At 43.9% G+C, this 57,671-nt stretch carries 54 protein-coding genes and 1 pseudogene (1 of these 55 running past the window's edge); 10 read left to right on the forward strand and 45 right to left on the reverse strand.

What is annotated here, in order from left to right; translation table 11 throughout:
* Positions 1-156 precede the first annotated feature (156 nt).
* From adk to ACS8FD_RS08480, 6 genes are all read right to left on the reverse strand, one after another.
* Entirely contained in the window at positions 157-810 is a 654-nt protein-coding gene (adk, locus tag ACS8FD_RS08455; protein WP_439243823.1) for an adenylate kinase, read from the reverse strand.
* Positions 811-1,051: 241 nt separating this feature from the next.
* Complete coding sequence (gene ccmI / locus ACS8FD_RS08460; RefSeq protein WP_439275404.1) at positions 1,052-2,332, reverse strand: c-type cytochrome biogenesis protein CcmI; 1,281 nt, start codon at positions 2,330-2,332, stop codon at positions 1,052-1,054.
* A complete protein-coding gene (locus ACS8FD_RS08465) occupies positions 2,329-2,880 on the reverse strand; it encodes a cytochrome c-type biogenesis protein (protein ID WP_439275469.1) in 552 nt (183 codons plus the stop codon). The genes ccmI and ACS8FD_RS08465 overlap by 4 nt, the downstream gene beginning before the upstream one ends.
* The gene (locus ACS8FD_RS08470; protein WP_439275405.1) at positions 2,880-3,473 is read right to left on the reverse strand and encodes a DsbE family thiol:disulfide interchange protein; all 594 of its coding nucleotides are present in this window, start codon (positions 3,471-3,473) and stop codon (positions 2,880-2,882) included. The genes ACS8FD_RS08465 and ACS8FD_RS08470 overlap by 1 nt, the downstream gene beginning before the upstream one ends.
* A 1-nt stretch (position 3,474) precedes the next feature.
* A complete protein-coding gene (locus ACS8FD_RS08475) occupies positions 3,475-5,502 on the reverse strand; it encodes a heme lyase CcmF/NrfE family subunit (RefSeq protein WP_439275406.1) in 2,028 nt (675 codons plus the stop codon).
* Between the two features lie 282 nt (positions 5,503-5,784).
* Complete coding sequence (locus ACS8FD_RS08480; RefSeq protein WP_439275407.1) at positions 5,785-7,119, reverse strand: hypothetical protein; 1,335 nt, start codon at positions 7,117-7,119, stop codon at positions 5,785-5,787.
* A 563-nt stretch (positions 7,120-7,682) separates the two neighbouring features.
* On the opposite strand from ACS8FD_RS08480, the gene mrdA reads away from it, so the two are divergent.
* The 8 genes from mrdA (at position 7,683) to scpB (ending at position 15,572) form a co-directional block, all read left to right on the forward strand.
* Entirely contained in the window at positions 7,683-9,683 is a 2,001-nt protein-coding gene (gene mrdA, locus ACS8FD_RS08485) for a penicillin-binding protein 2 (RefSeq protein ID WP_439275408.1), read from the forward strand.
* A gap of 32 nt (positions 9,684-9,715) precedes the next feature.
* Positions 9,716-10,420: a 16S rRNA (guanine(966)-N(2))-methyltransferase RsmD gene (rsmD, locus tag ACS8FD_RS08490; RefSeq protein WP_439275409.1), complete on the forward strand. Its 705-nt coding sequence runs from the start codon at positions 9,716-9,718 to the stop codon at positions 10,418-10,420.
* 254 nt (positions 10,421-10,674) lie between these two features.
* Positions 10,675-11,103, forward strand: a complete 429-nt coding sequence (rplM, locus tag ACS8FD_RS08495; RefSeq protein WP_439275410.1) for a 50S ribosomal protein L13 — start codon at positions 10,675-10,677, stop codon at positions 11,101-11,103.
* A 10-nt stretch (positions 11,104-11,113) separates the two neighbouring features.
* On the forward strand, positions 11,114-11,500 hold the full coding sequence (rpsI, locus tag ACS8FD_RS08500) for a 30S ribosomal protein S9 (protein ID WP_439243572.1): 387 nt from the start codon (positions 11,114-11,116) through the stop codon (positions 11,498-11,500).
* Positions 11,501-11,825: 325 nt separating this feature from the next.
* Entirely contained in the window at positions 11,826-12,920 is a 1,095-nt protein-coding gene (locus tag ACS8FD_RS08505) for an LpxL/LpxP family acyltransferase (protein WP_439275411.1), read from the forward strand.
* 129 nt (positions 12,921-13,049) lie between these two features.
* The gene (trpS, locus tag ACS8FD_RS08510) at positions 13,050-14,120 is read left to right on the forward strand and encodes a tryptophan--tRNA ligase (protein WP_439275412.1); all 1,071 of its coding nucleotides are present in this window, start codon (positions 13,050-13,052) and stop codon (positions 14,118-14,120) included.
* A gap of 25 nt (positions 14,121-14,145) precedes the next feature.
* Positions 14,146-14,991, forward strand: coding sequence for a segregation and condensation protein A (locus tag ACS8FD_RS08515; RefSeq protein ID WP_439275413.1), 846 nt, complete (start codon positions 14,146-14,148; stop codon positions 14,989-14,991).
* 20 nt (positions 14,992-15,011) lie between these two features.
* On the forward strand, positions 15,012-15,572 hold the full coding sequence (scpB, locus tag ACS8FD_RS08520) for an SMC-Scp complex subunit ScpB (protein WP_439275470.1): 561 nt from the start codon (positions 15,012-15,014) through the stop codon (positions 15,570-15,572).
* On the opposite strand, the pseudogene ACS8FD_RS08525 reads toward scpB, so the two are convergent.
* From ACS8FD_RS08525 to ACS8FD_RS08695, 35 genes and pseudogenes are all read right to left on the reverse strand, one after another.
* Positions 15,562-16,149: pseudogene (locus ACS8FD_RS08525) on the reverse strand (sugar transferase); the annotation flags it as partial. The gene scpB and the pseudogene ACS8FD_RS08525 sit on opposite strands and share 11 nt — an antisense overlap.
* A 153-nt stretch (positions 16,150-16,302) precedes the next feature.
* On the reverse strand, positions 16,303-17,448 hold the full coding sequence (locus ACS8FD_RS08530) for a glycosyltransferase family 4 protein (RefSeq protein WP_439275414.1): 1,146 nt from the start codon (positions 17,446-17,448) through the stop codon (positions 16,303-16,305).
* 217 nt (positions 17,449-17,665) lie between these two features.
* Positions 17,666-18,844, reverse strand: coding sequence for a hypothetical protein (locus ACS8FD_RS08535; protein WP_439275415.1), 1,179 nt, complete (start codon positions 18,842-18,844; stop codon positions 17,666-17,668).
* A 75-nt stretch (positions 18,845-18,919) separates the two neighbouring features.
* Entirely contained in the window at positions 18,920-20,008 is a 1,089-nt protein-coding gene (locus ACS8FD_RS08540; RefSeq protein WP_439275416.1) for a glycosyltransferase family 4 protein, read from the reverse strand.
* Positions 19,995-21,197, reverse strand: coding sequence for a glycosyltransferase (locus tag ACS8FD_RS08545; RefSeq protein WP_439275417.1), 1,203 nt, complete (start codon positions 21,195-21,197; stop codon positions 19,995-19,997). The genes ACS8FD_RS08540 and ACS8FD_RS08545 overlap by 14 nt, the downstream gene beginning before the upstream one ends.
* Positions 21,190-22,299: a glycosyltransferase gene (locus tag ACS8FD_RS08550; RefSeq protein WP_439275418.1), complete on the reverse strand. Its 1,110-nt coding sequence runs from the start codon at positions 22,297-22,299 to the stop codon at positions 21,190-21,192. The genes ACS8FD_RS08545 and ACS8FD_RS08550 overlap by 8 nt, the downstream gene beginning before the upstream one ends.
* Positions 22,289-23,122: a formyltransferase family protein gene (locus tag ACS8FD_RS08555; RefSeq protein ID WP_439275419.1), complete on the reverse strand. Its 834-nt coding sequence runs from the start codon at positions 23,120-23,122 to the stop codon at positions 22,289-22,291. The genes ACS8FD_RS08550 and ACS8FD_RS08555 overlap by 11 nt, the downstream gene beginning before the upstream one ends.
* A complete protein-coding gene (locus ACS8FD_RS08560; protein WP_439275420.1) occupies positions 23,119-24,069 on the reverse strand; it encodes a polysaccharide deacetylase family protein in 951 nt (316 codons plus the stop codon). The genes ACS8FD_RS08555 and ACS8FD_RS08560 overlap by 4 nt, the downstream gene beginning before the upstream one ends.
* 132 nt (positions 24,070-24,201) lie before the next feature.
* On the reverse strand, positions 24,202-25,101 hold the full coding sequence (locus ACS8FD_RS08565) for a glycosyltransferase family 52 (RefSeq protein WP_439275421.1): 900 nt from the start codon (positions 25,099-25,101) through the stop codon (positions 24,202-24,204).
* Between the two features lie 88 nt (positions 25,102-25,189).
* On the reverse strand, positions 25,190-26,260 hold the full coding sequence (pseI, locus tag ACS8FD_RS08570) for a pseudaminic acid synthase (RefSeq protein ID WP_439275422.1): 1,071 nt from the start codon (positions 26,258-26,260) through the stop codon (positions 25,190-25,192).
* Complete coding sequence (locus ACS8FD_RS08575; RefSeq protein ID WP_439275423.1) at positions 26,250-26,957, reverse strand: formyltransferase family protein; 708 nt, start codon at positions 26,955-26,957, stop codon at positions 26,250-26,252. Before ACS8FD_RS08575 ends, pseI begins: the two co-directional genes overlap by 11 nt.
* Entirely contained in the window at positions 26,914-28,035 is a 1,122-nt protein-coding gene (gene pseG, locus ACS8FD_RS08580) for a UDP-2,4-diacetamido-2,4,6-trideoxy-beta-L-altropyranose hydrolase (RefSeq protein ID WP_439275424.1), read from the reverse strand. The genes ACS8FD_RS08575 and pseG overlap by 44 nt, the downstream gene beginning before the upstream one ends.
* On the reverse strand, positions 28,032-28,736 hold the full coding sequence (locus ACS8FD_RS08585) for an acylneuraminate cytidylyltransferase family protein (protein ID WP_439275425.1): 705 nt from the start codon (positions 28,734-28,736) through the stop codon (positions 28,032-28,034). Before ACS8FD_RS08585 ends, pseG begins: the two co-directional genes overlap by 4 nt.
* Positions 28,730-29,485, reverse strand: a complete 756-nt coding sequence (locus ACS8FD_RS08590) for an SDR family oxidoreductase (RefSeq protein ID WP_439275426.1) — start codon at positions 29,483-29,485, stop codon at positions 28,730-28,732. Before ACS8FD_RS08590 ends, ACS8FD_RS08585 begins: the two co-directional genes overlap by 7 nt.
* On the reverse strand, positions 29,482-30,381 hold the full coding sequence (locus ACS8FD_RS08595; protein WP_439275427.1) for a Gfo/Idh/MocA family oxidoreductase: 900 nt from the start codon (positions 30,379-30,381) through the stop codon (positions 29,482-29,484). The genes ACS8FD_RS08590 and ACS8FD_RS08595 overlap by 4 nt, the downstream gene beginning before the upstream one ends.
* A complete protein-coding gene (locus ACS8FD_RS08600; RefSeq protein WP_439275428.1) occupies positions 30,378-31,262 on the reverse strand; it encodes an aldo/keto reductase in 885 nt (294 codons plus the stop codon). The genes ACS8FD_RS08595 and ACS8FD_RS08600 overlap by 4 nt, the downstream gene beginning before the upstream one ends.
* Positions 31,255-32,424, reverse strand: coding sequence for a UDP-4-amino-4,6-dideoxy-N-acetyl-beta-L-altrosamine transaminase (pseC, locus tag ACS8FD_RS08605; RefSeq protein ID WP_439275429.1), 1,170 nt, complete (start codon positions 32,422-32,424; stop codon positions 31,255-31,257). Before pseC ends, ACS8FD_RS08600 begins: the two co-directional genes overlap by 8 nt.
* Positions 32,425-33,423: a UDP-N-acetylglucosamine 4,6-dehydratase (inverting) gene (gene pseB, locus ACS8FD_RS08610; RefSeq protein ID WP_439275430.1), complete on the reverse strand. Its 999-nt coding sequence runs from the start codon at positions 33,421-33,423 to the stop codon at positions 32,425-32,427.
* Between the two features lie 208 nt (positions 33,424-33,631).
* The gene (locus ACS8FD_RS08615) at positions 33,632-34,930 is read right to left on the reverse strand and encodes a DUF4910 domain-containing protein (protein WP_439275431.1); all 1,299 of its coding nucleotides are present in this window, start codon (positions 34,928-34,930) and stop codon (positions 33,632-33,634) included.
* A gap of 283 nt (positions 34,931-35,213) precedes the next feature.
* On the reverse strand, positions 35,214-36,302 hold the full coding sequence (locus ACS8FD_RS08620; RefSeq protein WP_439275432.1) for a glycosyltransferase: 1,089 nt from the start codon (positions 36,300-36,302) through the stop codon (positions 35,214-35,216).
* A 53-nt stretch (positions 36,303-36,355) separates the two neighbouring features.
* Complete coding sequence (locus ACS8FD_RS08625) at positions 36,356-37,342, reverse strand: phosphoribosyltransferase family protein (protein ID WP_439275433.1); 987 nt, start codon at positions 37,340-37,342, stop codon at positions 36,356-36,358.
* A gap of 179 nt (positions 37,343-37,521) precedes the next feature.
* Entirely contained in the window at positions 37,522-38,553 is a 1,032-nt protein-coding gene (locus ACS8FD_RS08630) for a glycosyltransferase family 2 protein (RefSeq protein ID WP_439275434.1), read from the reverse strand.
* Between the two features lie 61 nt (positions 38,554-38,614).
* Positions 38,615-39,190 (reverse strand): GNAT family N-acetyltransferase, encoded by a 576-nt coding sequence (locus tag ACS8FD_RS08635; RefSeq protein ID WP_439275435.1) that lies wholly within the window; start codon positions 39,188-39,190, stop codon positions 38,615-38,617.
* 33 nt (positions 39,191-39,223) lie between these two features.
* The gene (locus ACS8FD_RS08640; protein WP_439275436.1) at positions 39,224-40,408 is read right to left on the reverse strand and encodes an ATP-grasp domain-containing protein; all 1,185 of its coding nucleotides are present in this window, start codon (positions 40,406-40,408) and stop codon (positions 39,224-39,226) included.
* Entirely contained in the window at positions 40,405-41,475 is a 1,071-nt protein-coding gene (locus ACS8FD_RS08645) for a DegT/DnrJ/EryC1/StrS family aminotransferase (RefSeq protein ID WP_439275437.1), read from the reverse strand. Before ACS8FD_RS08645 ends, ACS8FD_RS08640 begins: the two co-directional genes overlap by 4 nt.
* A 47-nt stretch (positions 41,476-41,522) precedes the next feature.
* Positions 41,523-42,401: a dTDP-4-dehydrorhamnose reductase gene (gene rfbD, locus ACS8FD_RS08650; protein WP_439275438.1), complete on the reverse strand. Its 879-nt coding sequence runs from the start codon at positions 42,399-42,401 to the stop codon at positions 41,523-41,525.
* Positions 42,391-42,981 carry a dTDP-4-dehydrorhamnose 3,5-epimerase gene (rfbC, locus tag ACS8FD_RS08655; protein WP_439275439.1) on the reverse strand — a complete coding sequence of 197 codons (591 nt, stop codon included), beginning with the start codon at positions 42,979-42,981 and terminating at the stop codon, positions 42,391-42,393. The genes rfbD and rfbC overlap by 11 nt, the downstream gene beginning before the upstream one ends.
* Before the next feature lies 1 nt (position 42,982).
* Positions 42,983-43,885, reverse strand: a complete 903-nt coding sequence (rfbA, locus tag ACS8FD_RS08660) for a glucose-1-phosphate thymidylyltransferase RfbA (RefSeq protein ID WP_439275440.1) — start codon at positions 43,883-43,885, stop codon at positions 42,983-42,985.
* Positions 43,875-44,939, reverse strand: coding sequence for a dTDP-glucose 4,6-dehydratase (gene rfbB, locus ACS8FD_RS08665; RefSeq protein ID WP_439275441.1), 1,065 nt, complete (start codon positions 44,937-44,939; stop codon positions 43,875-43,877). Before rfbB ends, rfbA begins: the two co-directional genes overlap by 11 nt.
* 88 nt (positions 44,940-45,027) lie before the next feature.
* Positions 45,028-46,827 carry an ABC transporter ATP-binding protein gene (locus tag ACS8FD_RS08670; protein WP_439275442.1) on the reverse strand — a complete coding sequence of 600 codons (1,800 nt, stop codon included), beginning with the start codon at positions 46,825-46,827 and terminating at the stop codon, positions 45,028-45,030.
* Entirely contained in the window at positions 46,821-47,876 is a 1,056-nt protein-coding gene (locus tag ACS8FD_RS08675; RefSeq protein ID WP_439275443.1) for an NAD-dependent epimerase/dehydratase family protein, read from the reverse strand. Before ACS8FD_RS08675 ends, ACS8FD_RS08670 begins: the two co-directional genes overlap by 7 nt.
* 48 nt (positions 47,877-47,924) lie before the next feature.
* Positions 47,925-49,202, reverse strand: coding sequence for a Vi polysaccharide biosynthesis UDP-N-acetylglucosamine C-6 dehydrogenase TviB (gene tviB / locus ACS8FD_RS08680; RefSeq protein ID WP_439275444.1), 1,278 nt, complete (start codon positions 49,200-49,202; stop codon positions 47,925-47,927).
* 92 nt (positions 49,203-49,294) lie between these two features.
* A complete protein-coding gene (locus tag ACS8FD_RS08685) occupies positions 49,295-51,565 on the reverse strand; it encodes a GNVR domain-containing protein (RefSeq protein ID WP_439275445.1) in 2,271 nt (756 codons plus the stop codon).
* 31 nt (positions 51,566-51,596) lie between these two features.
* Positions 51,597-52,025, reverse strand: coding sequence for a low molecular weight protein-tyrosine-phosphatase (locus tag ACS8FD_RS08690; protein WP_439275446.1), 429 nt, complete (start codon positions 52,023-52,025; stop codon positions 51,597-51,599).
* Between the two features lie 53 nt (positions 52,026-52,078).
* Positions 52,079-53,110: a polysaccharide biosynthesis/export family protein gene (locus tag ACS8FD_RS08695; protein WP_439275447.1), complete on the reverse strand. Its 1,032-nt coding sequence runs from the start codon at positions 53,108-53,110 to the stop codon at positions 52,079-52,081.
* A 388-nt stretch (positions 53,111-53,498) separates the two neighbouring features.
* On the opposite strand from ACS8FD_RS08695, the gene rluB reads away from it, so the two are divergent.
* Complete coding sequence (gene rluB / locus ACS8FD_RS08700) at positions 53,499-54,416, forward strand: 23S rRNA pseudouridine(2605) synthase RluB (protein ID WP_439275448.1); 918 nt, start codon at positions 53,499-53,501, stop codon at positions 54,414-54,416.
* A gap of 115 nt (positions 54,417-54,531) precedes the next feature.
* Here the strand turns inward: rluB and ACS8FD_RS08705 are convergent, their stop codons facing one another.
* From ACS8FD_RS08705 to ACS8FD_RS08715, 3 genes are all read right to left on the reverse strand, one after another.
* Entirely contained in the window at positions 54,532-55,104 is a 573-nt protein-coding gene (locus ACS8FD_RS08705) for a hypothetical protein (RefSeq protein ID WP_439275449.1), read from the reverse strand.
* Between the two features lie 115 nt (positions 55,105-55,219).
* A complete protein-coding gene (locus tag ACS8FD_RS08710; RefSeq protein ID WP_439275450.1) occupies positions 55,220-55,843 on the reverse strand; it encodes a hypothetical protein in 624 nt (207 codons plus the stop codon).
* Between the two features lie 69 nt (positions 55,844-55,912).
* Positions 55,913-56,689, reverse strand: coding sequence for a hypothetical protein (locus tag ACS8FD_RS08715; RefSeq protein ID WP_439275471.1), 777 nt, complete (start codon positions 56,687-56,689; stop codon positions 55,913-55,915).
* Between the two features lie 173 nt (positions 56,690-56,862).
* Between ACS8FD_RS08715 and ACS8FD_RS08720 the strand changes: the two genes are divergently transcribed.
* A complete protein-coding gene (locus ACS8FD_RS08720) occupies positions 56,863-57,465 on the forward strand; it encodes a LysE/ArgO family amino acid transporter (protein ID WP_439275451.1) in 603 nt (200 codons plus the stop codon).
* 169 nt (positions 57,466-57,634) lie between these two features.
* Here the strand turns inward: ACS8FD_RS08720 and ACS8FD_RS08725 are convergent, their stop codons facing one another.
* On the reverse strand, positions 57,635-57,671 hold the 3' end of the coding sequence (locus ACS8FD_RS08725; protein ID WP_439275452.1) for an NAD(P)-binding domain-containing protein. It continues 1,346 nt past the right edge of the window; 37 of the gene's 1,383 nt are visible here — the last part of the coding sequence; its start codon lies off the right edge, out of view; it ends in the stop codon at positions 57,635-57,637.

Here is a 57,671-nt window from a genome sequence, read left to right on the forward strand (position 1 = left end):
AAGGACTGAGCCCTGTGCAATACAGAACTCAGTCCTTGATATCAACTTAAACTGTCCAAGTTTAGGGGGTCAGTTCAACTCATGAGTTAGGCGGTTTTTTTATGCGCTGATACATACTCTAAGCAAATACTAGCGTATCAACTCATCGCTAGCGGTTTAGTCTTTTAATGCAGCTAAGATCTGCTCTCTTACTTCATCAATCGCTTGAGTACCGTCAAACTTATCGTAATCAGGAGTATCCGCACCCTCTTTGGCTTTGTCTTGATAAAAACCGACTAAAGCTGAGGTTTGCTGATGGTAAGTGGCCAAGCGCTCGCGAATGGTCTCTTCTTTATCATCTGGACGCTGAATAAGCGGTTCACCGGTAACATCATCAACGCCTTCAACCTTCGGCGGATTGTGATCGATATGATAAATACGGCCTGAGTCGGCATGCTGGCGACGACCGGATAGACGCTTAACGATTTCGTCATCAGGAACGCTGATCTCAATCACATGGTCGATGGCGACATTCGCTTCAGCAAGGGCCTGCGCCTGTGGAATGGTACGCGGGAACCCATCTAATATACAGCCATTAGCGCAATCAGGCTTAGCGAGACGCTCTTGAACTAAGTTGATGATAAGATCATCAGAAACGAGGCCGCCTGCATTCATCACGCCTTGGGCTTGTTTACCAAGCTCAGTACCTTCTTTGATCGCAGCGCGTAGCATATCACCTGTGGAGATTTGCGGGATATCATACTCTTTAGAGATGAACTGGGCTTGGGTACCTTTACCGGCGCCAGGGGGACCTAGCAAAATAATACGCATCATTATACGTTTCTCCTCAATAGATGGATGTGCAAAGTTCTAAAAAAATTTACAAAACATAGGGATTGGTGAATTGCAAGCCATACCTTACCTTGTGCTTTTATAAAGCTCAAGTTTTTTTGTCTTATATTGCCAAAGTTGCTATGACTTTACTGTTCATGTAAAGCAATTGCGCGCCAAAGTGAACACCAAAGCGCCCTGCTCTGACACGCTGTGCGCAATAAAATTAAGACGAATGAGTTTAAGGAACTTGTTGATTAATCTCAACATTGACTTGGTTTTGATCGGCGCTGATCACGACCGGATTACCCGATAAGTCTCCAGACTCAGCAACCGCATTACCGCTATGGCTAATACGAGCAATCACTGCCAACTGCGTTTTTTGCTCACGAGCAGAGGCTAAAGTCCGCTCAGGCATCATAGCGTCTAGATCGCTTAAGCTAACATTTGCTTCGCCCTGCTTAATCACTGAGATAGGTAGGCGTTTAGCAGCGAAAGGAGGCCCGCCATTGACATCACGTATCGCTACAAAGAGCACATCATCACCCTTCACTAATGGCAATAAGCTTGAGTTGATCATCACCGTGACATCGATGCCTTGCGCTGCTTGGGCTTTTTGCGCGCTAACATTAGCGCTTAACTCATCTAGGCTAGTCAGTGCGCGGCTATGATCACCAGGCTTAGCGGCAATGCTGCTTCGCAAACGGTTGATCCAGCCTTGCGCTTCATCGAAGTTACTACTACGCGCCTCACCCATTGCCATCAGCATTTGCGCGCCTTCGTGCTGCGGGTTTTCGACAAGTACGTCTTGTAATACTCTACGAATATTAGCATCGAGCTGGCCTTCATTAGCGAAGAAACTGATCTGCGCGTAATTAGTCGCGATTTCTTCGTTTTCGGGCGATAAGCGATAGGCGCGAGACAGCGCTTCTATCGCGGAAGGCGTAGCTTCTAATGACAAGAATAGCTCTGATAGACGCATCCAACGATCTGGGTCATCAGCGTGGCGATAGACATTGGTCTGCATCGCGCTGATGAGTTGTCTACCATCTTCAATCGCCCAAGCGGGCGGCTGATCGATTTTGCCGGTTAGAAGGTCATCAGCGACTTGACCAACTTTGTCCTCGCTTGCCCATAGCTCAAATACTGGAGTACGATTGCCAATCAGTAAATAAGCCATAGCGGCTAATACTGGCACCCAAACCATCACGATCAAACGGCTTTTGACCCCTGGAGCAACCATAGGAGTGACTTCTCGCTGCGCATCTAACAACTGGCGCTCAAGCTCAAGCTTTTGGTTTTGGTAATGACTATCATCGATAGTCCCGTTGTCTTTATCACTTTTTAGCTCAGCCAAACGCTCACGAAATACGGCAACGTTGATATCTAGCAGCTGATTATCTACCGGATTCGACTTGATACGCGCGGCGCGTAGCCACGGCGTAATAGCGATAACCGCAAAAATTAGCGCAATAAATAAGCTTAGAGCAATAAATAAGCCGATAGTAGAAAATAGGGTCATTTTTTGTCCTCTGGGCTTGAGATATCATGATCGGTGCTATCAGTACTGGCATTGGCACGCGATAATAGACGATCTAGTTCTGCTTTTTCTGCTGGGGTAAGCGCCGCAGTCGTACTCTCAGTTTTCGCTCGGCTTTGACCACGGGCAACAGCCTGACGACGTTTACTTTGCCAAAACCAACCACCAATTAACACAATCAATAATAAAGGCGGAAAAAACCATAGAATCCAAGTAGACGGTCGTACAGGCGGCTTATAGCTGATAAAATCGCCATAGCGATCTTGCATGTAACTGCGAATCTCGCCATCGCTGCGGCCCTCTTTGACTAAGTCAAAGGTCTTTTGTTTTAAGTCTTGCGCAATAGGAGCGTCAGATCCTGCCAAGTTTTGGTTCTGACACTTAGGGCAGCGTAGCTCTTCAATCAGCCCGCGATACTGCGCTTCTTGCTGCGGGGAGTCGAAGTCATAAACGTCAATAGCCGCGTAACTCGCTAGGCTGAGCAGACACGCTAACATGACACTGGCTACTCTTAATAGGATAGGAGTCATCACTGACAGGCCTCCGCAACTTGACTGGCCGCCGGAACGGCATTGGTCTTATTGGCTTCATTGAGTACCATCAAACAAGGAGTGATACGGTCTTGCCAATTGGCCTCATTAATCTCACCAATAATATGCTGACGAATGATACCATTACCATCTACCACAAAGGTCTCAGGCGCGCCGGTTAAGCCTAAATCTAAAGCAAACTGACCCGATGAATCCTGAATAGACATCGAAAAAGGATCGCCGCCACGGTTTAGATAGCTCAGCGCATTACCAATCTCATCTTTATAATTTACGCCAACCAGATTAACACCGCGCTCCTCAAGCTCCATCAAAAAGGGATGCTCAACGACACAAGTTGGACACCAAGAGCCCCAAACATTCATCAAAAAAGGCTCATTAGGCAGATTTTCGTTAGTCATAATACGGCTAGTGTCTGATAACAAAGGCAGCTCAAAGTCAGGTACTGGACGCTCAAGCGCGGTATTCATAACCACTTCAGTAGGCTTACCTAGCTGGTTTCCTAATAGATAGAGCACCCCAATAAACACGAGCAGCGGAATCAAAAACCATATTTTCAGCTGTTTTTTATTCATCTTACCTCTCCTCCGCACTTGCTGCGAGCGTTGCCGTATCTACAGTACGAGCGGCGCCTGTACTATTAGGCTCTAATAAAGCGCCTTTCGGTTTTTTAATACGGTAACGCTTATCGAGCATACTGAGCAGTCCACCTAAAGCCATGATAATAGCACCAAGCCAGATCCAGCGAATCAGCGGTTTAACATAGATACGTAAAGCCCACTCATTACTACCCTCAGCGATAGGCTCGCCAAGTGCCACATAGACATCACGCATTAAGCTGGCATCAATCGCCGCCTCAGTGGTCGGCATCGTACTGATGATATATGTGCGCTTTTCTGGAGTAAGAGTAGCTAGCTCTTGACCATTTTTGGTCACTGCCACTTCTGCTTGTGTGGCATCAAAATTACTAGCTTTGATCTCACGAAAGTCCGTCAAGCTAAAGTCGTAGCCTTGGACGTTGACAGTATCACCCTCAGCCATCGCAACATCGCGCTCGATGCTCAGGCTAGTCGTAAACGCCACCCCAATCACCGCTATCAGCACACCTACATGAGCGACTTGTTGACCCCAGTAGCTTAGGCGTAGTTGTTGTAAACCTTTAAAGACATTAGGTGCATTCTTAGTTTTGTCTCTAAAATCAATCACCATCCATAAGAGCACCCAAAAGCTCACTGCTAAGGTCACACCTATATTGAGCATAGAGGACGGATGAGCAAAGTAGGCAATAATCGCGGCTAGGACTAAACTGCTGACCGCAATAACCATTCCCACGCCTAATAAAGGCCGCTTGTCTTTTTTCCAGCGGATATTAGAACCCATGCCCATCGCTATCAACAACAGCCAAGTTAAGGGCACAAATAAAGCGTTAAAGTAAGGAGGGCCTACAGAAACCTGACCTAAATTAAAAGCGTCAGCGATAATAGGATATAGCGTTCCCAACAGCACCACTAAGGTTGAGATCAAAATAATGACATTGTTAATCACTAAGAACGACTCGCGCGATATCAGCTGATATTGACTCTCAACTGTCAAGCGCCAACCGCGCACTGCAAACATCAGTAAGCCGCCACCAATAATAATGCCCAAAATCACCAAAATCACTAACCCGCGAGTCGGGTCCGCAGCGAACGAATGCACAGAGGTAATGACACCCGAGCGCACCAAAAATGTCCCTAATAAACTCAATGCAAAGGCGAAAATAGCCAGCATAATGGTCCAAGCTTTAAACACGCCGCGCTTTTCGGTTACCGCTAGCGAGTGTAGCAGTGCAAGCCCTGCTAGCCATGGCATCAACGAGGCGTTTTCTACCGGATCCCAAAACCACCAGCCACCCCAACCAAGCTCGTAATAAGCCCACCAAGAGCCAAGGGCGATACCGATCGTCAAAAAACCCCAAGCCGCTAGTGCCCAAGGGCGAGACCAACGGGTCCATACCGCATCCAAACGCCCTTCCCATAGTGCCGCCATACAAAAAGCAAAAGGCACCACCATACCGACATAACCCATATAAAGCATAGGCGGATGGATAATCAAACCAAAGTCTTGTAGTACTGGGTTTAGATCGGCGCCATCTACCGGCAGGTTAGGTAACGTGCGCTCAAATGGCGATGAAGTAAAGATCAGCATCGCGAGCATCATCAGCTGCACCGCTGCTAATATTACTAGCACTCGCGCGCGCATAGACAACGGCAGACCGCGACTAAAATAGGAGACTAAAGCGCACCACGTGGCCATGATAGTCATCCAAAGTAGTAGCGAGCCTTCGTGCCCGCCCCATGTTGCGGACAGCTTATAGTACCAAGGCAGCAAAGTGTTAGAGTGCTGAGCCACATAGACCAGACTAAAATCATTATAATAAAAGCCTGCCATCAACGCGCCAAATGACACAATCATAGCGGCAAACTGCGCCCAAGCCAGACTTGGTGCCAAGCGCTGCCAAGCGACTTGCTGACGCATAACGCCAATGGTCGGTAATACTACTTGCAATATTGCCAACACAAAAGCGGCAAGCAAGGCAAAATAACCTAATTCTGTGATCAACATACAGTCTAACCTTGTCTACTTTAGCGCAAAACCTCAAACCGCCATCAAGCGGTATAAGCATGCTACATTTAGCGGCTTATCTTTTAGGTTTTGCTTGATACCATCGTCGTTTATTTTGTCGCCGTGAGTATAATACGGTTTAATAATTTATAACTACTTAATACATGCAGCGATTAAGTAGTTGTTGAGTAGTTATATTGTCTTTTGATTAAGCGTCATGCAGACGTTAAAAATCTTGGGGTTATTTATCGCAGCTTTTATCCTAATTTGGCTATCAAGGACCTAACTCACAGCGGGGAAAAACACTAATACTAAGTGTAGCCAACCGGCTAAAAACCCAGTCAAACCGCCAAGCACAATCAGCGTCATCTCATCCTCTCGAAAAGCTGGCCGCAGCAAGTTTTGAAACTCATGTGGGGTCAAAGCGCGAATGCGATCGCGAAATAAACCAAAAATCTTGCTAGCCCGACTTTCATTAAGCTCAGGATCGCGTATCGGTACCATCGTGGCACTAATCGACTTATCGATAATCGTGTTTTTGAGTTTACCAAACTCACGCCGTCCTAAGCTCATACGCAGCGACGTTCTGATGACAGGCGCTTCTAACAAATCATACAGGTGCGACTTCATCAGCATGCGCGTATCCTCAGCACGGGCACCGTACATCATCTCATTCATGATGTTCTCAAGTGTCACTAAGTCTTTGACCACAATCTCAGCAAAAACCTCAGAGACCTCTTCTTGACGCTTCATAAAGCCGCCTTGAAAGCGAAACTGAGCGATATGCGGTAGCTGTGGCACTAAGAATGGAAAGCGGCTACTGCGTCTAAAAAACTTCACATAAGAAATAAAGCGCGGCTCTACTGGATTAAACACCATCCAAATAGCGATCCAGTTGGTCAAAAAGCCCCAGATAGCTGCAAAGAATGGCACGGTCCAATGCTGCGGCACGACTAAGAAAATAAACATCTGAATAAGGCCAAATACTAGGCCAATGAGCGCGCTGATATGCCAAATAAAGTTGATCTCTTTTTGACCGACGCGTAAGAACATATTAACCATCAAGCGCCGATCGTTTTCCATCGTATTAACGATCATCTGGCGCATATCCACTAAGTCTTCGACGTTATTGGTCAAATCCAGTACCAAAGACTGCATAATCTCTGGCAGGGCTTTGTGCGCTTGATTATAAATACGGCGTTTGATGGCGTAAGGAATATTGCCCCACAAGGTCTCTGAGCGCTCAAGCATAATCTCATCGATAAGCACCTCAAGGTTTTCATCGACCTTTTCGGTGATAAAAACTGCCATTTGCTCAGGCTCCATGGCCTTAAAAAACTCATCTAATGAGCCAAGCTTTGAGAGCGTCTGATCGACGATAACCCCTGATATCTTCCCCGCTTTACGCGGTACGATACCTTGCCATCCTATCCCTGGTAAACCAAACAAGGGAAAGTTAGGAATGCGAATACCCCAAAATTTGATGGGATAAAATAGCATTTTTAATGCCATCCATACGTGTAGCCAAGTGACAAAAGCAGTCACCGGCGGAATAGTCAGCATAGCAAGGAATTCTGGATGCTCAGCGAGCGTCTGCCATATTGAGGTTACATCCATGACTTTGCACGTCCCTTATATAAAGGTTATTGTCAGTCTGTTAGGTTTATACTAATAAGTTTTTTATTAGGCTTAATTCTAAGCCGTACGGCCACGTTGATATCATGTTGATACCGGCCACAAAGCCGCCTGATTTTAACATACTTGCTATTTTTTAGCACCCATATAGGCTATGGAAGTTATGACCGTAGGCGACACTTTCAGTCAAGCTCAATTGGCTCTGCTCATTTAAAATAGTGACGCAAAGAAAGCCTCCAAAAAGACGGGTTACCAGTCTTTTTACGGTCGTTATTATCTAGCATCACTGCTGGTAAAGCTTATTAGTAAATGCTTATTAAGGAATATAGGACTTGCTACGGGTAGATCGTTTTATATTTAGTGAGCGCTCTCTGTTATAATCTGCGCCTTGCAGCTTGGCTGACTATACGACTTAGTGCAACAAAAACTCGCTATGTAATTGAAATTATTATTGTTATTTTTGTCAGCATCCTATATATTTGCTGCAATCTCTGTCTGCTAAGCGCCCTAGGTGCCGCCCCTTTCGTTTTAGGTATCGATCTTTTATGAATAAACCGCTCACTGCAAATACTGAACAGATCAATCGTATTTTTATGCGGCGGATTATTATTCTTGGCGTACTGATTTTTTTGGGGCTGAGCGGCTTAATAGTGCGTTATGGTTTTTTGCAGGTTTATGCTCACGACCGTTACAGCACGCAAGCGGACAATAACCGTATTAAACTGATATCTGCGCCGCCGAGTCGCGGCTATATCTATGATCGTAACGGTATCTTGCTTGCGGACAATCAGCCGGTATTCACTGCCATGATTAACCCTGATATTGTCGAAGACCCTGAACGCGTGCTCGCGCTACTCGCTCCTATTTTTGATTTGAGCGATAAAGATATTACCGATATTTTGTCACGTTTATCTCGCAGCAAGAGCGATCCTGTTACGGTCAAAATCGACTTAACGGAGACTCAACTGGCGCAGTTTAGTGAGCGTAAGCCTTTTTTTCGTGGGGTGACGATTCAGAGTAAATTAACTCGCTCCTATCCATACGATGAGCTATTTGCTCATGTCATCGGGTATGTCGGTCGGATCAACGATAAAGAAACCAAGCGTATTGATAAAGATCGTTATGCCGGTACGGATTTGATTGGGAAAATCGGTATCGAAGACCACTACGAAGATATCTTGCTAGGCGAGCCGGGCTATCAGTCAGTGGAGACTGACGCTCATGGTAATATCATCCGCCAATTAGAAACCAAGCCGCCTATCGCTGGCAACGACATTACCTTGAGCTTAGATTATGGTCTACAAAAAGTAGCGCAAGAGCAGCTAGACGGCAGGCGTGGTGCTATCGTCGCCATAGATCCCCAAAACGGTGATGTACTAGCCTTTGTGAGTAATCCAAGCTACGATCCCAATCCATTTATCTCTGGTATCTCGTTCAAAGACTATGGCGCACTACGCGACGATGTCGATCAGCCATTATATAATCGTGCCTTGCAAGGTATGTATCCGCCAGCGTCTACTATTAAGCCTTTTGAAGGCTTAGGCGGTATCCATTACGGCCTACGTGATTGGGAAACCACGATTTACGATCCCGGTTATTTTAGCCTACCCGGTGACTCGCACCGTTTCCGCGATTGGAAACGCGGCGGTCATGGCACCGTCGACCTCAAAAAATCGATTATGATGTCTGTCGATACTTATTATTATAAGCTGGCTTATGAGATGGGTATTCAACGCCTGCATGACTGGATGGCTGAGTTTGGCTTTGGCGAACCTACCGGTATCGATTTGCCTAACGAAAAATCCGGCATTATGCCCTCACCAAAATGGAAAAAAGATCGCTACGATAAAGACTGGCTGCCGGGCGAGACAATATCAGTGAGTATCGGTCAAGGGTATTTCTTAGCCACACCGCTACAAGTCGCTAACGCCACTGCGATGACGGCTAATAAAGGCAATCATATCACGCCGCACTTATTAAAAAGCAGTGAAGGCGCAGCAGCAGTCAAGGTGATTAGCAAACCTGATGGCAAAATTGCTTATAATGGTAAACCATCCGACTGGCTACGTATGCATGATGCTATGGAAGACACGGTAAAGCGTGGTACCGCTCGTGGTATTTATACCAAAGAGTATCGTATCGCTGGCAAAACCGGTACCGCACAGGTGAAATCCATCGCGCAGGGTAAAAGTTATGATAAATCAGCTCTCGATAAACGTCATTGGGATCATGCTTGGTTTACCGGTTTTGCGCCAGTAGAGAATCCAAGCATTGCGCTAGCGGTGTTAGTTGAAAATGGCGGCGGAGGTAGTGCTGTTGCGGCACCTATCGGACGAGAGCTCTTTGATTATTGGGTCATGCAGCGCAATAAAGACCCTATTTTGCCGCCGACCCCAGATCAGCTAAAAATCATCAAGCGTCACAAGGCAATAGAAAAAGCGCGTCTTGATGCTCTTCGTAAAGCCGAAAAAAAAGCCGCGGCCGAAGCGGAAGCTGCGGCTTTAGAAGAAAAGGCGCTGTCCACCGCCGCTACCCCTACTCCTTAAAATTAAAACCATCACTATTTAACCGTTTTATTATGAAAAAACCTTTAGCAGTACGTCAAGCGCAAACCCAAAAAGCAAAAGCAACAAAATCAAAGACGGGTAAATCAAAAGCGCAACAACCAGCCGCAGGTCATGTCCGCATCATCGGCGGCCAGTTTAAGCGGCGTAATGTCACCTTTATCGATGGTGAAGGCCTGCGTCCGACTCCAGATCGCCTACGTGAGACGCTATTTAATTGGCTACTCGCTGATATTCATGATGCGCGGGTGTTAGACAGCTGCGCAGGTAGCGGGGTATTAGGGTTTGAAGCTTTATCTCGCGGCGCAGCGCATTGCACTTTTATTGAAGCCAACCTAGCACAAGCAAAGCGGCTCTCACAAAGTGCTGAACAGCTATATCTGATCACTGAGAATTACCAAATCATCTCCGGCCGAGCGGAAACTGTCTTAGCGCAAACCAAAGACCTCATGACGCCTTTTGATATTGTCTTTATCGATCCGCCGTACGCAGATGATTTATGGCAGCCTATTTTAACCACCCTTATCAGCAACGTATTAATCACTACAGAGACGCTAATTTATTTAGAAGCCGATAAAGATCTAACTATTCAATTGGCGCAATTAGCCGAAACGCTAAGTAATAGTAGTAATTTGCAGCCAATAACAGGATTTACTTGTATAAAGCAAAGCAAAGTAGGACAAGTTGTTGCTGGACTTTATCAGCTGTCAGCGTCATAATCATCTCATTGCTTTTTGCTATTGACCATAACACCTTGTCAAGAAATAATGATAAGGTATTAAGGGCTATAATATCGAAAAGTAAAAAACCCGCAAAAAACCTGCTAAATATGACTGTTTAATGTAATGCAGGAGAAAATAAACCCCATTGGCGCTTGCAAGCAGGAGCGCTACTGCTTATAATGTGCAGTCTGTTTTTTGAGAGCCCCGTTCCCAGCTAAACTCTCAACGAATTCTAAATTTAAGGTTTTATCATGAAAACACTTAGTGCAAAACCAGCTGAAGTGACCCATGACTGGTATGTTGTCGATGCTGACGGCAAAACCCTTGGTCGCTTAGCCACGCAAATCGCTACTCGCTTACGTGGCAAGCACAAAACGTCTTATACCCCGCATGTTGACACTGGTGACTTCATTGTCGTCATCAATGCAGAGAAAATTGCGGTAACGGGCAAAAAAGCACAAGATAAAAAGTACTATCGCCACAGTGGTTACCCAGGTGGTATTAAAGAAACCAACTTCAACAAGCTGATTGCACATAAGCCTGAAGATGTTCTACACAAAGCAGTTAAGGGTATGCTTCCAAAAGGTCCTCTTGGCTATGCGATGATCAAGAAGCTGAAACTATATGCGGGTACACAGCATCCACATGAAGCTCAGCAACCTAAAGAACTAGACATCTAAGGATAATTTTATGGAACGCAATTACGGAACTGGTCGCCGCAAGACGTCTACCGCTCGTGTATTTTTAGCGAAAGGTAATGGTAGCATCGTTGTCAACGGCAAGCCACTTGATGAATACTTCAGCCGTGAAACCTCACGCATGGTCGTTCGTCAGCCATTAGAGCTACTTGAATCACCTACTGCTTACGACCTTTACATCACTGTAAAAGGCGGCGGTATCAGTGGTCAAGCAGGCGCGATTCGCCACGGTATCACTCGTGCCCTAATCGAGCTTGACGAAACTAACAAGCCTGCACTAAAAGCAGCTGGCTTTGTTACTCGTGATTCACGTCAAGTTGAACGTAAGAAAGTTGGCCTACGTAAAGCACGTAAGCGCCCACAATTCTCAAAACGTTAATCAAAGCTATTGCTTATTGTTTTGCTGCTCTATTTCTCGTCAGATATTAGTAAGAGCAGCAGCTCATGTAAGCTTAGATTTGCAAAACCTTATAAGTAGCTCGCTGCTTATAAGGTTTTTTTGTGGGGGATAGATAAGTATTGATAAATTGGTTTATCGTAGGATTGGTTAACGGCAGCGTAACCGGCCGTCTAATACTAACGATACGAACAAAAGTGCTGAACTAAGACACTAGCCGACAAAAACCTGCCGCAAGCAAAATCTGACTTGCAAAGTAATCCACCCCACCCCATCATAATAGCAACTTTTATTATAGTATCTTCTTATGAAAGCGCCCGAACAATACGATCCTAGCAAAGCTGATAAGCAACACGCTACCGTGCAAAATAGCGTCTCTAGTAAGCAAGCAAAATCGCCTGCTCTGCCTGCTGGTACGCCAAAGATTACCGATACGCAAAAGAAAACCGCTCAAGCCGATAAAAAGCCTTTTCAATGGCAGTTTTTATTGCCGAAGTACTGGGGTATTTGGTTAGTATTAGCGCTGGTATTGCCGATGATCTATTTGCCACTACGTTATCAGTTTTGGCTGGGTCGTAAGCTGGGTGTTTTGGTTTATAAAATAGCAGGCTCGCGTCGCCGTGATACGCTGATTAATCTAGGTCTGGCTTTCCCAGAAAAGCCGGAAGCAGAGCGTGAGCTGATGGCGAAGCAAGTCTTTGTCAATCAAGGCGTCGGGGTGTTTGAAACTTTGTGTGCGTGGTTTCGTCCTAATGTTTTCACCCGTACGGTATCGATATCGGGTTTACAGCACTTAGTCAATGCACAAAACGAAGGTCGCGCGGTACTTTTACTGGGTGCTCATTATACGATGCTCGATCTGGGCGGATTATTCTGTACTCAGTTCTTCGCAACAGACTGTATGTACCGCCCGCAAAACAACGCCCTACTTGATTGGTTTATTTATAACGGGCGTACGCATATTTTTGGTAAGCAGATCTCCAGCCGTGATATGCGTAGCTTAGTCGATTCTATCAATAGTGGTCATGTGATTTGGTACTCCCCTGATCAAGACTATGGTCTCAAGCAAGGGGTTATGGCGCCATTTTTTGGCGTCCCTGCTGCGACGATTACGATGGCGAGACGCCTAGCCAAGCTAGGTAGTAAAACCCATCCGCCAGCAGTGATGGCGCTGCATACATATCGGCAAACCCCTGACAATCTACCGCGCGGCAAACGCCCACATTATCATTTGACGATTACGCCAAAGCTTGAAAACTATCCTAGTAAAGACGAGGTCGCTGATGCCACGCGGGTCAATGAAATACTGGAGGGCTTAATCCGTATCGATCCGACCCAGTGGATGTGGTTTCATCGGCGCTATAAACATGGACCTAGCGGTCGCCGTGATATTTATAAATAATAGGCTAAATAAACCAAACTCAGTTATCAAGGCATAAAAATCGCCGTTAAATTTGTTATACTCTGCGGTTATGATTTAACATCTAAACGCCTATACACAATAATTTAAAAACACTGCAATGGATATTTTATGAGCGACAACTCTAATTCGGACGCTGTAAAGCAAAGTAAACGCATCCTTACTGGTATAAAACCCACTGGTATTCCTCACTTAGGCAACTATGTCGGTGCCATTCGTCCGGCGATTGAGTCTATCCAAAATAGTGATGATGAAGCGTTTTTTTTCTTAGCGGATTATCACGGTATTATCGGTTGCTATGATCCTGTTATCATTCATGAGTCGACCAAAGCCATTGCTGCCACTTGGATCGCTTGCGGTCTTGATCCTGAACGCGTAACTTTTTATCGTCAGTCCGATGTACCAGAGATCTCAGAGCTGGCTTGGATCTTAAACTGTTCTTGTGCCAAAGGGCTTATGAACCGGGCGCATGCTTATAAAGCCGCGGTCGATGTCAATCTAGAAAAAGACGATGTCGATGCAGATTTTGGCGTGACTATGGGGCTATTTGGCTATCCGGTGCTAATGGCAGCTGATATCTTGATGTTCAATGCCACTCACGTACCGGTAGGCCGCGACCAGATCCAACATATTGAGATGGCGCGCGATATTGCCGGTACCTTTAATCATAGATACAAGCCGTTATTCACGTTGCCAAGCGCGGTAGTCGATGATGACACCCCACTACTTACGGGACTTGATGGCCGTAAAATGAGTAAGAGCTACAGTAACACTATTCCATTATTTGGCGATACTAATCCGCAAGTCAGCTCAGAGAAGCAAATGCATAAGGCCATCATGAAGATTGTGACCAACTCGCAATTGCCTAATGAGCCAAAAGATCCTGACGACTCAGCGCTTTTTGAGATTTACAAAGCTTTTGCTACCCCTGCTGAGATCGCTGATATGCGTGCGCAATATGCGGCAGGTATCGGTTGGGGCGATGCTAAGCAAGTGCTCTTTGATAAGATCAATAATGAGATTGCACCATTTCGAGCGCGTTACGAGGAGCTGATGGCCAATCCAAAAGAACTAGAAGAGATCTTACAAATGGGTGCAGAAAAAGCCCGTCGTCATAGTCGTAAACAGTTAGATAAGACGCGCCGTGCCATCGGTATTCGCCCGCTAGCCAAACTAAAATAAACCGTTAGCTAGTAAGTCAATAAAGATGTCTTTAACGATTAGTTTAGCGCCTGATACCGCTTCTGATTTAGCCAACCAAGGTTATGTTAATGCGTTTGATACCACGCTGCGGATTTATCAAACGCCAATAGCAAACCTGCCAGAGGACTTATATGTGCCGCCTGGGGCGTTTGCTATTTGGCTTGAGCAGTTCGCAGGACCGTTAGATTTTTTATTGTATTTAGTCAAAAAGAACAACGTCGATCTAACGCAAATGGATGTTTTGCCGATTACTGAGCAGTATTTAGCTTATATCAGCGAGCTTGATAGCGATCATTTTGAACTTGCCGGCGACTATCTGCTGATGGCGTCGACTTTGATTGCGATCAAGACAGAGCTGCTACTACCAAAACCGCAAACTCCAACTGATGAACGTGACCCAAAAGCTGAGCTGATTGAGCGCTTAGAGGCCTACGCGCAAATTAAAGAAGCTAGCCGGCGTTTAGATGCCTTAGTTCGTCTTGAGCGCGATGTGTTCTTGGCCATGGTCAGTCTACCTAGCACGGACGTCATGCAAGCTGAGCTGCCTAGCTACTCGCCTACCCTGCTGATCGATAGCTTATTTAAGATGCAGCTGCAGCCCGATTATCAAATGCATAGCATCAAAGTCGATGCGGTGCCCCTATCTGATCGGATCGCTAGCATCAGTCGCCAATTAAGCACTGGCAGTGCTCGCTCCTTTTATCAACTGTTAGACAAATCTCAAGGCAAAATCGGCGTGGTAGTGAGCTTTGTAGCGGTATTGGAGTTAATGAAACGGCAATTGGTTGGAGTGATTGAAAGTACTAACAATGAAAATAGTAATCAGCTCCAATTAGAATGGTTGATGTAATGATAAAGAGCGAGCCTATCATGGCGGATAACAATAATATCAATGATGTCGAAAAACTTAGTCGTCATATAGAAGTATTGCTGCACGCCTCAGACGCACCGCTTACTGATAAGGCTTTACGCAAGCATCTGTCTGTATCTGTTACAGAATTGGAGCAAGCCCTAGCGGAGTTACAACAGCGCTTAACCTCTAGTGTGTTAAGACTTCATAAAACCGCTAGTGGCTATCGTTTGCAAATCGCTGATGATTATAGCGCGCTCATTCAGCGGGTGTTTCCACAGCGGCAACAGCGTCTTAGTCAGGCGCTACTCGAGACGCTAAGCGTCATTGCCTATAAGCAACCCGTCACTCGTAGCGACATCGAGTATGTGCGCGGCGTGACCTTATCTAGTAGCCTGTTAAGACAGCTGTTTGATAAGGGCTGGATTATGGAAGACGGCTATAGAGACACTTTAGGGCGTCCAGCCCTACTGCGTACTACCCTGCAGTTTCTGGACGCTTTTGGATTGACAACTTTGGACGAGCTGCCACCAATGCCGAATTTGTCCGCGATAAACGACGCGGCTTCGCATTACCCGTGAACCGGCTCATGGTAGCTTCTCCTTCTGCACATATACCATGCATGCTAATGACCATCTTCACCGTCTTGATCAATATAATTAGATCCAACCACAGCGTTCGGTTATCAACGTACCAAGTATCAAGCTCAAAGCGCTTTTGCCAACTGATACTATTGCGACCATTGACTTGCGCGTAACCTGTGACCCCTGGCAGCACCAAGTGCCGACGAAACTGTTCTGGGCTATATAGAGGCATATACTCCATAAGCTGAGGGCGCGGACCTACTATACTCATCTCACCTCTAAGCACATTCCATAGCTGTGGCAATTCATCAAGACTAGTAGCTCGAAGCTTTTTACCAAAGTCAGTTAACCGATACTCATCAGCTAATAGCTTGCCTTGGGCATCTCTTTCATCACTCATCGTGCGAAACTTATAGATTTTAAAGGGTTTGCCATTGAGGCCGGACCGAGTTTGACGAAATATAACCGGCGATCCAAAATTTCTCTTAACCTTGTATGCTACCAACAGATACACAGGTAACAGTAAAATTAAGACCGTGAGAGCAAGACTGAAATCGAGGGTTCTTTTAAACATAGTTATACCTCATCAGTTTTTTAACATCTCCTAAAGCCGCTACACCTCTTTTTTAATCAGCTGTATCAGAAAATGTAAATGTGAAAATAAAGAGCAATTAGATTCGATTGTTCTTAAAACGATGACTCATAATTTCGTTATATGGTGAAATCTCTAATCTAAGCCCATCTCCGCTATCATATGACTGTTTACTTTGTTGACGTCATACCTATCTACCGCAATGTTTCTGGAAGCTAAGCCCATTTGTTCATACAGATTGGGATGGTCTATAAACTGGCGCATAGCATGTGTTAATTCATTAATCGCTTGCACAGGAACTAAATAACCATTTTTGCCAGAGACCACCGTTTCTCTACAGCCAGGAGCATCGGTGGTAATAATTGCTCGTCCCATGGACATGGCTTCTAACACCGAGCGTGAGGTGCCCTCGCGATAAGATGGCAATACATAGACCGAACTTGCTGCGATAGCAGGACGAACATCGCTAAGTTTTCCCCAATAAGTGATATCACCGTTCGCTATCCACTGATCTAGCTGTGCCTGCTCAATCGCTGCTGGATTGTCATCTATCCAGCCCACAAGATGAAATTCAGCATTACAGTGATCTTTTTTGATTTGTTTGGACGCCTCAATATATTCCAACACCCCTTTGTCCTTGAGTAGTCTTGCAATCAGTAAGAACGAAGGTTTGACGCGATTGCACTCATCCCTAGGTAACGGCAACACCTCAAAGTCCTGTAGATCAACTCCTGAGCCATTGACCACTACCGTTGGAATAGTTGACTGCACTATATTTAGTTTTTTGAATAAATTTAAGTCATCTTTATTTTGAAAAAACACTTTAGAAGACTTAGCTAATGCTTGTTGATACAGCGCGTGTACCAATCTTTGGAAAACACTACGCTTGTTGGTTTCTTCTACTTGCTGGAAGGTGTACCCTAAGCCCGATATCAGCACAAAACGATAAGGTACTTTGGCAAGCCAAGCAGCTAACGTTCCATACACCACGGGCTTAATGGTGTAAGCAAGTACGTATTGTGGTTTGATTTTATTTAGGATCTGATAGCTGGCCAAAAGCGTCTTTATATCTTTTATTGGATTAGTTCCAACCGGCTGCATAGTGATCTGATGAACGTGATAGCCAAGGTCTTTGAGCGTTTTATGATCTGTGGCGTAGTCTTCTAAAGCAGGGGCAACGACATGTATCTCATAGCCTAGTTGAGCAATAGACGCCAAAAGCTTGCCTCTAAAATTTAAGACATGAGGCAAATAGTTAGCAAATATTAAAAATCTTTTCATAGGAGTCATAATGTCTTCAACTTAGTTTTTGAGTCATATTGAAAGAACAGTTGTGAGGGTTATTATTAAAACCAATACTCTAAAACTCATCTCAATGTATATATTCATATATTTAAATATATGAATATACTATAGGTAATATTTCTAAGGATTACAATAGAAAAGACATAAATAATATTTTATTTATGTCTTGAGAGAGAAGTTATTGAGAAGTTTTTTAATCTATCTTAGTGGACGGGTTTTGTTTAGAAGGGTTTTTGTTTTCGAATAAAGTGCGGATTTCGCAATCGGCGCAGACGAATAATACATAAATCACTACAAATACATAGCGGTATCGAACCGCGGTACCATAGTTTGCAACAACTAAGCCGTAGACTGACATCGATAGCACCATAAATAATAACCAAAATGCTAGTTTATCAGGGCTTTTTAACCAAGCTTTACGCGTTATCAGAAATAAAATGGCAAGAATAAATAGATTCTCAAAAGATTGTAATAATTGTAAGCCGTTACTCGCTTCCCAAACAAAGGGTTTTGATAAGAAATACAGCCCTGAGGTTAATCCTTGAAAGACAAAGTCAGATGCTCCTGAGATAAGACTGATCTTATCTGGATCACCGCCATCCTCTACAAACATAGCGACCCTAAACTTATTTACTAACGGAATAGCAACAGGAGCGGAGAGCAGCAAAGCGGCAAGACTGATTGCGCCGATGATCAAAGCCTTGACCAAACCCATGCCTTTTTTTGCCACATTAAAAATAAAGTACATCAAGACAATAGGCGCTAAAATATAAAAATTCTGAAACTTAATCAGATAGACGGGAATGGTACAAAGAGCGCTTTTGATAAACTTGGATTCACGAGCAAAAACGATCGATAAAATCATAAAAAAGAATATTGGCGTTTCTCGTAAGCTCAAAGCAGTATATAAAGCAACGCTTGGAAACAGCAGATAGAACCATACGGACACCTTAGTAAAGATATTTTTGACATACAAGACAAAGAATAAAACGATATAAAGAAAGGTATTATAAAACCCTAAACTAATGGCAGAAACGGGGGTAGGAAATGGCATAAGGGCAAAAAAAGCACTGGCTTGCAACACGTTTTCACCACTTGTTAGCGCCTCCATAATCCCTATATCGCCCGTCCTTATCGCATTAACTCCGCGCCAATACCGGAACTGATCGCCCATGTAAGACGTACTAAACAGTACATCATTTAGGACGAAAGGTAGAAAACAGTGTAAGGCAAGAATAACTTGATAATTAGAGGGCACCTTAAACTTATAGCCAGCAATCACAATCAATAACAAGCACATCAAAAAGCTAGGCAAATCAAAAAGCCTAATTCCTAAAAATCCATATGAATAAATCCAGTTTAGGTCTGTCATTAGATTTTCTCTATGTTGTTTTTTGAATATTGTAAATATTAAGTAGACTAACTATGATTGAAGCGACACTCTATATCATCTATGAGAGACACATTGAAACACGTCTGCTAATAAAGGCGCCTGCACCTGTAAAGAGTAAAAGTCTCTCACTGATTCTTTGCCGGCATCGCCAAGTAGTTTTCGCTTTTCTTTAGAGTGTAATAATTTATTCAACGCTCTATCCCACTGCTCTAGGCTATTGGCTAGATAACCACACTGGCAGCTGGTTATGATATCTACGTTAACTCCGACAGGACTCGCTACTACTGGCTTAGCGCAAGCCATATATTGAAGGAGCTTATAACCACACTTCCCTTTCTCCCACGGACCATCTATCAGTGGCATAATCCCAATATCAAATTGCTCAATATAGCTCGCCTCTGTGTTCTCACTCCAAGGAAGTATCTCAACCTCTAGCCCATTGAGCTGATCTTGCATTTGCTGAGTAGCACCGACCAGATGTATCTTAAAACCGACTTTCTTTTGCAGCTCCAAAAACATATTCTTTAACTCTAAAACATATATTTCAGTAGTTGGCGAGCCAATCCAACCTATGATAGGAATTTCGTTATCAGTTTCTAGCGCTTGATAACGACTGTGATCGAGTACCGTTGGGATGGTAACGACGTTTTTACTCCCTGATTGTACTGCACGCTCTGCAAGATAAGTATTCCCCACGATAACTGTAGCGGCATTATGCATAACTTTATTAATTTTATTCGATAGCAACAGCCTGACTACTTTATGGTTCGAGAGATCATAATGATGAAAAACAGCATCATCATAATCAACCACATAGGGCTTGCCTATTTTGGCGATGAGAGCTTCCGCCCAAGCTGGCAGGTAAGGAAAAAGCTCTTTTTCTATCCAAATAACATCATACTTCGCTACAGCAAATAGCCTGTATAGCCTAGTCAGATAGCGTTGCAATACTTTGGCGGTAGAGCGACCCTTGCCAGCATACAACTGATGTAAATAGTCACTGTCATAAAGTGGAAAGACATCAACCGTTATTTTTTTATCTTCTAAAAAGGGTAAATACTGCATAGAACGTAAGCGACTACTAGCGCCCATACGCGTATGCCTAGAAAATAGAGCCACTTTGAGTACTTTATCTTTTTTCATGAGAGGTTAGCCCCCTATAGATTTGACGATAGCGCTCAGCGCCTTTATCCGCAGAGAAATAATCCTCAGCAGCATGTCTACAGCGTTGACTTAGGTCTTTGTCTTGATACAGGATATCTAGCGTTTCTAACGCCTCATCGATAGAGTGCTGACTGCCATCTTCTATAACGACGCCGACTTGATACCTCTCAATAAGGCTTGCCATATCCCCCACACCGCGATTACCGATGACCGGAATACCGCGAGCCAAAAACTCTCCTAGGCGAGTAGGCGCTGATCCTAACTTACTAATGCCTGCGGTAAAATATAGTAATCCGGCTTTGATATCGGCAATATTTTTTGCAATATCATTCGGGCTTGAGCTTAAAACCTCTAACTTTGAGGGCTCGATCTCATACTTTTGCGCCATTGTCCGTAGTATCTGCGCTGAATCTCGGGTCACAATCTTAAAAGTCGCGCTCTTATCTTTTTGCAATTGCGTTTTTAGCGATAAAAACAGCCAGTCTAAGTGATACCAGCCACTGATGACGGTGCCCATAGTGCCCAGTTTTTTATCTTCTATGGCTATGGTAGATAACTGAAATCGCTCCAAATCGACACAGGTGGTAATGACAGAGAATCTCTGAGTACTTAATTGCGGCTGTTGTTGTTGCAAATAGTCAACCGCCGCTTCGGTAAGGCTAACCACATGCGCGGCATCTTGGAGCAGCTTAGTCTCTAACCATGTCAATACTTTATGAACGATGCTATGGCGAGCTAGACGGCCGGCCTCCATCATCTCCTCAAGCCACAAAGCGCGCATATCAAAAATGAAAGGTACTTGGGTTTGTTTACCCACCACCCAAGCCGCTATGGTTGGTATATAACTGCGGCAATGAATATGGTGTACGCGATTAGAGCGCGAAAACTGCCAAGTGTAATAAAGTAGAGCTGATAAATCCCATAGCGTCGCTAATAACCTGGGTTTGTGGTGATAGGTTTTAGGCTGCCAGTTGATGCCATAGTGCTCACACTCTGTTTTTAGCGCTTGCAGCTCATCAGTCTTTGCTAGATCCGCAGCCTTCTCAAAACTGATGATAGTGAATTGGTACTCATCAGCGAGACGTGACAGATAAGCCAATATTTGCGAGCGACCTAACGGCTCAAGTAGGCCTGTATAAGAGAGATAAAGCACTTTTATTTTAGACATAGTTATTTATCCCCTCAGGAAACATGACGTCTAAATATTGATTGACTATTTTTTCTAGCGAGAAGTCAGCGGCTCGGTTTTTTAATACTTGTCCATCATGTGGTTGTTGTAAGGATTCAAGCATGGCTTTTGCTAACGCGTCAACGTCGTCAATGGGTACTAACGTGCCGTATTTTCCTTCTGCAAGAATTTCCCTCGGACCAGACTGACAATCGGTAGAAACTACAGGAACACCGACACTCATAGCCTCCACTATAACGTTGCCAAACCCCTCACAATTAGACGATAAAACAAATAGATCTGCTCGTATATATTCAGCAGCGACATCTTTTTTAAAACCAACCAAAGTCACATAGTCCTGTAAACCTAGCTCTGCAATCAACTTCTCAAGCTTACTTCTTAGCTCTCCATCGCCGACGATGACTAGTTCAGCATCGATGTCTTCTAAAAGCTTAGCAAAAGCTTCAATCAGTAAAGCTTGATTTTTTTGCCATTTAAGTGAGCCGACATTAATAACTCTACAACGTTCTCTATTAGTGCTTTTTGCTGTCTCGCCTGCTATGGGCATATCGATCGGATTATGAATCACATTAAACTTAGTGTTAGAAAGCCCTGCCAACTGCTTGATATCTGCTGCCACGCCATTAGAAACCGCCAAGCGCACGTCAGCTAAAGGGTAGACCCATTTGATAGTTTGCGCTAATACCCTCTTTCTACGCTTACTATATTGAGCAGTTGAAAGCGACAAAGTTGTGTGGTCGCTGACCACTACACGCCCACTACACCTTGATAATCGAAATGCAATAGTGGCTATCACAGTTAACGGCCACATAACCGCAATAAGTATCTCAGGATCATTGTTTTTTAAGTATGACAAAAGAGGCGCAAACGACCCTCTTATTTTTTTACTATTGATATCAATGACACGAACCTTTTCATCTAAAGTGTCCAATAACTCACCTTGTTTTTGAATAAGGATCATATCGACTGCAAAGCCCCGTTGAATAAACGCAGTAGATAAGCTTACAAACACCTTCTCAGCCCCACCGCCATCGAGGTTCGGCAAGAATATGGCTATCTTTTTTTTAGTATTAGTGCTCATGTTCGCGGTCCCCTATGGTGAGAACGTCAAGACCTTGAATCTTTTGTAGCTTATGGACTTTATAATGAAGCAAAAAATTACCATAAGCACTAGCTACCTTCGCTGCTGTCCATTGTCTGCTATAAAACACCCGACCGCTATCAATGTCATCTTGACTCACATTGGGTAGAGTCTCATTGCGTGTAAAGCTTGCAATCGCTTGCATAAAAAGATCATGCCCGTGTGTCATCACCTTTTTGTGTAGCTGTAGCAAGCTCTCATTACCGAGTAGCGGCGTTCTTTCAGTCCGTATCAAATTACCGCTATCTATCCCCTCATCTAGCCACATAACGGTATTACCTATCAGCTGAAATTCATTGTTTGCTAAGCACCAGTTAGTACAGTTAGGGCCGCCTTTGACATAAGGGGAAAGACCGGTATGCAAGTTCATTATTTTGCCGCTGCGAGTAATTCTTTCTATTAGCTCAGCAGTTAAAAGGTTAGTTCCTGAGACGACGACTAGCTCAGGTTTGATTGCTGCGACTAAGTCTACAACGGCTTGCACGTTGACATCATCAACCACTAAATGTTTAACAGAAGTCAGTCCGTTGAGATCCTGTTGGAAGCTCGCCTGCATTTTTCGCCAAGCAACGGTGAGCGGTAAAGACAGTAGTTTTTTTATTCCTTGAGATAAGAGATGGCTTTTTGCAGCCCTTTGTGCCGGACTTTTTGCAGAGTTGTTTTTATTAACAATGACTACCGCATCTAAAGCAAAGGCCTGATTAATGCGTTCACATAGATACTTATGATTAGGCTGATCGCCTATGAGCGCTATAATTTTCATGTGATTAAAGCCCTCCTACCAAATGATTTATACTTCGCTTCATCCATAGTATGAGCGTCAAAAGTAAACCGATTAAACACCCCGCTCCTGCTGGTACTATATTTATTCCCTACCAATAATATATGGTCAAACCCTTGCTCTTTGGCCTGATGTACTTGCTCCTGTGTCGCGCTACCATTGGGAAAGGCGTAAATGTTGCAATCAAGCGACAGCTCCTCTGAGAAATATGTTTTACACCTTTTTAGATCCTCTAAAAAGTATGCTTCATACTGGTTTTCCATCGATAGATGCTCATAAGAGTGAGCACCGATTTCATGTACAGCAGAGATCTCTAAGATATCTTTTTTCGTCATGGCTGACGCACATAGAAACTCTGGATAATTCAACAAAAAATCTAGTAACATTTCTCTTTGCGGGATAAACTGCGCTGCTGGCAGATATTTAATCGCAAAAGATGCTTTTCGCCCTACCTCATGTCTATCCCCATCAGTATCTATCTCTAAAGGTATTTTCTTCAGTAGCTCGTTAGGCGCTTTACCAATAAAATCTTGTAGTAGCACATTGACAGGAGGCAACCCTGTCTCAACGCTATAAGGAATGACATTTTGATTGACGCGTACCTTATGTTTATCTAGTACTGGCACCGCATAGTCTATAAAGTCTTTATAGCCATCATCAAACGAGAGGATAAGCTTAGGTTTAGTGGTTTCTATGTGTTCAAAGTCAGCAAATAAACAGATATGGAACTCTTTTTTTAGGTAGTTAATGAGCTCATCAAATAGCGCTGGTGCTAACGCATTATAGGTACTGCCGTTATTAGGAGAGACTCTATGAAGATTCAACACCGTAATTACTTTATTGCCCACTAGTCTTTTTTTTCTAGCACGCAATCTAGCCGTCGTTGTCAATGTACGAAATGCGAGGGTCTTGAGCGAGTCATTTTTCATTGTTTGAATCTCTGTCGTTATTTATTAAATTCACTTACCCTTATATACTTTATACCACAAAAAACGTGCGGATATTTTATGCAGGCTTTGGGACAACTAATAATTCGTAATGATTATTCACTAGCTATTGAGCTAATCATCACCTAATAAGTCAATAAACTTAATATCCTTATGATTTCTCAATGAATAAGCAGCAGTGGTATCGTAGTGATAGACAGTTAATTGGTCTTTGCTAACGCCTTGCATATAGTTTAAAACCGCCTCTGCTGGACTATTAAGCCTAATGACTTTTTCGTGGTTTAACCAAAGCTTTTCGCGCGGATGCATGATATACAAATCGGTACTATCCACTAGCTCAACTGCTTTTTGTCTTAACTTCGTTTGCTGGCATTCATTAAAGTCTTGAAAGGCGGTTCCTAAAAGGATAGCGCTAACCTGTGCTGGCAGCTTATCTAAATCTCTTTGATCTAATAGCTTGCTCCAATCCCACTGCAGCGTCATTACTCTATCTTTTTCGACGATGTTTTCTAAATCAGCGAATACTGTATAGTGCCGTTTACTCCTAGATCTTAAGTACTTAGCGCCGCCTTTCGGAAATAATAGTTTAGAAAGCAGCCCTTTAAGACCTGGTCTAACCAAAGGCGTCTCGCAAAAATACTTTGAATGCTTTAAAACGTTATAGGAGCCATCATCAAAAGTATTAATCTGCGCAAAAGGAAATAATTTGGCGGCGAGTGCAAAAGTAAAACTATCAACACCAGCCAGAAAAACCTTCCCTTTTGTCGAAGACGCTATCATCTGCACCAAGATATATTTAGCAACGTTCTTTAAAAACTTATCATTAGCAAATACATCTATACTAAAAACCGCATTTTTTTTAATTGTATCGTAGGTCGCATAAACTTCAGGCGCATCTTCGTTTTTATGATCAAAATAACAAACAACTAAGATATAAGGACTTACTTTTTCAACACTGATAATTTCTTCTATAATCAGAGATTGCAGTCTGGTTCTTACCATAAAAATATTCATCTTAATCACCCCTTATTTCACCACCTGCTAAGCTTAATAATTCTGCTAATTTCGCCTTCTAATATGAGATATGTGTATTTATTACCGACTACATCTCAGACTCAAATAGCCCCGCTATACTATCGCTAGTCACCGCGGTATTCGCCTCGACGTTTTGTTTAAGCCTTCTTCCTATAATCTCATGCAGGTATTTCGGCGCTAAGCCAAAGCCTGGGCGCACGCTACGTATAGAGTCCTCAGTTATAATGTCGCCTTCATCTAGATCTTTTATAAAATATAGTGAGCGCCGAAACTTGGTGTTGGTTTTTTCACTGGCTTTTCGGCTGTAATCTACCTGCCCAAGCGCTTGCCAAGCGGTTTTACTATCACGGCACAATTGATTCAAACCTGCAGGCTCTAGCGAAAAGCTATCATCAGGACCACCGCCATAACGATCGAGGGTAAAGTGCTTTTCAATGATGGAGGCGCCAAGGGCAATGCTAGTAATCGCTGTGGTGTTATCCAAAGTGTGATCAGACAGACCTGTGACCAGCCCAAAGCGCTCAATCATATCTACTAGGGTACGTAGGTTATAATCTGCCGCAGGCGCAGGATAACCGCTGACGCAGTGTAAAATAGCAAGCTGCTTACAGCCGCCGATACGCGCCGCCTCTATCGCCGCCTCTATCTCCTCGGCATTGGCCATGCCCGTAGACATGATCATCGGTTTGCCCGTACTCGCGACATATTTAATCAAAGCTAAGTCAACGACTTCAAAAGAGGCTATCTTATAAGCAGGGGCCCCTAGGTCCTCTAATAGATCGACAGCAGTATTATCAAAAGGCGAGCTAAAGATAGTTATACCAAGCTTACGAGCATAATCAAAAAGCGGCTTATGCCAGTCCCAAGGGGTATGAGCCCATTCGTACAAATCATATAAAGTGCGCCCGGCCCACAGCCCCTCTGTGATCTGAAAATCTGGTAGGTCTGACTTCAAAGTAATAGTATCTGGCCTATAGGTTTGTATTTTTATAGCGTCGGCGCCGGCGCGTTTGGCCGCCTCAATAATACGCAAAGCCACCTCTAGCTGACCATTATGGTTCGCTGACATCTCGGCGATGATATAAGGGGCTTGCTGAGGGCCTATAACCCGGCCATTGATACAAATATTACTCATCATTTACCTTCTCCAAAGTCATCTTATATCGCTTCCCATATATGTCGAAGTACGCCGGAAAGCGCTCAGGATCACAGACTCGAATCTTATCGAACTGACTTGCTATACTCTTAAAAGGATCAATTACGCTATCTGCTGGGGTACGCTTTGGGTAATACGTCGGTTCTATATTTGGGTCTTGTGGCTTAGCTAAAACACTAACAAAGTTATTAATAGCGAAGTTAATCAGCTCAATCTCTTTTGCAAATAGCAGCTCGTTTATCTCGTTCCATAGCGCATGTTTGGGAACTTGAAACCTTAACTTTTTCCATATTTTGCCACTATCGATCTCATCTTCAGCTTCCAGCAGGCTCAGTGTCAGCTCCTCTTTACCCTCTAAGATGCTCCATATATGAGGGCTCCAACCTCTGTCTTTTGGTAAGTCGCTGGCATGCAGTACTAGGCAGCTCATATAATCTTTGCGCTCTTGGCTAGTGAGAATCTCTGTACAGGAGAGCAAAAATAACAAGTCACCTCCGGACAGATCTTGTTTCTGATGTACTAGCTCTATCTCATGCTGACCATTGTTCTCTTGTATCCACGCAGATAGATAGACATTGATAGGATGTCTTGGGTCACTACATAGGAAACTGATTTTCATAGTATTTCCTTTATAATTATCGACATAAAACCCTTGCGAGACGTGATGCTCCCAATCCATCAGTAATGCTGCTCGCCACCCTACTCATCTCACGCAGCTTAGTTACAACTGACGCTATACAATGCCCAAGTGCTAAAGGCTCAGATTCTAGTAGTGCTAAATCAAAGCGCTGTGCAGCGCCTGCCTTTTCTAAGGCATCAGCAATACCTCGTTGATTATCTGCTAGTACTAGCATAATCGTCGGCAGTCCGAGACAGCATCTCTCCCATGAGGTCGACCCTGCCGCGCCAATAGCCAAATCACTATTGGCCATAAGCTCAGCCATATTATCTACTGCTACCTTCACCGCCGTGGGCCACGGCATGATTGCGGCTTGCTGCTTTACTGCGGCAATCGATGGCGATGTCGAACCCATAACCACAGTAATGGCGCAATGATCAGGTAACGCTTTGGTTCTCAGCGCTTTTAAGACTTTGCTGGTTATATTATCTTTATCGACGCCGCCTAAATTTATCAAAATACTTGCAAGCTTATTATGCTGTCGCTGCTCTAAGCTGTATTCTCGCCATTTAGCAAACTCAGGTCTAAGTAAGGCATACATAGATCCGCAAAGTAACTGACACTCTGCAGGAGTCAAGGCAGCATAGTCTTGTGGATTGCGGCCAAAGTTTTGGTCAAGTAACACCTCGCAAGCGTGCTGCCGGTCTGCCAGATCATCGATAACCATTAGCTTTTTGCAAAAGGGGTGCATTTCTTTCTCCCAGCTCGCATCTAAGGCGTAGTGATCAACGATGAGCCAATCAGGTTGTAGCGTCTCTACTACCGAGCGGCTAAGCTCAGCATCTCGGTGTTGCGAGCTTGCCAACCAGTGACTATGAGTAAGAGCCGACTTGCCTTGTGACTCAATAGCTACGTCACCTTCTAAAGGAAGTACGTAAACTTGATAGCCACGCTGCTGTAAAACCTCGATTAAGTTGCCCTTATGCTCGCGACAGATAAAAAAGCATTGAGCTCCTTGACGAGCAAGCTCATCAGCTAAGCTTAAGCAGCGCATTACATGACCGGAACCTATTTGGATAGAAGCGTCACAGCGGAACCCAACTTTGTAGCTTTGCTCTTTGATAGTGAATGTATTCATAGCGAGTACTCACTGGCTAGTACTAATGCCTGTGCCATCTTTAAGTCATCATAGTCGTCTATATCTATGGCGCTTTTTTGGGACATCGGCTCAAAGGTATGATTAGGTGAATAAAAAGTTCTATGAGTTAGTAAAGCTTGTGCTGTCGATATCCAAACCGCGCCCGTCGGACAATAAAGCTTCGGTAAGTCTTGCGAGCGCTGAGTTAATGCTTCAGAAAAAATTTGTGCAGGCCTGCCAATCTCATCAACAGTTGCCGCCCACCATGGATTCATCCAGCCATACTCAAAACAGCTGATCTGTGCGCTGCGCTGCTCGGTCTCAAATACCGAAACCAAGCTTTTTATATCTTCGCTGGTGCGCAGTGGACAGTTGGCCATTAATTGCACCACCACTTGGTATTGTTCTTGCCAATGAGCCATAGCTTGCCTCAAAGCAAAAATAGTGGCTTCGCTTACGGTAGCATAATCATCGGCGCAGCCGGTTCTGAAAAAAGGTACTTCAGCACCAGCGCGTCTGGACACCTCAGCTATCAGCGAGTCATCGGTAGAGACCAGAATGCGATCGAACAATTTTGACTCTAGCGCTGCTTTAATCGTCCACGCAATCATTGGCTGACCATAAAAATCAGTGATATTCTTCTGCGGGATTCGTTTTGAGCCGCCGCGAGCCGGAATAATAGCAATTCTAGGTTTCACCATAAGGTCCACCCGCCATCAGCTTGGATAGTTTGCCCATTAATCGCCTTACAGTGTGCTGAAATTAAGAAATCTAAAGGTCCTATAATTTCAGACTCAGCTAGCATGCGACCACTGGGTGTAAGCTGTGCATATCTGGCTGCAAAGCTCTCATCAACACGCCCGCTGACCCCGCCATAGGCGATACAATTAACCCTTATATCTAATGCGGCAAAGCGTACCGCTAGCTCCTTGGTTAAATGTATCAAGGCGGATTTGGCAACCCCATATTGAATAGGTGACTGTCTTGGATAGTCTGCGTATAGAGCGGGATTGGCAGCAACGATACCGTATTGCGAACCTATATTGGTGATGGTGACAAGCTCGCTTGGCTGCATATTGAACAGCGCCATTGACAGCTCATAAGGCACCACCACATCTAATAGATACTCGGCCAAAAAGTCTTCACGGCTACTCTGACCTAACGAATCCGTCTGTAAAAATGAGCGACTACGCGCATTATTAACTAAGTGATTGACGCGATACCCATCATCTTTAATGCGCTGAGCCAGCTCTAGCACCGCTTGCGGCTGGGTGAAATCCACTATGAGTGGTATCAAGCTATATTCATCAGCCAGCTCTTTTATTAAACTATCGGCATTATTTTGAGAAGTCGTGGTAAATAATACTTGCCAGCCTTTATGGGCAAAGTGCTCAACAAACTGCCTGCCAAATTTACCAGTACCGCCAGTAATCAAGATCGTCGCTGTCATTGGCAACCTCTCTCAAGCAGTTGTACTACCTTAGTATTAAACGCTCTATCTGACATTACTTTGTTTTCTAAGATACCTTGTATAAAAGCTTGCAAAGCGCTTTTAAAAGCTGAGAATGAATCGGTAAAGGTAAAGTCTTGCCAAGTGTTAGTACCAAATACTCTAATAAAGATTGGGGTTTGCACCTCACCTAGCGCAAAAAAGCTAGTTTGTATGCCACTGCTCCAACAAACCTTTAAACTACCTGAGCTATCACCTCTATTGGTAATAGGAACCGTCATCTCGATTGGCTCGTCTCCCTTGGACAGCATATTTAGCACCGGCTCGATGATATGAATGGCATATTTAGACCATGATTTTGGGGTAAAGGCGGCAATCTGTTTGATATCTCCGAGATTTTTTCTGTCTGCTGCGCTCAGTGCTAACTGCTCGCTATATCTAAGCGCTGAGCAGGTAAAAATTTGACCGGGATATTTTTCTAAAGCGTATAGCTGATTCAACTCATCAATAGATAAAGCAATGGGCTTATCTATATAAATAGGTAAGCCTGCCGCTAAAAACGGTGTAGCAATCCGCAAGTGATTATGAGCATCATCACGCGCCAAAAGAATGGCGTCGACTTGTCCGATCATATCCGTATAGCAAGACATAACTTGTTCGATTTTTGCCGCTTTGGCAATATGCTTAGAAAGCGCTATATCTTGTGTCCATACCGCAGTGACTTTAGCGCTGCTAATTTGACTCGCAGGCCAGTCCTGTTGCTGCAAATAGCGCGGTATGACAGGATAGCCACATTCTTCCATTGCCACGATGTCGTAACCATTAAAAATAGCACTCCACGAATAAGGGTGGCCGTTACCCTCAGAGGATCCTATAACGCCTAATCGCAAAGTCATAGCAGCCACCTCGACGGGTTAAGTAAACCCTCATCTGTAGAGTGTAAGCGCTCAGGAATAGCTATCTTAGGCAAATTAATAGCGGTAATAATCTGTTGCAGTTGCTGGGCATTGTCCACCCCAACTATGATTTTATCGATATCGACTTGCTGAGCTAGATAGCTCAGGCAGGCTTGTAATGCAGAGAGGTTTTGTTCGGCCAGCCAATCGTGGTAGGCCTTAACAAGTGGCAACCATGGCATAAAATATACTGGAATCTTAGCGCTCGGCATCAGTAAAAGACCTTGCAAAAAAGCCGATCTACTATGAATGGCAACGCCTGCTTTTTTGAGTTGGCTGAGCATACCCGTTTGCTCCATGCGCCTATCAAATAGACTTATAGGCGCTTGCACCACATCGAAATCAAAGCTTTTTAGCAGCTGAGATAACTCATTAGGAGCATAGACAGAGACGCCAATGTAATCGACTAACCCTTGGGCTTTGAGTTTTAGGAGTGACTGATATAGCGTCTCTCCAACTGCTTCAAGCAGCTGGGCTGGCCGGTGCAGTAATAAACCATGTAATTTATTGACCTGTAACCGCCTTAATGAAGTGCGTACTTGCGCTTCTACCCACTCGTCTATATTTAGACAATCACGCGGCACCTCAGGTAGCTTACTCACTATGTTGAATGGTGCCAGATTTTGCTGCCCTAACACTGCTTCACTATCACCATAGCTAATGGCAGTATCGAGCATAGTTATGCTGGCACCGCGAGCAATACCCAGTATTTCATGAACCATATCTCTAGAGGCTTTACCCGTCATATTGGCAACACCGTATGGCAGGCCGAATTGCGCGGTTCCTAGCGCAAGCTTATGACTGGGCGCTAAACTATACATTGTCTTCCCCCAGTATAGTTTTGAGTGACGAGCAAACCTGGTCTTGCTGCTTCTCAGTCAGCGCCGGATACATAGGCAAGCTCATCGCTTCTTTATAATAGCGCTCAGCTTGGGGAAACTGGCCAGCTGTAAAGCCCATCTGTTGATAATAAGGCTGCCTATGTACAGGGATGTAGTGCAAATTGACCATAATGCCAGCCGCGCGCATAGCATTAAAGGTTTCTAGATGGCTAGCGGTTTTGTTTTCTAAAGGTATGCGAATGACATACAAATGCATAGCAGAATAACTATCTGAGTGTTGCCATGGCAATATAATCGCTAGGTTTTGGAGTTGTTCATCATAACGCTCTGCAAGTTGATGACGCTTGCTAACGAACTCCTCTAGTCGCTGCATTTGCGACAAGCCAAGAGCCGCTTGCAGCTCTGTCATTCGGTAATTAAAGCCTAGATCTAGTTGCTCATAATACCAAGGGCCGTCCATAGCCTGTGTCATTAGCTGCTCGTCGCGGGTAATACCGTGACTACGTAGCAAGCGCAGTTTTTCAACTAAATCTGCGCGGTTGGTCACAGCAGCCCCGCCCTCAGCGCTAGTGACTATCTTGACAGGATGAAAACTAAAGATAGTAATATCGCTATAGCGACTATTGCCGATAGGCTCATCTTGATATCTACCGCCGATCGCATGTGAGGCATCTTCAATGACGCTGAAACCGTACTTTGTTGCCAGCTTAGCTATCGCTTGCATATCACAAGGTTGACCACTGAAATGGACAGGAATCACTATTTTAGGTAACTTACCCACTTTTTCAGCGGCGATTAGCTTATTTTCTAATGCAACTGCACAAAGGTTATAGGTGCGCGGGTCGATATCTACGAAATCCACTTTAGCACCGCAATACAGCCCGCAGTTAGCCGTCGCCACAAAGGTATTTGGCGTTGTCCACAGCCAGTCCCCTTGGCCCAAACCTAATGCTAGGCAGGATAAATGTAAGGCAGAAGTGGCACTGTTTACCGCGACCGCATATCGCGCATCACAAGCGTCTATAATGGCTTGTTCGAATGCGGGAACCTGAGGCCCTTGGGTCAAAAAATCTGACTGTAGCACCGCAACCACAGCATTGATGTCCTGCTGACTGATAGTGTGACGACCATAAGGAATCATTTATATACTCCCTATTTTTTCACGATTGATTTCCATCCATCCTTGTAGCTCATCATCTGTCATCCATTCTGGATTGCTATCACTGGTATAGACGAAACCTTGCGAGACTTTTTTGCCATCTTTGATACGTTTTGGACAGGACGCCCAATTATTTATCATAGGTAAGATTTTGAAATATTCAGCATACTCGTAGGTGTAGCAAGCGTCTTCACTACTAATCATCTGCTCATGCAGCTTCTCACCTGGACGGATACCTATTATTTGCTGCTTGGCCTCTGGAGCGACCACCCGAGCTAAGTCAGCCACTTTCATCGAGGGTATTTTTTTGACATAAATCTCCCCTCCGACCATATCCTCAAATGCGAGCCAGACTAACCTCACCCCCTCTTCTAACGAGATCATAAAACGCGTCATACGAGGGTCGGTAATCGGCACTACGCCTGTATCTTTAATCGACATAAAAAATGGAATCACTGAACCACGAGAGCCCATGACATTACCGTAGCGAACGATTGAAAACTTGGTACCATGCTCCGCAGAACCGCAATTGCCAGCGACGAAAAGCTTATCTGATACTAGCTTAGTCGCTCCATAAAGATTGATTGGGCTACTGGCTTTATCAGTAGATAACGCTACGACGCCTTTGACAGCTTTATCGATACAAGCATCAATGAGGTTCATAGCACCATGGATATTGGTTTTTACACATTCATAGGGGTGGTATTCTGAAGTAGGGACAATCTTGGTTGCAGCAGCATGTACGACATAATCGACAGTATCTAAAGCGCGGTATAGTCGCTCCTTATCACGGACATCACCAATATAGAAGCGCACTCGCTCATCACCCTTAAACTTTTTGGCCATCTCCCAATGCTTCATCTCGTCACGTGAAAAGATAATTATTTTTTTTGGATTATATTTTTCAAGGGTCATCCTGACGAAGGTATTACCAAAAGATCCTGTACCGCCAGTTATGAGGATGGTGCTATTACTCAACATGTAAAATCCCTCTACTAGTTGTCAGCTCGACAATGCACGATTTAACGTTTGTTTATCAAAATTCCTTTAACAAAACTATAACACATATATATGTTAAATACAGAATATATATGACAAAAATAAAATAACTAATATGCCTATTATCTGTAGCTAGTTTGCAGTATCAAAGACAACTGAATGCCTTGAGCTACGGTCTTTGCGCAAGTATTTAGTGAACGCTTTTTAGTAATTGCTCAGCTTTTAGTTGATTTATAATATCGTCAAGCTCCCACAGCGGTAGTTTTATTTTATCTGCTATCTCTAAGTTACTACTGACCCCATCACAATAGGCAAGAAAGTCCATCATATTCTGCACTTTAGCGCCCCCTTCTTTTGTGCCGATAGTCGGATACAGACCGCGCTTACCGAGTTGAGGCTCACCCAGTACCGTCGTGGTAAGCGTCTCATTGGCCTCAAGGCATTGGATAGCTTTTTTTAATACTCGATAACTACCAAGTAAGCCGCTTGCGGTTACCAACTCTAAATCATCTAAAGAGGTATGATACTCAGGATAGCAGCCATATTTGCTTCTCATAATAGAACAGACAGGTAGATCTATCCCGCTGCTACAGTACTGCCGCTCATCACTGCCTCTGTCTAAAAACGAATAACTTACATAATCAGGATGGGTATGGGCTAAAACGTGCTTAGCAGCTTGATCGGCTAGCGTATCGCCGGTTCTTGAAGACAAGTATGAATAAGCCCTATCATCACCTACGCAGGTAATATTAAAGCCAGCGATGATATTCTTTTTCATGGTTTGATAATGGCGGCTGAGGTAAGTAATAGAGCCGATGGTTTCAGGGATGATGATAATGCGGTAGGTATATCTTCTAGAGGGTAAGCTCAATAGCCATTTGGCTAAGAAGGCGGTGACGACTGGACCTGACAATTCATTATTGGCCATTGAAGGATGGCATAGATAACTGGATAACAACACCTCTTGCTCTGTGTCACCTGCTATGATCAACTCGCCATAAGTTAAGCTGCCCGCTGTTAATTCACTATCGATATATACTTGATAAATGCCAGGTTTAAGCGCCTCTCTTTGCTGCTCGGTGAGACAAAAGCCCCACCGCTCTTGATAGTATGAGGTAATATAAGGGATAGCATCGGGCTGATTGGGTAATGAATACAAATGGTTTTGCAGCATCTCAAGCGAGATCTCTTGATCCACTGGCATAGAATAACCAACAACGTGTAGGTTCGAGGCTTTAAAATCGCAAATTTTGTTACCATCGGGAGTGATAATATAAGCATCCCTAATGTTCCACTCTTTTGGCACTTCCCAATCAAAGCACTGAGTACCTGTGGCGACTTCGAAAAACTGTAAATCATCCAGTTGCACATCGTTTTTTATTATCGCTAAAGACTTACGAAAGCCATTACCCGTTATACTGCGACATATGGGAAATAGCTTTTTGCAAAGCCCATGCATGCTGATGCCAGTATCTATAACAGCTTCCATATGTCATCCTTGCTAGCTTGTAGTAATCACTACCTTAATAACACTGCATAAGCTTGTCGATTAAAAGCTTATCAATCACAAATTTTTGCTACACAAGTGATACTGCATCGTTTCGTTATTGTAGTATTTATATCCTTAATATTGCATATTATTGAGTCTATAGCTACTAATTGTCCGATTAAATCTTAATTTGATACTTATGTTTCTACCATTTCACCGTGATTACAAACAAAAATTGGTAAATTTCAGCTTTGCTAGAGGATATCTTTCATTGAGCTTTAACTTAAGCGATATTAGGAAACATAACAGCTAAATACTGAGCGGAGATCTTAGCCACTGAAAAGGTGGCGGCATGACGCTTTAGCGCTTCATGGTCGTGCTCCTGCTCTAATGATTCAAGCATAGCGTCAGCTAAAGCGTTGACATCCCCTACGGGAACTAAGGTGCCGTATTTCCCCTCTTCAAGAATCTCTCTAGGACCAGATTCGCAGTCGGTGGCGACAATGGGAGTTCCTGCATCCATAGCCTCGACGATGACATTGCCAAAACCTTCGTAGTCGGAGGACAGGACAAATAGATCAGCATGGATATAGTAGGCAGAAGGATCATTGACAAATCCGGTTAAAACAACGTCTTGTTGTAAGTTAAGCGACCCAATTAATGCCTCATACTCACCCCTCAAGTCGCCATCACCTACGATATAAAGCTTGGCTGTTACTTTTTCTCTGACTAGCGCAAAGGCTTTGATTAATAGCGCATGGTTCTTAACTTTTTTAAAACGCCCTACCGCTATGATTGCTAGTCCATCATTGACCGCAAAGGGACTTTTGGCTTGAAAGTTATTTAGCTCTATTTTTGAGGCGGGATTGTAGATAACCTTGATCGACTCTAAAGGTAGTGAAGATAACAAAGCGATGTCTTTAGCTACGCCTTTTGAGACCGCGACCACCTCATTACTCAGCCGATAAGAGAGCGCCATACTTCCTCTGAGACCCAAGTCATGCCACTTACCTTTAGGCTGATATTGAGCTGACAAAATACCATGCTCGCTGATCACACAAATGGTCTTTTGTAGACTCAGTTTAGTCGCCAGTGCAGCAACAACCGTCAACGGCCACATCGCCGCCAAAATAACCTCGGGTTTTTCTTGGCGAATATAACGCGTTAAGCTAGGAAGCAGCCTTCTGTATCTGGTTATGTTGAGCACAGTTACTCGAATATCTTTAGGAATAAGCTCAAGTAACCCCCCTCTTTTTGATAGCAGTAGGAACTCAACATCGTATTGAGACCGCCACTCCTTAGCTAAGATAAGGCGCATTTTTTCAACACCGCCCTCGCGCATATCAGGAAGAAGTATCGTTATTTTTTTCAAAGTAGCTCCGTATCATTGAGTTGAGCCTACAGGACTAGCATTCACTTAAGTTATTAGTTTCGCGTTAGCAATGTGTTATAAATTGGCTTAATGATTCTTTTTAGTGAGACAGGAAGCTTGATAGCGATCGAATGCTCCCACTGCTTTAACAAGCTCGTTGGCGACTTCATCAAGGCTCGGCTTAGAGTAGGATCGTACATCCGATTATTACCCGTACAGAAAACCGGCTTGCCTGTGGCGGTCATGATATCTAAAGCTTGCGCGGGCGCACTTTCTACAAAAAGATCGAGCCCAGACTTGCTATAGTAGTCAGCCTTGTGTTCGGAGTGCACGCCAAGCTTTTGACGTTCTTTTTTGCTAGGCAGATCTAGCATTATTAGCTCATCGTATTGTATATTGTGAGTATTGAGCCATTGCTCAGTCTGCGGGCGATATTTCTCTAGCCTACTAGTAACTAAAGCTTTTATCTTAGTGCTGGGTATATGAAGTGGTTTGGCATTCAACATGAAATGGATATAGTTGTCACCATCATCATTTTCGTCTTCTGTAGGATCAATACACAGTACGCCGTCTATATCTAAGCAAGCGTTTTTCATCAGCCTTGCATGAAAGATATTCCACTCAAAGACTCGCGGCCGTTTCACATACTCTAAATAGATATCGACATCAGGCTTGTTTTTTTTATCTGAATAAATGGCGCAAGTGGTGATACGGTTTTTAATGTTGTCTGGTATTCTTTGTAATGCTAGCTGCATCGCTTTACCGGTTACGATACTATCGTCTACCAATAAAACCTTTTGAGCATCAATAGCAAAAACGAGAGGCGTTTTTGTATTTCTAGATACTCCGGAAGTTAATTTATCGTTATTAATGAATGAGTCTAGACTGGTAACATGAACATTTAAATAAAGCCCTATCATATATGCTGGTATCATGCCGCTACGAGGAATACCGACAATCAAATCATAGTCTTCATCATTTAATTTGAATAAGTTGTTATTAATATCAATGGAGAGGTCTGCAAAAGATTTATAATTCATAGCTTTTCTCGCAAATTTTCAATATTATTTTGTCCAAATTCGATTAATATCCTGATACATATAAAAAATAGTTAACATAAGTATGCTATAGCGTTTACTTATTGTAAAGAAGTATATTCTTTATTTTGAATGTATTTCTGAGTTATGTCTAGTGCTAGCTGATATATGTTCCTAAAGCCTTAGAACCTAATTCTTAATAAGCCTAAGAACAGTCTTATATCTGTTCTTTGTGGACGCCTCATATGTTTAAAAGAGGCAAACCAGTTTTCTTTATATTTTTCAAAATTCCCCTGCTGCAAGTATCTATTAGCCAAATTAAGATGTATAGCAGTAGCTTTATGATGAACATACTGGCTATTACGAGGCTGCAAATAGGCTTCGAGCTCTTTTAAACTCATCAGCATTTTCTCGCTTTTTTTAAAGAACTTCTCATCATCACTGACTACCCTATTCGTCCAAGAACCCCTACTGCCAACGCGATATACGCTACAAGCCTCTGGCAAATAATGCACGCCGCCAATAGCGGTTATTGCCTCTAAAAAAAAGTCGCCAATGGGCACCTTATCAAAGAACTCAGGCATCACTGCCACTTTTTCTCTAGCGATTACCATAGAAGCGGTCGGGCAAAACTGCCCCGCTGTGGTATAAACTAATTTTGAGGGCAATACGGTCTCAGATTCTCCATGACTAGTAGAGACATCGGTGATTTGATTATCCATGCAGATATGGGCGCGGTGAATAGACAGGAAAATTTTAGGATTTGTGCGTAAAAATGAGACTTGCCGGTTGAGCTTATCGCTACAAGTCCAAAAATCATCGCCTTCACATAAAGCAATATAGTCCCCTTGCGCTCTTGGAAAGTTAAAAGTCGGACTGATTTTTATACCTTTAGAATACTGATTCTCAGTTTGATAAATAGGTTTTATGATATTGGGATATCTTTGCTCATAGTCGCGAATAATATCTGCGGTGTTATCTACGGACGCATCATCATGAATTAACACCTCAAAGGGATAGTCCGTTTTTTGCATCAAAAACCCATTTAAAGTATCGCGAATATAGGGCTCATGATTATAGGTAATACAGACAATAGACACTAAAGGCACGGTATAGCTCTCTTGCCAATGCGCTATTATTTCTGCTTCTGATTTAGGTTCAGGAGGTGATAAATTTATGTCCCTAACCTGTGAGCTATCTACGTTAGTGTTCACTTTACAATCCTTGTGATAAGTGCGGCAACTATCCTTTAGCGTAATCAAGCCTATAATCTGTCTACTGGTATATTTTAATCACTTCGTCGTAATCTTCTCTAATGACTGACATCAAAGTTAAATCTTGCGACTGGCCTGCTTTAAACACCGCTTTTCTCATGACTCCTTCTATTTTATAGCCACACTTTTCTAGTACTCGTATCGACGCTTGATTATTCAGTAAAACGCGCGACTCTATTCTCTCTAAGCCTAAATCGTAAAAGGCATGATACAAAAGGAGTAACGTAGCATGGGTGCCAAACCCTTTGCCCCAGTAGGCTTTGTTACCAATGAGCTTACCTGAATTAGCAGTTCGATTAAAAAAATCGATATTACTGAGGTATATATTACCGATATAGTCTTCTGTGAGTACGTCACAAATAGCTAGCTTTAACTGCGCCGGCAAGTCGCCCGCTTGCTGCACCCAATTCTTTTCAAACTCACTTGAAACAAAATAACGCCGACCGACTACCATGTCCCAGATCTCTTGATCTTGCCTCCAGGCGATAGAGGTTTGGTAATCCTCTAACTCTAAAGCTCTGAGATAAACCTTCATATTCTTTAGCATCATCACTCCCTGTGAGTTTGATCTGGTCATTGAGCGATGCCGCTACCCTCTGATTTTCTATGGCTACGCATATAACACCTTGAGTAAATCCGCGATACTATTCATCTGCTGATCTCTTAACTCAACCGTTGGAAACGCTAACAGTAAAACTCCAATCGAGGTATGCGAGCCGCAATACTGCTGCACGGCCTCCCCCTTTTTCTTGAGTAGTCTTTTATAAAAGATAAAAGGCTCTAGAGAGGGATCAATGTCTATACCGGCAAAGATACCGTCGGTTGACGCATGCAGGACATAGTAAGCACCGATCCTTTGCTGAGAGGTCTCATCGTGGGCTACCTTTTGTCCCAAGCTGACCTTTAGCACCGCATCGACATAATCAAACCCAGTTAAGCGCTGCTGCAGCAAAGGTACAAAGTTGCCGCCGTTTCTAGCGCCTACTTCGATAAGGTACAGCTCATTGTCACAGTTGAGCCGAGCTTCAACATTGATAGGACCATTAAGATATCCAGTATGGGCTGCTAGCTGCTCTAGCTGTATTTTCAATTGCTGGTGAATATCAGCATGGACAGTCGGCCAGCGAGTTGAGATAGGAATAAAGCTATCGCTTTGAGTATAAAAGTACTGATCGCCAAAATAGCCTGCTATCAGCTTACCGTCTTGCAAAAAGCCATCGCCATGAACTTGCGGACCCTCGAGGTACTCTTCAATGATGCATCTATGGCTACGAGAGAAGCTCAAGGCATAATTGATACACTCTACAATATTGCTTTGAGTGCCGGTACTTAACCTAACGCCTTTGCTACCCGAGCTGTCAACGGGCTTGATGATGTAGGGTTTATTATCATTTAGTCCAAGCGGGATAGAAGCTGACTCAGTCAGATAAAAACTTGGAGTTTTTAGTCCCGCTTGTTTTAACACTTGCCGAAACAAGCCCTTATGCGAAAAGCTCTCAGCTGCTCGAGCGCTAATACCAGGCAACCCTAACTGCTCGACGACATAGCCTATAGTAGGAATAGCTGGATCTGATGCAAAGGTAGCGATACTATCAATCTTATGATCAATAGCCACTTGCAGAACCGCATCTTTATCAGTGGTACTGACATTAATGTATTTGTCTGCGAGAGCGTGACCCGGATTGTCCGGAAGATAATCGCAAGTGAGCACATACAGGCCTAGCTGTTTCGCCGCTTGAATCAAAGGGACTTGAAACTCTGAGCCGCCTAATATCAGTATCTTTTTTTGTATCATGATTCAATACACGCAATGATTTTATCTTGCTCTTGTTTTGTTAGACCGGTAAATAATGGTAGACAAAGTATTCGACTAGCAATGTCTCTTGACTGTTTGCAGACTTGCTTATGACCCAGATAGTCTAAAGTGTCCAAACTAGGATAGAAGTAGCGTCTCGGAAAGATATGGTTTTGTTTAAGTTTAGCCTCCACTCTTAATAACTCTGGCTCTGAGTTAAAAAGTATGGGTGCATAAGCGTGGTTATTTTCGCTACTTTTATGCCAATGTTGAAAGGAGAGTGTTTTTTGGGTCAAGGCTTGTTGATAGATACGCCACACTTTAGCCCTGCTATCCTTAATGAGCTCTATCTCATCTAATACACATAGCCCCATCGCTGCCTCAAACTCGTTCATCTTCGCATTGATACCCATAGCGTTGATTTTGGTAGCGCTAGCGATACCGAAGTTCATCATCAGTCTTATTTTGCCCGCCAGCTCATCATCGTTAGTGATGATTGCCCCACCTTCAGTGCTGTGAAATAGCTTAGTGGCATGAAAGCTTAAGGTACTGATATCGCCATAACTTAACACGCTTTGACCTTTATACTGCGTATCAAACGCATGGGCACCATCATAGATCACCTTTAGGTTGTTTTTTTGGGCGATGTCTTGTATCTGCTCTACTTCACAAGGGTTACCAAAGACGTGTACAGGGACAAGGGCGCTCGTGTTTTTGCTGATTTTTGCCGTAATCTTAGTGGTATCCATGTTAAAAGTAGCAGAATCAATATCGACAAAAACAGGCTTCAACCCCTCCCACACTAAGCTGCTGGTAGTCGCAACAAAACTAAAAGGTGTAGTGATGACCTCGCCTTTTAGCTCCAATGCCTTGTAGGCCAGTTGCAAGGCTAGCGTACCATTAGCTACTACTATCAAATGCTTGACGCCTAAATAATTCTGCAAACGATTCTCTAGCTCTTTTACCAGACGCCCATTATTGGTCAGCCAGCCACGACGAAAAATACCCTCTACGTAATCTTGGTAGTTGTCTTTATTGGGCAAATAAGCTTTCGTGACGGGAATCATGATACTCTCTCGTATGCGAATATAATTTATCTCTATCTACAGTAGCGTCAATAACGCGCTAAGCAGCTCCTTAAGCTTTGTGACCATTGCACTAAATCAACTCCAAACTCCTGCTCGATCTTTGCGGTCGCCAATACTGAATGGCTAGGCCGCTTAGCAGGCGTGGGATAGTCGCTACTAGGTATTGGCTTTACGCGACAATCGATATCGGCCGCTGCAAAAATAGCCTTGGCAAAGTCATACCAACTGCACTGGCCTTGATTACTATAATGATAGATTGGTACGTTCTCATTCGCGCGGCTAAGCTGAGGGATAATCTGTAAAATCGCTCTCGCTAAGTCGCGAGCATAAGTCGGTGATCCGATTTGATCGCTCACTACATTTAGCTGCTCTCGCTCTTGCCCTAGTCTGAGCATAGTGGTTAAAAAATTACTGCCGAATAAAGAATATAGCCAAGAAGTACGAATGATAATGCTTCTCGCGGGATTGATATCCTGTAGTACTTGCTCACCTAGGCACTTGCTTTTACCATACACATTTTTTGGATTAGGAGTATCTGTCTCTTGGTAAGCTTGCTTGCTACTACCATCGAAAACATAGTCAGTTGAGATATGGATCACAGCTATGTCGTGCTTTTTTGCCACCTCAGCTAAGTACTTGACCGCGAGATGGTTAATAGCATTGGCTTTATCCGCTTCACTCTCCGCTTTATCTACGGCGGTAAAAGCGGCACAATTAATAATATGGCTAACGCTATTGATACTACAAAAGCGCTCAATCGCAGCTTTACTCGTAATATCTAAGCTACTTTTATCAGCGAAAATAAAAGCTAGGCCCTCGCTTAAGCTAAGCTCGTTCTCACTGAGATAGCGCAGCTCAGAGCCTAGCTGCCCGCCTGCGCCTGTCACTAAGATATTAGTACTCATAATCACTCGTCTGATAATCATTGCTCTGATAGCTAAATAGCTCAGCGTCAGCCAGCAAAGGTTGTTGTTGATCTTTCCCCGACAGTAATAGCTGGCTAGTGGGCACTTGCCAGTTAATCGCTAGGCTTGGATCGTCAAAAGCGATGCCTCTATCGTCTTTGGGGCTGTAGTAATTATCAACTTTATAGCTAAAGATAGTATTATCTTCTAATACCACAAACCCATGAGCAAACCCCTTTGGTACAAACACTTGTCTTTTATTTTCAGCGCTCAACTCAATAGCGACGTGCCGAGCAAACGTTGGACTGCCCTGACGGATATCGACGGCGACATCCAAGACTCGCCCTGAAATCACCCGTACTAGTTTACTTTGGGCGCTACCGCCTAGCTGATAATGCAGACCTCGCAGCACCCCGCGGTCAGATTTGGACTCGTTATCTTGGATGAAGTTGACGCTATAGCCCACAAAGCGCTCTAGAATATCTTGACGATATGTCTCGACAAAATAGCCGCGTTCATCACCGTGCACCTCAGGCTCGATGATGATAACGTCGGCGATATCCGTCCCTATAACCTTCATATTAATGTCCTACCTTTCTGTCATTAGCCCGTCTAATCAGATATTGGCCATATTGATTTTTATGTAAAGGTTCGGCTAACGCTAGTAGCTGCTCACGGTTTATATAACCTTTTTCAAAAGCAATCTCTTCAAGGCAAGCTACTTTTAGCCCCTGACGATTCTCTATCGTTTGGATGAAGTTACTGGCATCTATTAGACTCTCATGAGTACCCGTATCTAACCAAGCAAACCCACGTCCCATGAGCTCGACATGCAACTGCTCACGCTCTAGATAAGTCTGGTTTACTGTGGTTATCTCTAACTCGCCGCGCTGCGATGGGGTGACTTTTTTGGCAATCTCTATCACTGAGTTTGGATAAAAATACAAGCCTACTACCGCATAAGAGCTTTTGGGTTCTACAGGTTTCTCCTCGATACTCAAAGCTTTGCCAGTCTCGTCAAAATCGACTACCCCGTAGCGATTTGGATCTTTGACGTAGTAACCAAACACCGTTGCATACTCGTGATCTCGTACATTATCTTGGGCTTGCTGCAACATTTTAACGAGGCCATGACCATAAAAAATATTATCCCCTAGTATTAAGCAAACATCACTTTTACCAATGAATTCTTCCCCAATGATAAACGCTTGCGCTAACCCATCTGGGCTTGGCTGCTGCGCATATTGCAATGAGACACCGAGCTGGCTACCATCGCCTAATAAGCGTTGGAACTGTGAGGCGTCTTCTGGCGTAGTAATAATCAAAATCTCTTTGATACCCGCTAACATCAGCACTGAAAGCGGATAAAAAATCATCGGCTTATCATAAACCGCCATGAGCTGTTTACTGACCCCTTGCGTTAAAGGATAGAGCCTAGTGCCAGAACCGCCTGCTAAAATGATGCCTTTAGTATTATGACTCATGATGTACTCCTAATCGTTTGCGTTGATAGCTACCATCTTGTACACGCCGGCACCATGCTAGATTCTCTAAGTACCAGCTGATCGTTTTTTCAATACCACTCTCAAAAGTCTCTATCGGCGTCCATCCGAGCTCATTGGCAATCTTGCTAGCATCAATGGCATAGCGCAAATCATGACCGGGACGATCTGTGACAAAGCTGATTAGTGACTCATATTTAGCGCCATCAGCACGAGGCTGCCTTTGATCCAAGATCTGGCAGATGGTGGTGACAACTTCGATGTTTTGTTTTTCATTATGCCCGCCAATGTTATAAGTCTCGCCGACTTTGCCCTCCGTGACCACCTTATAAAGCGCCCGAGCATGATCCTCCACAAACAACCAATCGCGGATCTGATCACCTTTGCCATAGATCGGCAAGGCGCTATCATCCAAAGCGTTTAAGATAACTAAAGGAATAAGTTTTTCTGGGAAATGATACGGCCCATAATTGTTAGAGCAATTAGTGATAATAATAGGTAGACCATAAGTGCGCCCCCAGGCCCGTACCAAGTGATCGGCGCTGGCTTTTGAGGCAGAATAAGGAGAGCTTGGTGCGTAAGCAGTAGACTCAACAAACAGCGCCTCTGACCCTGCCAAATCTCCATATACTTCATCGGTTGAGATATGATGGAACCTAAAACGGGATTTATATGTCTCATCAAGGCTTTGCCAATACTGACGGGCAACCTCTAATAAAGTATAAGTGCCGACGATATTAGTAGTAATAAACTCTGCTGGGCCATCAATGGAGCGATCGACATGCGACTCAGCGGCAAGGTGCATCACCAAATCAGGCTTAAAACGATTGAAGACATCCTCTAATGCTTGGGCATTACAGATATCTAGCTGTTGAAACTGATACCTGGCGTTCTGGTCGATATCTACTAAAGACTCTAAATTACCCGCATAAGTCAGCTTATCAATATTGCACACTTCATTATCGGTATTGTTAATAATATGACGGATCACCGCAGAGCCGATAAAGCCTGCACCGCCAGTAATTAATATCTTCATAGATTCCACCTTCTTATATATATCCCTAAAATAAGCGCTTCGAGCAGCTGTGAGCATAAAGATAGCTTCTAGATCTGCCGTTATAACGTTAGGCGTGTTTCGCCATCTCCTTAAACTTTAAGTTACGTACTACTAGATCTTGATAAGTGCCACGATCTACTATTTTCCCATGCTCCATAAAGTAGATAAGATCACACTTCTCTACCGTCTTTAGGCGATGAGCAATCATAATGATAGTTTTTTTACCACTGAAGTCATGGATAGCATCCATCACTATCTTTTCGGTTATGCCGTCTAGAGCACTGGTGGCTTCGTCGAAGACTAGCACCTGGGCTTCATGATAGAGCGCGCGTGCAATGCCGATACGTTGACGCTGTCCTCCTGAGAGCTTTACCCCGCGCTCGCCTACTTTTGTGTTGACACCTTCGGGTAGTTGGTTGACCAATTCGGTTAGGTTGGCAAGCGTTAACGCTTTATGGACTTGCTCTTGGCAGATATCTTTGCTGGGCACCCCAAAGGCAATATTTTCTGCGATAGTGCCTTCGCTCAAAAATATACTCTGCGGTACAAAGCCTAGTAAATTTTGCCAAGCACGATTGTTGTTTGCAGTAATACGAATATCATCAATATACAGACTACCGTGTTGCGGGGTCAGCAGGCCGAGCAGTAAATCGATCAAAGTAGACTTACCAGAGCCGGAAGAACCGACTAAACCTATCACGCTATTGAAAGGGATACTCATATTGACGCCGTCTACTGCCGCTATGTCTTTGCCGGGATAACTGAACTCTATCTCTTTTAGGATAATGCTTTTGTGCAGACTAATCGGTGTCGGTATCGGAGTGTTAATAAGAGTCTTTTGATTCTCGAAGGAGCGCTCTAAGTCCTCTTTTACTGCCTCAAAAGCGGCAACATTGCCTTTAATGGTAGAAACACTGGCATAGATCTGCTGTAAGGCGGGCAATAGCTTAAAAGCAGCTAATGCATAAACCGCTAAAATAGGTAGCACCTCTCCTAAATTACCCGAGTGCAGTTTAATCAATACCAGCACGAGTGAAATCATTGCCCCAAAGGCTATGAGCTCTATAAAGTATCGTGGAACTTGGCTAATGGCGATATTGGTTCCTTGCGCACGGGCAAAGACCTTACCACTATCATAGAAACGCTCAATAAAATCATGGCTACGATTGAGGAGTAAGACATCCTTAATACCACCAAAGCCTTCGTTCATCAGCCGAAAACGCTGAGTCGAAACATTGGAGAGCTTCTGACCATTACTCACTAACTTTTTTCGCACCAATCTATAGAGTAAAAAGTAAGCTAACGAAAATATAGATAAGCCTAAAAGGGCAATAAGTGGCTCATAAATCACGATACTGACAGAGATAAATAGCGCCAAAACCAGCTTGGCGTTCATCCGCACCAGCGGCTGTATGATGCCATTACTAATACGCGCCGCTTCGGTAGAGACCTGCTTGGTCAGCTGGGCACTACTGCCACTGGCGTGAAATTGCCAGTTTTGCTGCATATAATAAGTATAGAGGCGATCAGCGATCTCCGTCCCTATGCGGGCGCCAAAGATAGACAGCTTCCAAATCGTAAACATAGAAACCACCGTAGAAAAAGTCAGCATAGCTAACACAAGCACACCGGTATAAAACAAGAAATCCGTGGGGTCGTTAAGACCAGATAGCTGATACAGCTGGGCGAAAACACCATTGGTCTCAAGTATGCTCATATCGCCAATCAGAGCCATAAAGGGCGCAATAGAGGCAATACCTAACAGCTCGGTAAAAGCCATAATGACTACTAAGACTTGCAAGACATAAAAATGCCTTATCTGCTCATCTGTCAGCAGAGCAAACAGCTGCTTAATGATAGTCAACATAATTTATCCAAAGCCAAGCGGTTTTGTAAAAAATTAACGTACCAAGGCATGGCTTTTTTGATGCCGGCAATGACCTCAAACTGCGGCGCATAGCCCAACGCGTTTTGAATCTTACTAATATCTGCCTGACTATGGCGCACATCGCCTTCGCGAAAGTCGCGATAAATAGGCGCTTGGTTATAACTCACCCCGTTTATACTTAGATTGTCCTTTAAGGCAGTGAATAAAGTATTCAGCGTCGTACGGCCACCGACCGCTACGTTATAGACTTGATCTTTTGCTTCATCGTTAGCGGTTGCTGCCAAGATATTGGCCTGTAGCGCATTTTCAATAAAATTAAAATCACGGCTAGTATCGCCATCACCATTGATATAGACCACATCGCCTGCGATCATCGCCGCCGTCCATTTAGGTATCACTGCTGCATAAGCGCCATCAGGCGCTTGCCGTTTGCCAAAGATATTAAAATAGCGCAGGCCAATAGTATGAAAGCCATAAGTACGGGCAAACACATCGGCATAGAGCTCATTGACATACTTCGTCACCGCGTATGGTGATAACGGCTTACCGATGTTTTCTTCGACTTTCGGTAGTGCCGGGTGATCACCATACGTTGAGCTGCTAGCGGCATAGGTAAAGCTTGCGACCTTGGCATTGCGAGCTGCTATCAGCATATTTAAGAAGCCGGAGATATTGGTAGCGTTGGTATTGATAGGATCAGCGATAGAGCGTGGTACTGAGCCGAGTGCTGCTTGATGTAGTACATAATCAACGCCTGCGCAGGCGCTCTGACAGTCCGTGAGCTTACGAATATCGCCTTCTATAAAGGTAAAGTTCTGCCACTGCTCGCTACTTACTAAACCCTGTACTTCATCTAAGTTATGCTGAAAGCCAGTCGCGAAGTTATCTAGACCAACAACTTTTTGATCTAATAGCAGCAGCGTCTCGAGTAGGTTTGAGCCTATAAAACCCGCTACTCCGGTGATGAGCCAAGTCTTGGGCTTCTGGGATAACGCTTGCGTCACTTGTTGATATGCGGTCGCGGTCATGGTCAGTGTATTCCCTATGGCTTTGAGCGTGTTATTGGTTTTAGTGCCCTAAAGGCGCATGTCGGTTTCTTCTTTGCTGAACAGATACTTCAAATCATAAAGGACGTGATTACTCCTCCCAAAAGCTCTCATCACCTCTACCCCCATCTCGACAAACTGCTCATGAGCAACGGCTAAAATAATAGCGTCGTATTGGTTGGCAACAGGCTGGGCAATAGGGGTAATACCATATTCTCGCTTGGCTTCATTAGCATCTATCCAAGGATCATAAACGTCGACTTCGATGTTGTACTCGTTGAGTTCATGGACAATGTCGATGACCTTCGTATTGCGCACATCAGGACAGTTCTCTTTGAAGCTTAAGCCTAAGACCAAGACTTTGGCCCCTTCTACTTGGATACGCTTTTTAATCATAATTTTGACTAATTGAGTCACCACATACTCACCCATGCTATCGTTTAAACGACGCCCGGCTAAGATAATCTCAGGGTTATGGCCGATAGCTTGCGCCTTATGAGTCAGATAATAAGGGTCGACACCGATACAGTGCCCACCGACGAGGCCGGGACGAAACGGAAGAAAGTTCCATTTGGTGCCTGCAGCTTTTAATACGGCTTCGGTATCTATACCCATTTTATTGAAGATAACCGCTAGCTCATTAATCAGCGCAATATTGACATCGCGTTGCGTGTTCTCAATCACTTTGGCGGCTTCTGCGACCTTAATACTTGCCGCTTTATGTGTACCGGCAGTAATGATTAAGTTATAGACTTCATCTATAAAATCCGCAATCTCAGGGGTTGAGCCCGCAGTCACCTTTAAGATATTGGTTACTCGGTGCTCTTTATCGCCAGGATTAATACGCTCAGGGCTGTAGCCGGCATAAAAATCTTGATTGAAGACGAGTCCAGAGACTTCCTCTAACACCGGAATGCAGACCTCTTCGGTTGCGCCTGGATAGACCGTAGACTCATAGACCACAATATCGTCTTTTTTTAGCAGGCTTCCTATAGCCTTTGAGGCCTTGATTAGTGGCGTCAGATCAGGCTGTTTAGAGCTATCGATAGGCGTAGGTACAGTGACAATAAAGAAGTTACAGTCTTTAAGTTCATTGATATCTGAGCTATAGCTTAAACTTTCCGCTTGTGCTAGCTCTTCCTCACTGACTTCTAGCGTATGGTCGGTACCGCTATTGAGCGCCGCAATGCGGCTAGCATTGATATCAAACCCTATCACTGCAAGCTGCTTACCAAACTCAACCGCTAGTGGCAGACCCACATAACCAAGGCCGATTACCGCTATTTTTAGATTATTGATAGTTATCATAAGGTTCTACTACCTCACTGTTTTTGAAAAGCTTAGTTTTTGGAGAGCTTAGTTAATGAGCTTGATTGTAGATATAGCACCCCTACCTTATATTAGCGATTGTTGCCGTAGGCATAGCTGTAATGATAGCTATACTTACTCATCAGACCTCGTTTGACATCGTTGAGAATAATGCCATCGACTTGAATATCAGATTTATACATCTGTTTAATGGCATAAGTGAGCTGTCTTTCCATCGAATCATCATATCGAGTGACCATTAGCACTTGATCGGCATGCTGAGCGAGCACCATAGCATCTGATGCTGCCAATACCGGTGGTGAGTCGATGATAATATAATCGTACTGAGACTTTAATACGCTTAATAAAGCCTTGAACTTCTCACTGATCAGTAGCGAGGCCGGATTATTGGGATGCTTGCCGCGCGGTATAAAATCAATATGCTCCATGCCACTAGGATGAATGAAGTTCTCGAGTGCAGAATCAGACACATTCTTAACAGCGACTTCCTTTCCTATGTACGTATCAGTACTATCGCTAGGGTGTGCTGTACTCTCGTCGAGCAATAGATAATCCGCCAAGCCATCATACTGAGACAGACCAAAAATCGTGTGTAGCTCGCCCATACGCATATCAGCATCTATAACTAACACTTTTTTGTTCAGCTGAGCGAAGACTTCCGCTAAGTTTGCAGAGATAAATGACTTGCCAACGCCTGGGCTCTCCCCGGTGATCAAAAATAATTTGGCGTTTTGGCTACCTGAAACCACGGTTGGCGTACTCAATATCAGGCTCGTTCGCAGGCTCTTAATGGCTTCATAGCTCAGGCTGCTATTATCAATATGCGCTAGCATACGAGGGGTGGATTTTTTGTTGGCGCTCAAGCGGGATAGCGCAGCAGAGCGGGGAATAGTGGCGATAACGGGCACCCCTGTTTTAGACTCGATACGCTCAGGATCTTTGACGACGTTTCTAAGTAAATTCATGATGAAGACTAACAAAGCACCTATGAGAGCCCCTGATAAGGTCGCTAATATCATGATTAGCTGCTTTTTAGGGGTGATCGTTCTATAGGTGTTAATAGGTAGATCAATAATACGGGCATCGCTGACTTCGCCCGCTTTAACAATCTTTAGTTGCTCATAATTTTTGAGAATAGTGAGGTAGATCTCTCTATTGATGTTGACATCCTCAGAAAGGGTCAAAAACTCTCTTTGGACTTCTGGTAGCTCATTAATAGTATTGTCGATTTCCTGCTTTCTAGCATTCAGTACTCTTAGTTGGTCGTTTATCTGGATGACCAGAGGATGCTCATTGGTGTAGTAAGTGGTAAGCTCTGCTTTTCTTAGCTTAAGTTCACTAATTTGGGTATCAATACCTGCATTTTCACTGAGTAATATTGACGCTTCTTGTGCTACGTCAATGGTGCCAGAGTTCTCACGAAACTTGTTGAATATAGCTTCTGAGGCTTCCAGCTCCTGTTTTAATTTTGGAATTTGCTCTTCCATAAACTCGATAGTATTGATCGTTTGCTCTGAGCTGCGGCTTTGATTCTGGGCGATATAAGACAGTACGATTTGTTCTAAGGTTAAGCTGGCTTGCTCTTGATTGAGACCTGATAAAGACAGCTCAATAATCCCCGTCTTGGTACCTTTTTCTACTACCGATAAAGCGCTATTGATAGAGTCGGTGGTGATTTGTAGCGATTGCTTAGTAATAGTGATAGGATAATCGCCAGTCGGTAAATCCATGACGGTGATTTCAATGAGACCAGCGTCACCCTTGAAACGATGGGCTTTGTTGAGCTGTCCTTTAAATTGCTCACCGCCGCTACTCAAAATAAAGCCGGTATCGGTTCTTAAGAGCATAAAAGGTTTATCGAGATAATCTTGTGATACATTGAACTGATCAACTCGTACTTGACCATTACTGGTCTCAAGTACCACGCCCTCAGCGGTATTCATCTGTACGTTGGTTTGATTATCTATGATGCGATCGATTTGACTCACCGCAGGATCATTTAATCGAATACCTAAATGCAGCAAATCAACGACGGGCTCTAACACCATACGCGATCTGATAAGCTCAATCTGTGCCTGCACGGTACTATCATCCGGTGGCAACAGCTCTGCTATATTAGACCCTAGACCTGATACGTTTTGTGAAGTCTCATCAATCTGAATCAGGGCATCTGATTTGAAGGTAGGGTTTTCGTAGCGAGCATATAATATCCCTATTATTAAGCCCAATATCGCGAACAGAACAATAATTTTCCAGCCGCGTAACAATACAAAAATTACCCCTAATAGTTCATTGTCATTATCGGCACTCTGTCTAGACAAATCTTTTGAGTTGGTATCCATAACTATGCCTTCATCAGTTGGTATTGATTGTTCAGCTTATTTTTTTATTCCATGCTTCCAAGCTATCAACGATATCTTTTTTGGTCGTTTCAAATACCGCTCGGTCATGCTGATAAGGATCAGCGATGTCTTTATTTATCCAATGGCCGATCCGAAAAGTCTTACCGCGGCAATGTGGCCATTGTCTTTCGAGCCATTTGGTCTGATTACTCGACATGGTCAAAATCAGATCTGCGCTCATCACTAGTTGTTCATTGATTTGCTTGGCAATATGCTTAGATATCTCCAGCCCCTCTGCTCTCATAACCTCTTGCGCTGTAGCATCAGCGTGATATCCAACGAGTGCTGAAAGTCCCGCCGACTCGATATGTTTTTGAGCATACTTTTCCGTTAACCAAGCTGCTGCCATAGGACTACGACAGATATTACCTACACATACGACTAAGATAGTATTAAACATATTTGTTATTAAGCTTTTATTAGACCTTTATTAATAGAAAATATCGTTGTCATCTATAACCCTGAAAGACTGGTTGCTGCTGAGGTCGAGGGTAATAATGAGCTGAGAATACGGTTCCAGCGAGTCAGCCCCGTAGGATCCACATAAAGAATATCGTTGGCTTGCATCGCAAAGCGATTGGCCAGTGCTAAGCTAGTAATCGTTTTCATATCGACATAGTAGATATCCGTATAGTTATACCTTGGGTTATCACGGACAATATAGACTTTGGCTGCATCGGCCGTATTCGAGTTGAGACCGCTTGATTCGCCCAGTACTTGTGACAAGCTAAGTCCTTGCTCAGGGATAGCGACTGGGGCGATTCGACCAAACTCACCCAATACATAGACTCGATTACGGTCCTGACTATTGACGTGAATAGAATCGCCGTCTTGGATATAGATTTGGTTAGCAGATAGCCCCATCTGTCTTAATGACTGCAGTCCTAGGGTGTAGTTTTTGCCTCGACGATTTAAGACGATACTATTAGAATCGCCTGTCGTCGTCGCCCCTCCTGCCATAGATAAAGCCCCATATAAGGAGACAGGAGCATCAGCAATGGGGAACTGACCAGACTTAGCAACGTCACCATCGATGAAGAATTTACTCCCAAGATAGTTGACGACTTTGACTTGTGGGTCTGAGTATTTTAGATAGCGCTGTAACCTACTCTGTAATATGGCCGTGAACTGCGGCACGCTCATGCCGCTTGCTTTTAAGCGGCCTATCAGCGGAAATTGTATAAACCCCTGCTGATCAACGGTTAGATTGGAAGTTGCTGAACTAATATTTGGATAATCTGTAAGCGCTACACTTAAGACATCTCCCGCCTCAATACGATAATTCATCGGTCCTGACGCTTTGACTAAGCTATAAAGATCGTCGCTGAGTACTGGGACCGGTTCAGCGGGCAGATTGGCTACGCTTAGCGGTTGAACATTGAAGGTGATGCCATTTTCTGCAACAAAAGCACCCCTAGGCGGTAAGTCACCTGCTTGCAGTCCAGAACTGATGCTGGTGCACCCAGATGTGACAGTGAAGAGCACTACACACGCTATCAATGAAAATCGAGATAAATATCCGCGCATAATAAGTCCCTTTTGAACGGTAGCTATGAGTAGCAGTCATTATTAATTTCAAAATATTTAAAATTATGAATATAATAATGCTGTTATGGCAAGTACTTATGTATCTATCCTAGAGAGCATAAAATGTTTCTTGACAAATAATTGTTATCTTATATTGAATATTAAATATATATCATTAAATGGATATAATTTCTATTTATATACTATCTGACATCAATTAGCAACAAAAGTTATTTATTACTTACACAAGCTATGAGGTGTATATAAAGCTCAAATAGCGTAGAATAGGCCAATCAATAACTTACATTGAGAAATGTAAACACTTAACCGATTCAAGGATATCGTTATGAAAGATGAAAAACTCCAAAAAGCCCTCGCTCGTATGGGTCTTGGCTCACGCCGGCAGATGGAAGAGGTGATTAAATCTGGCCGCGTCACGGTCAATAATGGTCCGGCCACTATTGGCGATCGCGTCAGCCCAGGCGACGAGATTCGCGTTGATGGTCGTCAGATCAAATATACAAGCGAGAATGAAAAGCGCCGCCGCGTTATTGCTTACTACAAGCCTGAAGGCGAGATCTGCTCTGCTAATGATCCAGAAGGTCGTCCAACTGTGTTTGAGCGCTTACCTAAGCTCACTCATGACCGCTGGGTGATGGTCGGCCGTTTGGATATTAACTCGACTGGTCTACTACTATTCACTAACGATGGGGAGATGGCGCATCGCTTGATGCATCCTTCTAACGAGATTACTCGTGAATATGCGGTACGAGTGTTGGGCGAAGTGACTCCTGAGATTGCTCGTACGCTGACCTCTGGCGTGATGCTAGAAGATGGTATGGCCCAGTTTGAAGATATTAAAGAAGGCGGCGGTGAAGGTGTGAATAAGTGGTATCACGTCAAACTCAAAGAAGGCCGTAATCGTGAGGTACGCCGCTTATTTGAGTCACAAGGCCTAAAAGTCAGCCGCCTATTACGTACGCGCTACGGCTCTATCAATCTGCCCAAAGAGCTGCGTACAGGTCGCCATATTGAATTAGACAAAAAAGACATCAACACTTTGACTGATTTAGTTGCTATGCGTCCACGCCATGGCACCGGCCTGCACGGCGCAGCCAAAGAGAAGCAAGAGCGTATTAAGAATAAACCGCTAAAAGCGCGGCGTAGTGACAATCGCAAAGTTGAACGTAGTGATAATAACGCTAAACCTAAGCGTAGCGGCAGTCCTGCTAGTAAAGGTCGTAACCGTAATAGCAACCGTTAAACTAAACTCCTTAAACCAGAATTAATTATAAAAAATGGCCACTGATAGTATCTATCAGTGGCCATTTTTTATGTTTTTGTAGGTTGCAATTTTAGCTTACGAACCATTAAAAAACTTAACTTTGACTATCCATATATTGCTTCATTATGCGCAGATCTTGCAGATGATGGTTTTCCATTTGCTCGAGTAATGACTCCAGTTTTGCCTCAATATTATCTAGCATTGCTTGCAGTAACTGCTGAGCTTCGTCTTGTTGATTACTTTTAGAATGATTACTGGTTATAGTATTATCATAATTTGTATCATTCTTAACCAAGTGATAGTAACTTGCTAACATCTCTGGCAAGCGTGTGTGCAGTAGTTTATGCAGTACAAACTGTTGCTCAGTCATAGTCGCAGTGATGTTTTGCTGTGCTAAGCTCTGCTGATAGTCGCTATATACCGCTACCCTATTATCAATGCGTCGCAACTGCTGCAGCTGTCTTTGCGTTAGTGATGCCAAATGCTGTGGGTTCAAAGTAAGCTGACGCCAGCGCATATCTTTCGGCGCTAATGCTTGGTTAGGATCTTGATAAACCAATACTCCAGGGGTGATACCGACTGCTTTATGCAGAGCATGCCAACTTTTTCTTCCGATATAAATGACGCCGACAGTAGTCGCAATACCTACACCTATCAGTACACTCATGTCATTTAACCTTCTATGTTCTTACTAGTCTTTGCCGCTACTTTTGCAAACCATGCCTGGCAATAAAGCTATCTTTAGCGCTAAAAACTCGATAAATAAAACTCAATCATAACGACTAAACTTGTGATTCGCTTTTATCGCTTAGCGCTTGCTCATTTATGACTATATCTGGGGCTTTAACGCTATCATTTCTAGTAGCAGGAGTATCAAAACGCTGCTGCAAGTAGCGGTTGGTTACTAGTAATTTTTGCCCGTCCTGATGATAAGAAGCATCGAGTAAATCATCAAACTGACGGTTTACCGTACCTAGCACTTCTAATAACGCCTCTTTACCCGTAACCTCAGAGTGTCTTATCTTAGTGGTATCCGCCCGCGCCCCCTCTAAGTCATGGAGACGGCGGTAGTCCGCTACTGCTTGCGGAATATGCTTGTCCATCAAGTTTTGAATCATGATGTAAGTTTCGGTCACCGTATCAGTGTCGTCAATTTTGCCATCATTATTGGTATCGCCGTAGATGACTCGTAGCTTCTCCCCTTTTTGATTAATCTCAGCGAGCAACGTTTTGACCTCGATCGGTAAGCTTTTTTCGGGAATATAACCCAGCTGCGGCATCGCCTTATATTCAAGCATCTTCGGCGCCGTTACTTTTTTGATACCGCGATAGCCCAGATACAATCCTGCCGCTGGTAGTACGCCGTAGAGGATGAACATCACAAACATGGCGGTCACTTGGGTCATGCCAGTATCCTTATAAAGGGTGGAGAAAATAGCTATATTTTGCTTATCACGTTAGTCAGTGGACATAGGTTAGCTTTGCGTACGACTTTTGACATAACGATGAGTCGATGCCAAGCGATTGAGTACCGTCTGATGCAACTCATCAAGCAGCTCATCAAGTTCATAATCAATCTCCAAAAACAGATCGGTCAGCATATCGCCTGCAGTCATATTACCTTGTACCATATTATTTCTAGTTCGATGCGGACTAAAGCGCAGTAGTTGCTCATAATGACGCAGCGCCTCAGGAATGCTCTCATTGACGAGCTTATCAATAACAAACTGGCGCTCATTATGCTGCTGCTGTTGCTCTTCATTTAGCTCATCACTCCAGTCGCGGTAGCGCTTGAGCTTACCATTAATGCGATCTAAGATAGCAACCGCTTCGATAGGCATAGCGTTTAGGGTGGCCTCATCAACCACATCGACAAGTTCGGTCATAATCGGGCAGCGTCCATGTTTGAGATACCATAGCGTATCAGGGTCAAAAGGAGGTCGATTGGGAGAGCGCCACTGGGCACGGTTAGCCAAATAGCGATCTGTCAGCGGCGTCGGCGTGCCAATATCACTGACTTGTGCTAACGCGGAGCAAATACGCTCAGCACGTTTAGGCTCAGTAAGTGCTGATACTGCAGCCGGCTGTGAATTATTAGCATTAACATCAGCATTGGTATCATCAGTCATTTTATGACTTTGCCTATCATCTTGGTTATGGTCCTGAGCCTTTATACGATCCGCCTTTTGTTGCGCATTTTTGGCAGCCGAAGTTGGCAGATCGTCTTGCTCCTGTCCAAAGGACTGTAACATTCTTGCCAAACTTATCACCATAACTTACTTTTCCCTAATCGCTCATGCCTGCTTGCTCAACGCCTATCTGCGCTATTGCATTCGACTATTGAATAGCTTATCTTAACAGCTTTTTTCGCATCTTCCAGTAAGCAAACGTCACTACTTATAGATGAACCAGTAAGCCGCCCCTTATGAATATTGCTGATTATTTTTCTGGTTTTTTTCTTGGACTATCACTGATTATTGCCATCGGTTCACAGAATGCTTTTGTCCTAAAACAAGGTCTTAAACGCGAGCACGTGTTTCTTATTTGCCTGTTTTGTGCCGTCAGCGATGCGCTGCTTATTTCAGCGGGTGTCGCAGGCTTTGGCGCCGTGACTGCTCGTTTCCCGCAAGTGGTGACTATTGCCAAGATCGCAGGCGTAGTATTCTTGTTAGGGTACGGCTTGCAAAGCCTCTATGCCAGCGTACGCTTGTCGCATGCGTTGAGCGCAGAAGGACAAGCAGTAGGCAGCCTAAAAAAAGCACTGTTACTCTGCATCGGCTTTACTTGGCTCAATCCGCATGTCTACTTAGATACTTTGGTGCTAGTGGGCATGGTTTCAACCGGCGCTAGTAGCAAACTGACCTTTGCCTTTGGAGCCGTCAGCGCCTCTTTTGTGTTCTTTTTTGCTTTAGGCTATGGCGCACGGTTACTACGGCCATTATTTGCCAAACCTAAGGCATGGAATATACTCGATGCATTAGTAGGACTATTGATGCTTTATCTAGCGTGGCATTTGTATAACAGTTAATATTTTTAATAAAGTGCTTTTTTTTATAGCCAATATAATCGTCCATAAAAAAACCAAACACACTATATCAGTATGTTTGGTTCTCGCATGATTTAATCAATAGCTAATGAGAAGCTCATTCAATTCCATGAATAGAATTCTTTAGCTCTAGCTTTATTTCTAACTATAACTAAGAGGCTTTTTTATGCTTTTTGGACTGAATAAAG

The sequence above is a fragment of the Psychrobacter sp. 1U2 genome, from assembly GCF_051847575.1.

What these genes read in the sequence shown, in the direction of transcription:
- adk (WP_439243823.1), bottom strand. Translation starts at nt 810, where the DNA reads ATGCGTATTATTTTGCTAGGTCCCCCTGGCGCCGGTAAAGGTACCCAA.
- ccmI (WP_439275404.1), bottom strand. Translation starts at nt 2,332, where the DNA reads ATGACCCTATTTTCTACTATCGGCTTATTTATTGCTCTAAGCTTATTT.
- ACS8FD_RS08465 (WP_439275469.1), bottom strand. Translation starts at nt 2,880, where the DNA reads ATGACTCCTATCCTATTAAGAGTAGCCAGTGTCATGTTAGCGTGTCTG.
- ACS8FD_RS08470 (WP_439275405.1), bottom strand. Translation starts at nt 3,473, where the DNA reads ATGAATAAAAAACAGCTGAAAATATGGTTTTTGATTCCGCTGCTCGTG.
- ACS8FD_RS08475 (WP_439275406.1), bottom strand. Translation starts at nt 5,502, where the DNA reads ATGTTGATCACAGAATTAGGTTATTTTGCCTTGCTTGCCGCTTTTGTG.
- ACS8FD_RS08480 (WP_439275407.1), bottom strand. Translation starts at nt 7,119, where the DNA reads ATGGATGTAACCTCAATATGGCAGACGCTCGCTGAGCATCCAGAATTC.
- mrdA (WP_439275408.1), top strand. Translation starts at nt 7,683, where the DNA reads ATGAATAAACCGCTCACTGCAAATACTGAACAGATCAATCGTATTTTT.
- rsmD (WP_439275409.1), top strand. Translation starts at nt 9,716, where the DNA reads ATGAAAAAACCTTTAGCAGTACGTCAAGCGCAAACCCAAAAAGCAAAA.
- rplM (WP_439275410.1), top strand. Translation starts at nt 10,675, where the DNA reads ATGAAAACACTTAGTGCAAAACCAGCTGAAGTGACCCATGACTGGTAT.
- rpsI (WP_439243572.1), top strand. Translation starts at nt 11,114, where the DNA reads ATGGAACGCAATTACGGAACTGGTCGCCGCAAGACGTCTACCGCTCGT.
- ACS8FD_RS08505 (WP_439275411.1), top strand. Translation starts at nt 11,826, where the DNA reads ATGAAAGCGCCCGAACAATACGATCCTAGCAAAGCTGATAAGCAACAC.
- trpS (WP_439275412.1), top strand. Translation starts at nt 13,050, where the DNA reads ATGAGCGACAACTCTAATTCGGACGCTGTAAAGCAAAGTAAACGCATC.
- ACS8FD_RS08515 (WP_439275413.1), top strand. Translation starts at nt 14,146, where the DNA reads ATGTCTTTAACGATTAGTTTAGCGCCTGATACCGCTTCTGATTTAGCC.
- scpB (WP_439275470.1), top strand. Translation starts at nt 15,012, where the DNA reads ATGGCGGATAACAATAATATCAATGATGTCGAAAAACTTAGTCGTCAT.
- ACS8FD_RS08530 (WP_439275414.1), bottom strand. Translation starts at nt 17,448, where the DNA reads ATGAAAAGATTTTTAATATTTGCTAACTATTTGCCTCATGTCTTAAAT.
- ACS8FD_RS08535 (WP_439275415.1), bottom strand. Translation starts at nt 18,844, where the DNA reads ATGACAGACCTAAACTGGATTTATTCATATGGATTTTTAGGAATTAGG.
- ACS8FD_RS08540 (WP_439275416.1), bottom strand. Translation starts at nt 20,008, where the DNA reads ATGAAAAAAGATAAAGTACTCAAAGTGGCTCTATTTTCTAGGCATACG.
- ACS8FD_RS08545 (WP_439275417.1), bottom strand. Translation starts at nt 21,197, where the DNA reads ATGTCTAAAATAAAAGTGCTTTATCTCTCTTATACAGGCCTACTTGAG.
- ACS8FD_RS08550 (WP_439275418.1), bottom strand. Translation starts at nt 22,299, where the DNA reads ATGAGCACTAATACTAAAAAAAAGATAGCCATATTCTTGCCGAACCTC.
- ACS8FD_RS08555 (WP_439275419.1), bottom strand. Translation starts at nt 23,122, where the DNA reads ATGAAAATTATAGCGCTCATAGGCGATCAGCCTAATCATAAGTATCTA.
- ACS8FD_RS08560 (WP_439275420.1), bottom strand. Translation starts at nt 24,069, where the DNA reads ATGAAAAATGACTCGCTCAAGACCCTCGCATTTCGTACATTGACAACG.
- ACS8FD_RS08565 (WP_439275421.1), bottom strand. Translation starts at nt 25,101, where the DNA reads ATGAATATTTTTATGGTAAGAACCAGACTGCAATCTCTGATTATAGAA.
- pseI (WP_439275422.1), bottom strand. Translation starts at nt 26,260, where the DNA reads ATGATGAGTAATATTTGTATCAATGGCCGGGTTATAGGCCCTCAGCAA.
- ACS8FD_RS08575 (WP_439275423.1), bottom strand. Translation starts at nt 26,957, where the DNA reads ATGGATTGGGAGCATCACGTCTCGCAAGGGTTTTATGTCGATAATTAT.
- pseG (WP_439275424.1), bottom strand. Translation starts at nt 28,035, where the DNA reads ATGAATACATTCACTATCAAAGAGCAAAGCTACAAAGTTGGGTTCCGC.
- ACS8FD_RS08585 (WP_439275425.1), bottom strand. Translation starts at nt 28,736, where the DNA reads ATGGTGAAACCTAGAATTGCTATTATTCCGGCTCGCGGCGGCTCAAAA.
- ACS8FD_RS08590 (WP_439275426.1), bottom strand. Translation starts at nt 29,485, where the DNA reads ATGACAGCGACGATCTTGATTACTGGCGGTACTGGTAAATTTGGCAGG.
- ACS8FD_RS08595 (WP_439275427.1), bottom strand. Translation starts at nt 30,381, where the DNA reads ATGACTTTGCGATTAGGCGTTATAGGATCCTCTGAGGGTAACGGCCAC.
- ACS8FD_RS08600 (WP_439275428.1), bottom strand. Translation starts at nt 31,262, where the DNA reads ATGTATAGTTTAGCGCCCAGTCATAAGCTTGCGCTAGGAACCGCGCAA.
- pseC (WP_439275429.1), bottom strand. Translation starts at nt 32,424, where the DNA reads ATGATTCCTTATGGTCGTCACACTATCAGTCAGCAGGACATCAATGCT.
- pseB (WP_439275430.1), bottom strand. Translation starts at nt 33,423, where the DNA reads ATGTTGAGTAATAGCACCATCCTCATAACTGGCGGTACAGGATCTTTT.
- ACS8FD_RS08615 (WP_439275431.1), bottom strand. Translation starts at nt 34,930, where the DNA reads ATGGAAGCTGTTATAGATACTGGCATCAGCATGCATGGGCTTTGCAAA.
- ACS8FD_RS08625 (WP_439275433.1), bottom strand. Translation starts at nt 37,342, where the DNA reads ATGAATTATAAATCTTTTGCAGACCTCTCCATTGATATTAATAACAAC.
- ACS8FD_RS08635 (WP_439275435.1), bottom strand. Translation starts at nt 39,190, where the DNA reads ATGACCAGATCAAACTCACAGGGAGTGATGATGCTAAAGAATATGAAG.
- ACS8FD_RS08640 (WP_439275436.1), bottom strand. Translation starts at nt 40,408, where the DNA reads ATGATACAAAAAAAGATACTGATATTAGGCGGCTCAGAGTTTCAAGTC.
- ACS8FD_RS08645 (WP_439275437.1), bottom strand. Translation starts at nt 41,475, where the DNA reads ATGATTCCCGTCACGAAAGCTTATTTGCCCAATAAAGACAACTACCAA.
- rfbD (WP_439275438.1), bottom strand. Translation starts at nt 42,401, where the DNA reads ATGAGTACTAATATCTTAGTGACAGGCGCAGGCGGGCAGCTAGGCTCT.
- rfbC (WP_439275439.1), bottom strand. Translation starts at nt 42,981, where the DNA reads ATGAAGGTTATAGGGACGGATATCGCCGACGTTATCATCATCGAGCCT.
- rfbA (WP_439275440.1), bottom strand. Translation starts at nt 43,885, where the DNA reads ATGAGTCATAATACTAAAGGCATCATTTTAGCAGGCGGTTCTGGCACT.
- rfbB (WP_439275441.1), bottom strand. Translation starts at nt 44,939, where the DNA reads ATGAAGATATTAATTACTGGCGGTGCAGGCTTTATCGGCTCTGCGGTG.
- ACS8FD_RS08670 (WP_439275442.1), bottom strand. Translation starts at nt 46,827, where the DNA reads ATGTTGACTATCATTAAGCAGCTGTTTGCTCTGCTGACAGATGAGCAG.
- ACS8FD_RS08675 (WP_439275443.1), bottom strand. Translation starts at nt 47,876, where the DNA reads ATGACCGCGACCGCATATCAACAAGTGACGCAAGCGTTATCCCAGAAG.
- tviB (WP_439275444.1), bottom strand. Translation starts at nt 49,202, where the DNA reads ATGATAACTATCAATAATCTAAAAATAGCGGTAATCGGCCTTGGTTAT.
- ACS8FD_RS08685 (WP_439275445.1), bottom strand. Translation starts at nt 51,565, where the DNA reads ATGGATACCAACTCAAAAGATTTGTCTAGACAGAGTGCCGATAATGAC.
- ACS8FD_RS08690 (WP_439275446.1), bottom strand. Translation starts at nt 52,025, where the DNA reads ATGTTTAATACTATCTTAGTCGTATGTGTAGGTAATATCTGTCGTAGT.
- rluB (WP_439275448.1), top strand. Translation starts at nt 53,499, where the DNA reads ATGAAAGATGAAAAACTCCAAAAAGCCCTCGCTCGTATGGGTCTTGGC.
- ACS8FD_RS08705 (WP_439275449.1), bottom strand. Translation starts at nt 55,104, where the DNA reads ATGAGTGTACTGATAGGTGTAGGTATTGCGACTACTGTCGGCGTCATT.
- ACS8FD_RS08710 (WP_439275450.1), bottom strand. Translation starts at nt 55,843, where the DNA reads ATGACCCAAGTGACCGCCATGTTTGTGATGTTCATCCTCTACGGCGTA.
- ACS8FD_RS08715 (WP_439275471.1), bottom strand. Translation starts at nt 56,689, where the DNA reads ATGTTACAGTCCTTTGGACAGGAGCAAGACGATCTGCCAACTTCGGCT.
- ACS8FD_RS08720 (WP_439275451.1), top strand. Translation starts at nt 56,863, where the DNA reads ATGAATATTGCTGATTATTTTTCTGGTTTTTTTCTTGGACTATCACTG.